At 71.1% G+C, this 55,703-nt stretch carries 54 protein-coding genes (2 of these 54 cut by a window edge); 20 read left to right on the top strand and 34 right to left on the bottom strand.

The genetic code is table 11. From position 1 onward, the window contains the following. Positions 1-568, top strand: the 3' portion of a protein-coding gene (locus ACYVLP_RS04935; RefSeq protein WP_460626222.1) for a hypothetical protein. Its footprint begins 32 nt before the window's first position; the window shows 568 of its 600 coding nt (coding positions 33-600); its start codon lies beyond the left edge, outside the window; the stop codon is at positions 566-568. A gap of 64 nt (positions 569-632) precedes the next feature. Here ACYVLP_RS04935 and ACYVLP_RS04940 read toward each other — a convergent pair whose 3' ends face one another. Together ACYVLP_RS04940 and mobA are read right to left on the bottom strand one after the other, a co-directional pair. Continuing rightward, a complete protein-coding gene (locus tag ACYVLP_RS04940; protein ID WP_460626223.1) occupies positions 633-2,690 on the bottom strand; it encodes a M4 family metallopeptidase in 2,058 nt (685 codons plus the stop codon). A gap of 235 nt (positions 2,691-2,925) precedes the next feature. Next, positions 2,926-3,588 (bottom strand): molybdenum cofactor guanylyltransferase, encoded by a 663-nt coding sequence (gene mobA / locus ACYVLP_RS04945; protein ID WP_460626224.1) that lies wholly within the window; start codon positions 3,586-3,588, stop codon positions 2,926-2,928. Positions 3,589-3,625: 37 nt separating this feature from the next. Between mobA and fdhD the strand changes: the two genes are divergently transcribed. From fdhD to ACYVLP_RS04960, 3 genes are all read left to right on the top strand, one after another. Further along, complete coding sequence (fdhD, locus tag ACYVLP_RS04950; RefSeq protein WP_460626225.1) at positions 3,626-4,474, top strand: formate dehydrogenase accessory sulfurtransferase FdhD; 849 nt, start codon at positions 3,626-3,628, stop codon at positions 4,472-4,474. 62 nt (positions 4,475-4,536) lie between these two features. After that, positions 4,537-4,875, top strand: a complete 339-nt coding sequence (locus tag ACYVLP_RS04955; protein ID WP_460626226.1) for a YciI family protein — start codon at positions 4,537-4,539, stop codon at positions 4,873-4,875. A gap of 15 nt (positions 4,876-4,890) precedes the next feature. Then, on the top strand, positions 4,891-5,745 hold the full coding sequence (locus ACYVLP_RS04960; protein WP_460626227.1) for a DMT family transporter: 855 nt from the start codon (positions 4,891-4,893) through the stop codon (positions 5,743-5,745). A gap of 10 nt (positions 5,746-5,755) precedes the next feature. Here the strand turns inward: ACYVLP_RS04960 and ACYVLP_RS04965 are convergent, their stop codons facing one another. Then, positions 5,756-6,949, bottom strand: coding sequence for a molybdopterin molybdotransferase MoeA (locus tag ACYVLP_RS04965; protein ID WP_460626228.1), 1,194 nt, complete (start codon positions 6,947-6,949; stop codon positions 5,756-5,758). 53 nt (positions 6,950-7,002) lie between these two features. Here ACYVLP_RS04965 and ACYVLP_RS04970 point away from each other — a divergent pair, with 53 nt between their 5' ends. Next, positions 7,003-8,319, top strand: coding sequence for a glycoside hydrolase family 1 protein (locus tag ACYVLP_RS04970; RefSeq protein ID WP_460626229.1), 1,317 nt, complete (start codon positions 7,003-7,005; stop codon positions 8,317-8,319). A gap of 21 nt (positions 8,320-8,340) precedes the next feature. Here the strand turns inward: ACYVLP_RS04970 and ACYVLP_RS04975 are convergent, their stop codons facing one another. Then, entirely contained in the window at positions 8,341-9,714 is a 1,374-nt protein-coding gene (locus ACYVLP_RS04975; protein ID WP_460626230.1) for an L-serine ammonia-lyase, read from the bottom strand. A gap of 258 nt (positions 9,715-9,972) precedes the next feature. Between ACYVLP_RS04975 and ACYVLP_RS04980 the strand changes: the two genes are divergently transcribed. After that, positions 9,973-10,644, top strand: coding sequence for a hypothetical protein (locus tag ACYVLP_RS04980; protein WP_460626231.1), 672 nt, complete (start codon positions 9,973-9,975; stop codon positions 10,642-10,644). A gap of 68 nt (positions 10,645-10,712) precedes the next feature. Then, a complete protein-coding gene (locus tag ACYVLP_RS04985; RefSeq protein ID WP_460626232.1) occupies positions 10,713-11,408 on the top strand; it encodes a class F sortase in 696 nt (231 codons plus the stop codon). Here the strand turns inward: ACYVLP_RS04985 and ACYVLP_RS04990 are convergent. From ACYVLP_RS04990 to ACYVLP_RS05005, 4 genes are read right to left on the bottom strand one after another with little or no spacing between them, the layout of a single operon-like run. Further along, entirely contained in the window at positions 11,405-12,079 is a 675-nt protein-coding gene (locus tag ACYVLP_RS04990; protein ID WP_460626233.1) for an SRPBCC family protein, read from the bottom strand. The two genes, ACYVLP_RS04985 and ACYVLP_RS04990, sit on opposite strands and share 4 nt — an antisense overlap. A gap of 7 nt (positions 12,080-12,086) precedes the next feature. Next, the gene (locus ACYVLP_RS04995; RefSeq protein ID WP_460626234.1) at positions 12,087-12,944 is read right to left on the bottom strand and encodes an FAD binding domain-containing protein; all 858 of its coding nucleotides are present in this window, start codon (positions 12,942-12,944) and stop codon (positions 12,087-12,089) included. Continuing rightward, entirely contained in the window at positions 12,941-15,388 is a 2,448-nt protein-coding gene (locus ACYVLP_RS05000; RefSeq protein WP_460626235.1) for a xanthine dehydrogenase family protein molybdopterin-binding subunit, read from the bottom strand. The genes ACYVLP_RS04995 and ACYVLP_RS05000 overlap by 4 nt, the downstream gene beginning before the upstream one ends. Next, positions 15,385-15,915, bottom strand: a complete 531-nt coding sequence (locus tag ACYVLP_RS05005) for a (2Fe-2S)-binding protein (protein ID WP_460626236.1) — start codon at positions 15,913-15,915, stop codon at positions 15,385-15,387. Before ACYVLP_RS05005 ends, ACYVLP_RS05000 begins: the two co-directional genes overlap by 4 nt. Before the next feature lie 188 nt (positions 15,916-16,103). On the opposite strand from ACYVLP_RS05005, the gene mgrA reads away from it, so the two are divergent. Next, positions 16,104-17,147 carry an L-glyceraldehyde 3-phosphate reductase gene (gene mgrA, locus ACYVLP_RS05010; protein ID WP_460626237.1) on the top strand — a complete coding sequence of 348 codons (1,044 nt, stop codon included), beginning with the start codon at positions 16,104-16,106 and terminating at the stop codon, positions 17,145-17,147. Here the strand turns inward: mgrA and ACYVLP_RS05015 are convergent. Then, positions 17,116-17,850, bottom strand: coding sequence for a FadR/GntR family transcriptional regulator (locus ACYVLP_RS05015; protein ID WP_460626238.1), 735 nt, complete (start codon positions 17,848-17,850; stop codon positions 17,116-17,118). The genes mgrA and ACYVLP_RS05015 overlap by 32 nt on opposite strands. 70 nt (positions 17,851-17,920) lie before the next feature. On the opposite strand from ACYVLP_RS05015, the gene ACYVLP_RS05020 reads away from it, so the two are divergent. Next, positions 17,921-18,334 (top strand): nuclear transport factor 2 family protein, encoded by a 414-nt coding sequence (locus tag ACYVLP_RS05020; protein ID WP_460626239.1) that lies wholly within the window; start codon positions 17,921-17,923, stop codon positions 18,332-18,334. Positions 18,335-18,358: 24 nt separating this feature from the next. Here the strand turns inward: ACYVLP_RS05020 and ACYVLP_RS05025 are convergent, their stop codons facing one another. From ACYVLP_RS05025 to ACYVLP_RS05055, 7 genes are all read right to left on the bottom strand, one after another. Next, the gene (locus ACYVLP_RS05025; protein WP_460626240.1) at positions 18,359-19,525 is read right to left on the bottom strand and encodes an XdhC family protein; all 1,167 of its coding nucleotides are present in this window, start codon (positions 19,523-19,525) and stop codon (positions 18,359-18,361) included. After that, positions 19,518-20,645, bottom strand: a complete 1,128-nt coding sequence (locus ACYVLP_RS05030; protein WP_460626241.1) for a vWA domain-containing protein — start codon at positions 20,643-20,645, stop codon at positions 19,518-19,520. Before ACYVLP_RS05030 ends, ACYVLP_RS05025 begins: the two co-directional genes overlap by 8 nt. An 11-nt stretch (positions 20,646-20,656) precedes the next feature. Further along, on the bottom strand, positions 20,657-21,544 hold the full coding sequence (locus tag ACYVLP_RS05035; RefSeq protein WP_460626242.1) for an AAA family ATPase: 888 nt from the start codon (positions 21,542-21,544) through the stop codon (positions 20,657-20,659). A gap of 10 nt (positions 21,545-21,554) precedes the next feature. Then, on the bottom strand, positions 21,555-22,220 hold the full coding sequence (locus ACYVLP_RS05040) for a nucleotidyltransferase family protein (RefSeq protein WP_460626243.1): 666 nt from the start codon (positions 22,218-22,220) through the stop codon (positions 21,555-21,557). 103 nt (positions 22,221-22,323) lie between these two features. After that, on the bottom strand, positions 22,324-24,093 hold the full coding sequence (locus ACYVLP_RS05045; protein ID WP_460626244.1) for an ABC transporter substrate-binding protein: 1,770 nt from the start codon (positions 24,091-24,093) through the stop codon (positions 22,324-22,326). 70 nt (positions 24,094-24,163) lie between these two features. Continuing rightward, positions 24,164-24,574: a hypothetical protein gene (locus ACYVLP_RS05050; protein ID WP_460626245.1), complete on the bottom strand. Its 411-nt coding sequence runs from the start codon at positions 24,572-24,574 to the stop codon at positions 24,164-24,166. A gap of 88 nt (positions 24,575-24,662) precedes the next feature. Continuing rightward, positions 24,663-25,862 (bottom strand): Gfo/Idh/MocA family protein, encoded by a 1,200-nt coding sequence (locus ACYVLP_RS05055; protein WP_460626246.1) that lies wholly within the window; start codon positions 25,860-25,862, stop codon positions 24,663-24,665. 36 nt (positions 25,863-25,898) lie between these two features. On the opposite strand from ACYVLP_RS05055, the gene ACYVLP_RS05060 reads away from it, so the two are divergent. Next, positions 25,899-26,588: a lysoplasmalogenase gene (locus tag ACYVLP_RS05060; protein WP_460626247.1), complete on the top strand. Its 690-nt coding sequence runs from the start codon at positions 25,899-25,901 to the stop codon at positions 26,586-26,588. On the opposite strand, the gene ACYVLP_RS05065 is transcribed toward ACYVLP_RS05060, so the two are convergent. The 6 genes from ACYVLP_RS05065 to ACYVLP_RS05090 are packed head-to-tail and all read right to left on the bottom strand — an operon-like array spanning position 26,554 to position 32,756. Next, the gene (locus tag ACYVLP_RS05065) at positions 26,554-27,297 is read right to left on the bottom strand and encodes a glutamine amidotransferase (protein WP_460626248.1); all 744 of its coding nucleotides are present in this window, start codon (positions 27,295-27,297) and stop codon (positions 26,554-26,556) included. The two genes, ACYVLP_RS05060 and ACYVLP_RS05065, sit on opposite strands and share 35 nt — an antisense overlap. Next, positions 27,294-28,706 (bottom strand): M20/M25/M40 family metallo-hydrolase, encoded by a 1,413-nt coding sequence (locus ACYVLP_RS05070; protein ID WP_460626249.1) that lies wholly within the window; start codon positions 28,704-28,706, stop codon positions 27,294-27,296. Before ACYVLP_RS05070 ends, ACYVLP_RS05065 begins: the two co-directional genes overlap by 4 nt. Beyond that, positions 28,706-29,431: an esterase family protein gene (locus ACYVLP_RS05075; RefSeq protein ID WP_460626250.1), complete on the bottom strand. Its 726-nt coding sequence runs from the start codon at positions 29,429-29,431 to the stop codon at positions 28,706-28,708. Before ACYVLP_RS05075 ends, ACYVLP_RS05070 begins: the two co-directional genes overlap by 1 nt. A gap of 25 nt (positions 29,432-29,456) precedes the next feature. Further along, on the bottom strand, positions 29,457-30,608 hold the full coding sequence (locus ACYVLP_RS05080; RefSeq protein WP_460626251.1) for an alpha/beta hydrolase-fold protein: 1,152 nt from the start codon (positions 30,606-30,608) through the stop codon (positions 29,457-29,459). Next, the gene (locus ACYVLP_RS05085; protein WP_460626252.1) at positions 30,605-31,528 is read right to left on the bottom strand and encodes a hypothetical protein; all 924 of its coding nucleotides are present in this window, start codon (positions 31,526-31,528) and stop codon (positions 30,605-30,607) included. The genes ACYVLP_RS05080 and ACYVLP_RS05085 overlap by 4 nt, the downstream gene beginning before the upstream one ends. Positions 31,529-31,532: 4 nt before the next feature. Then, on the bottom strand, positions 31,533-32,756 hold the full coding sequence (locus ACYVLP_RS05090; protein WP_460626253.1) for an ATP-grasp domain-containing protein: 1,224 nt from the start codon (positions 32,754-32,756) through the stop codon (positions 31,533-31,535). A gap of 132 nt (positions 32,757-32,888) precedes the next feature. Here ACYVLP_RS05090 and ACYVLP_RS05095 point away from each other — a divergent pair, with 132 nt between their 5' ends. Then, positions 32,889-33,494: an HdeD family acid-resistance protein gene (locus tag ACYVLP_RS05095; RefSeq protein WP_460626254.1), complete on the top strand. Its 606-nt coding sequence runs from the start codon at positions 32,889-32,891 to the stop codon at positions 33,492-33,494. A 90-nt stretch (positions 33,495-33,584) separates the two neighbouring features. Here ACYVLP_RS05095 and ACYVLP_RS05100 read toward each other — a convergent pair whose 3' ends face one another. Both ACYVLP_RS05100 and ACYVLP_RS05105 read right to left on the bottom strand, forming a co-directional pair. After that, a complete protein-coding gene (locus ACYVLP_RS05100; RefSeq protein WP_460626255.1) occupies positions 33,585-33,980 on the bottom strand; it encodes a YciI family protein in 396 nt (131 codons plus the stop codon). Positions 33,981-34,145: 165 nt separating this feature from the next. After that, positions 34,146-34,535 (bottom strand): DUF805 domain-containing protein, encoded by a 390-nt coding sequence (locus ACYVLP_RS05105; protein ID WP_460626256.1) that lies wholly within the window; start codon positions 34,533-34,535, stop codon positions 34,146-34,148. A 217-nt stretch (positions 34,536-34,752) separates the two neighbouring features. Here ACYVLP_RS05105 and ACYVLP_RS05110 point away from each other — a divergent pair, with 217 nt between their 5' ends. Genes ACYVLP_RS05110 through ACYVLP_RS05120 form a run of 3 tightly spaced genes read left to right on the top strand, consistent with a single transcriptional unit; the run spans position 34,753 to position 41,071 of the window. Then, positions 34,753-36,402 carry an NAD(P)-binding protein gene (locus ACYVLP_RS05110; RefSeq protein WP_460626257.1) on the top strand — a complete coding sequence of 550 codons (1,650 nt, stop codon included), beginning with the start codon at positions 34,753-34,755 and terminating at the stop codon, positions 36,400-36,402. Further along, positions 36,399-40,046, top strand: a complete 3,648-nt coding sequence (gene nifJ, locus ACYVLP_RS05115) for a pyruvate:ferredoxin (flavodoxin) oxidoreductase (protein ID WP_460626258.1) — start codon at positions 36,399-36,401, stop codon at positions 40,044-40,046. Before ACYVLP_RS05110 ends, nifJ begins: the two co-directional genes overlap by 4 nt. Further along, positions 40,043-41,071 carry a dihydroorotate dehydrogenase-like protein gene (locus ACYVLP_RS05120; RefSeq protein ID WP_460626259.1) on the top strand — a complete coding sequence of 343 codons (1,029 nt, stop codon included), beginning with the start codon at positions 40,043-40,045 and terminating at the stop codon, positions 41,069-41,071. The genes nifJ and ACYVLP_RS05120 overlap by 4 nt, the downstream gene beginning before the upstream one ends. A gap of 3 nt (positions 41,072-41,074) precedes the next feature. On the opposite strand, the gene ACYVLP_RS05125 is transcribed toward ACYVLP_RS05120, so the two are convergent. The 4 genes from ACYVLP_RS05125 to ACYVLP_RS05140 are packed head-to-tail and all read right to left on the bottom strand — an operon-like array spanning position 41,075 to position 44,539. Then, positions 41,075-41,689, bottom strand: a complete 615-nt coding sequence (locus tag ACYVLP_RS05125) for a response regulator (RefSeq protein ID WP_452268313.1) — start codon at positions 41,687-41,689, stop codon at positions 41,075-41,077. Continuing rightward, complete coding sequence (locus tag ACYVLP_RS05130) at positions 41,686-42,834, bottom strand: sensor histidine kinase (RefSeq protein WP_460626260.1); 1,149 nt, start codon at positions 42,832-42,834, stop codon at positions 41,686-41,688. Before ACYVLP_RS05130 ends, ACYVLP_RS05125 begins: the two co-directional genes overlap by 4 nt. Then, entirely contained in the window at positions 42,831-43,577 is a 747-nt protein-coding gene (locus ACYVLP_RS05135; protein ID WP_460626261.1) for an ABC transporter permease, read from the bottom strand. The genes ACYVLP_RS05130 and ACYVLP_RS05135 overlap by 4 nt, the downstream gene beginning before the upstream one ends. Further along, positions 43,574-44,539 carry an ABC transporter ATP-binding protein gene (locus ACYVLP_RS05140; RefSeq protein WP_460626262.1) on the bottom strand — a complete coding sequence of 322 codons (966 nt, stop codon included), beginning with the start codon at positions 44,537-44,539 and terminating at the stop codon, positions 43,574-43,576. Before ACYVLP_RS05140 ends, ACYVLP_RS05135 begins: the two co-directional genes overlap by 4 nt. A gap of 94 nt (positions 44,540-44,633) precedes the next feature. On the opposite strand from ACYVLP_RS05140, the gene ACYVLP_RS05145 reads away from it, so the two are divergent. Beyond that, positions 44,634-45,080: an SRPBCC family protein gene (locus ACYVLP_RS05145; RefSeq protein ID WP_460626263.1), complete on the top strand. Its 447-nt coding sequence runs from the start codon at positions 44,634-44,636 to the stop codon at positions 45,078-45,080. Positions 45,081-45,112: 32 nt separating this feature from the next. On the opposite strand, the gene ACYVLP_RS05150 is transcribed toward ACYVLP_RS05145, so the two are convergent. Further along, the gene (locus ACYVLP_RS05150) at positions 45,113-46,132 is read right to left on the bottom strand and encodes an LLM class flavin-dependent oxidoreductase (RefSeq protein ID WP_460626264.1); all 1,020 of its coding nucleotides are present in this window, start codon (positions 46,130-46,132) and stop codon (positions 45,113-45,115) included. A gap of 191 nt (positions 46,133-46,323) precedes the next feature. Between ACYVLP_RS05150 and ACYVLP_RS05155 the strand changes: the two genes are divergently transcribed. The 5 genes from ACYVLP_RS05155 (at position 46,324) to ACYVLP_RS05175 (ending at position 51,066) form a co-directional block, all read left to right on the top strand. After that, a complete protein-coding gene (locus tag ACYVLP_RS05155; protein ID WP_460626265.1) occupies positions 46,324-48,321 on the top strand; it encodes an alpha/beta-hydrolase family protein in 1,998 nt (665 codons plus the stop codon). Between the two features lie 120 nt (positions 48,322-48,441). Next, a complete protein-coding gene (locus tag ACYVLP_RS05160) occupies positions 48,442-48,912 on the top strand; it encodes a hypothetical protein (RefSeq protein ID WP_460626266.1) in 471 nt (156 codons plus the stop codon). A 13-nt stretch (positions 48,913-48,925) separates the two neighbouring features. Beyond that, entirely contained in the window at positions 48,926-49,579 is a 654-nt protein-coding gene (locus tag ACYVLP_RS05165; protein WP_460626267.1) for a vWA domain-containing protein, read from the top strand. Positions 49,580-49,606: 27 nt separating this feature from the next. After that, entirely contained in the window at positions 49,607-50,128 is a 522-nt protein-coding gene (locus ACYVLP_RS05170; protein WP_460626268.1) for a DUF3824 domain-containing protein, read from the top strand. Beyond that, positions 50,125-51,066 (top strand): phosphotransferase enzyme family protein, encoded by a 942-nt coding sequence (locus ACYVLP_RS05175; RefSeq protein WP_460626269.1) that lies wholly within the window; start codon positions 50,125-50,127, stop codon positions 51,064-51,066. The genes ACYVLP_RS05170 and ACYVLP_RS05175 overlap by 4 nt, the downstream gene beginning before the upstream one ends. A gap of 6 nt (positions 51,067-51,072) precedes the next feature. Here ACYVLP_RS05175 and cobA read toward each other — a convergent pair whose 3' ends face one another. From cobA to ACYVLP_RS05200, 5 genes are all read right to left on the bottom strand, one after another. Beyond that, on the bottom strand, positions 51,073-52,281 hold the full coding sequence (gene cobA / locus ACYVLP_RS05180; protein ID WP_460626270.1) for a uroporphyrinogen-III C-methyltransferase: 1,209 nt from the start codon (positions 52,279-52,281) through the stop codon (positions 51,073-51,075). Positions 52,282-52,285: 4 nt separating this feature from the next. After that, positions 52,286-53,602 (bottom strand): sulfate adenylyltransferase subunit 1, encoded by a 1,317-nt coding sequence (locus ACYVLP_RS05185; protein ID WP_460626271.1) that lies wholly within the window; start codon positions 53,600-53,602, stop codon positions 52,286-52,288. A gap of 76 nt (positions 53,603-53,678) precedes the next feature. Continuing rightward, positions 53,679-54,623, bottom strand: coding sequence for a sulfate adenylyltransferase subunit CysD (gene cysD, locus ACYVLP_RS05190; protein ID WP_460626272.1), 945 nt, complete (start codon positions 54,621-54,623; stop codon positions 53,679-53,681). Continuing rightward, on the bottom strand, positions 54,620-55,369 hold the full coding sequence (locus ACYVLP_RS05195) for a phosphoadenylyl-sulfate reductase (protein ID WP_460626273.1): 750 nt from the start codon (positions 55,367-55,369) through the stop codon (positions 54,620-54,622). The genes cysD and ACYVLP_RS05195 overlap by 4 nt, the downstream gene beginning before the upstream one ends. Then, positions 55,366-55,703 carry the 3' portion of a nitrite/sulfite reductase gene (locus ACYVLP_RS05200; protein WP_460626274.1) on the bottom strand. The gene runs 1,420 nt beyond the window's last position, so the window shows 338 of its 1,758 coding nt (coding positions 1,421-1,758); its start codon lies off the right edge, out of view; its stop codon occupies positions 55,366-55,368. Before ACYVLP_RS05200 ends, ACYVLP_RS05195 begins: the two co-directional genes overlap by 4 nt.

Here is a 55,703-nt window from a genome sequence, read left to right on the forward strand (position 1 = left end):
CGTCGCAGCTTTCTTGATGGGGGGTTGCGGCGCCGACCCATACCCGGAGGACCCCGTCACGCCCCGCGCGACCGAGGCCTCGCCGTCGCCGACGGAGGTGTTCGGGATCGGTGGCGACGACTCGCTCTCCTCGTCGACCGGGCCCGAGTTCCCGCTCACCCTGCACCGCACCGGGGGCATCGCCGGGTTCGACGACCGCATCGTCCTCGAGGCCAACGGCAAGGTGCTCGTCGAGACGCGCTCGGTGCACGGCCGCGTCTGTACTCTCGAGCGAGGCCAGCAGCGCCAGCTCGTCTCGGTGCTCGCCACGCTGCGCCTGGGCCCGCCCTCGAGCGACACGCCCTCCGACGACTTCACCGCCGTCGACCCGGGTGTCGCGCCGGAGAGCGACCCGATCACGATCTCGGTCACCGACGACAAGTCCCGCCAGATCGACCTTCGCGACCCGTCGCTCGGCGAGATCGCGAGCCTCGTCGGGTCGCTGGTGTCGGACGTGACGCTGTCCGTGCCGGCAACCACCCGGTGCACGACGCCGACGACGCCGGCCTCCCCGCCCGCCGCCCCGTGAACGCAGGTATGCCGCCGGGCCGGGCCCGGCGGCATACCGTTCGTCCTGCGTCGGCGGGGTCAGCTCAGAAGCTGGTCGCCACGTCGTCGATGACAAAGCTCGTCTGGAGCGACGAGTCCTCGGTGGCCGCGAACTTCAGGGTCACGTTGGTTCCTTTGTATGCGGTCAGGTCGATCGACTTCTGGACCCAGGTCGACTTGGGCGTCGACAGGTTCGAGTAGCTGTGGACCGTCGCGCCGTTGACCGACACCGTGGCCTTGTCGTACTGGGTCGTGGTCGTCGTCTCGGACGTATCGATCCGGATCCAGTACGTCAGCGTCGGCGACGTTGCCGTCGACGAGACCGCGAAGGTCTGCGACTCGTTCTCCGAGGCGGTGGTGCCGTTGCCGCCGAGCCACAGCTTCCACGAACCGGTGTGCGCCGGGCGGCCCGTGTTGTTGGTGATCGGCCCGGCCGAGCCGGTCCAGCCGGTCTGACCGGACTCGAAGCCGCCGTTGGTCAGGGCGCCGCCGGTGGGCGGAGGCGTCGTGCCACTACAGGTCTCCGTGCTGGCCGGGACCGAGATCGCGGCCATCGCGTTGTTGACCGCGGTGCACTCGGCTGAGCCGGCGCCGTAGAGGTCCTTGGCCGCCTTGATGACACCGGTGCGGGCCGCTGCATAGTTGCTGCCCGACGTCAGGTACGTCGCGAGGGTGCGGTACCAGATCTTCTCGACCTTGAGGTGGCCGATGCCGGTCACCGTCGCGCCGTTGCAGGTCGGGCTGTTGTAGCTGACGCCGTTGATGGTCTTGGCGCCCGAGCCCTCCGAGGCGAGGTAGTACCAGTGGTTGAGCGGGCCGGAGGAGTAGTGCGGGTCGAGGCCGCCGAGCGTGGAGCTCCAGCAGTCTCGCGATGCGCCGTCCTTGCTCGGCTTGTCCATGTAGCGCAGCGGCGTGCCGTTGCCGTTGATGTTGATCTTCTCGCCGATGAGGTAGTCCGGCACGTCGCTCGGGTTGTTCGCGTACCACTCGACGCCGGTGCCGAAGATGTCGGAGGTCGCCTCGTTGAGGCCGCCCGCGTCGCCGGAGTAGTTGAGGTTCGCCGTGTTCTCCGTGACACCGTGGCTCATCTCGTGGCCGGCCACGTCGAGCTCGACGAGCGGGGCGGCGTTGTTGGCGCCGTCGCCGTAGGTCATCTGCGTCCCGTCCCAGAAGGCGTTGACGTAGCTGTTGCCGTAGTGCACGCGGCTGCGTGCGCCGGTGCCGTTGTTCCAGATGCCGGCCCGCCCAAGCTGGGTGTTGTAGTAGTCGTAGGTCTTGCCGGCGCCGTAGTGCGCGTCGACGGCCGCGGACTGCCGGTTGCTCTGGAGCCCGTTGCCCCAGACGTCGTCGGCATCGGTGAAGGTGGTGCCGGTGCCCGACGTGGCCTGGTTGAGGTCGGTCGTGTAGTTGCCGTGCGTGTCCCGCATCGTGTAGGACGTGCCGGCAGTGGTCGCGAGAGTGACGGTGCCGACGAAGATGCCGTTGCCGGTGCCCGACTTGACCTCGTCCCAGCCGGCCAGCGTCTTGCCGTTGTTCGCGTCGACGACCGTGTGCAGGCGGCTCGGGGTCTGGTCGGCCTTGACCCCCTCGGTGACGACGTCGTAGGCCAGCCTCGGCCCGGACGCCGTCTGGAACACGACGAGCTCACCCCCGGCGGACTTCTCGTGGTTCGCCTTCGAGGCTGCGAGCCCGGCCTGCTGTGCGGTGCTCTTGGCCACCTTGGGCGTGAAGGACGCCGGGGTGACATCCTTGTGCAGGTTCCAGGTGACGCTCGTGACGGCGCCGGAGGCGTCGTTGTGGCTCACGAAGTCGCCCCCGATGACGCGCAGGCCGTTCACGGTCCGCTCGTAGCGGACGTGCGAGGCACCGTTCGGGTCCTCGATGACGGACTTCACAGTCAGTCGCTCGTCCGCCCCGAGCCCCAGGGCACGTGCGGTCGCCGGCGCTTTGGCCTGTTCCTTGGCCTTGAGGCTCTGCGACTCCGGAGCCGGCTGCTTGTCGTGTCCCGTGCTACCTGCTGCTCCCGCCGGGATCGCCGGCGAGAAGGCGACCGCGAGGGCGAGTAGGCCCCCGGTCACCAGTCCAGACTTCACTCGATTCACTGGTTGCTCCTTGTCAGGATGCGGCGCGCGGCCGCCTGGAGGAAGTCCCGAGGTCAAGCCGTAGATCCGCACCGCCGATCTCAGACTGTGAGATAACCATCGGAACGAGCGCGACGCTCGCAGCAGCCGAGAATCCCGGTCAACGGACTTTCCAAGTCTTTGCCAAACACATCCCAAACGCTGAGTAACGCTTGGTGTCAAAAAGATTCGCGGATTGCCGGGTCTTGGCGATTGGTCAGAGCCGGCTGTCGTCGACGCCCTGACCGGCGGCCTCACGTCGGCGCGCGGCCTCGAGCTCCTCCGGAGTGTCGACGTCCGTTGCGAGGTCGGTCTCGTCGACGATCTCCACGCGCGGTACGCCCGTGGCCAGCTCACGCAGGCTCCGGCCTCCGACGTGTCCACGCGCAGCGGCCTGCCCGTCGGCCATGTCCTCGAGCCGCCCGACGAGGGTCGGGAAGCGCCAGGCGGCGCACAGCCAGTTCGGCTGTCCCGCACGGTCGGTGGTGACTGCGAGCCCAGCGTCGGGGGTCCGGCCGAGCGCGTCGATGAGGCGGTCGAGGTGGCCGCTGGTGACGAAGGGCAGGTCGGCGGCCAGCACCGCAACGAGCCGCGGCGCCGGGGTGGTCGCACTCAGGTGCTCGACCGCTGCGGCGAGCGCCGCGACCGGACCACCGCCGGGTGGGTCCTCACGGATGACGGGTATGCCGTCCGGCACGTCGTCGGGGAGGCCGACCACGAGCGTGGGGTGCGGATGGGCGGCATCGAGGACGCGGACCACGAGGGCTCGCCCACCGACCAGCAGCGACGGCTTGTGGGCACCCATGCGCCGCGAGCCACCCCCGGTCAGGACGATGACGGTCACGGGGCGCACGGCCCGGTCGTCTGCGCCCTGCGTCACCCTCGGAGTCTGGCACGGTCTCTGGCAGGCTGGGACCATGGGACGGGTCACGGTGCGGCGCAAAGTCACCACGATCGACCTCGGGACGCCCTCGACGACGACCCGGGCCGACACGCTCACCGTCGAGGAACCGCTCGAGCTGCGAGTCGGGAACGTGCCGCTCACGGTGACGATGCGCACCCCGGGCCACGACATCGAGCTCGTCCACGGCTTCCTGATGACCGAGGGGCTGATCCGTTCGGTCGACGACATCGCGATGGCGCGCTACTGCGAGGGTGCGGTCACCTCGGGCGAGAGCGGGTTCGACGAGAACACCTACAACGTCATCGACGTCACCCTGGCGGCCGGCGTCGCCGCGCCCACCGCTTCGGCGACCCGCGCCTTCTTCACCTCCTCCTCGTGCGGCGTCTGCGGCAAGGCCAGCATCGAGCAGCTGCGTGCCAGCTCGGTGTTCGACGTGCGCTCCGACCCGGCAGAGTTCGCTGCGAAGGTCGTGGCCGACCTGCCCGAGGCGCTGCGCGCCGAGCAGCGGTCGTTCGCGAAGACGGGCGGCCTGCACGCTGCCGGGCTCTTCACCGCAGACGGTGAGACGCTGGTCGTCCGCGAGGATGTCGGCCGCCACAACGCGGTCGACAAGGTCGTGGGCTGGGCGCTGCTCAACGGGCACATGCCCGCCAGCGGGTGCGTGCTCGTGGTGTCCGGACGCGCGTCGTTCGAGCTGACGCAGAAGGCCGTCATGGCCGGGATCCCTTGTCTTGCAGCAGTGTCCGCTCCGTCGTCGCTCGCCGTCGAATGTGCCGAGGACGCCGGGCTGACCCTCATCGGCTTCGTACGCGGGACGCGCCTCAACGTCTACGCAGGGGGCGAGCGGGTGACGACCAGCTGACCACCCGGCATACCGCCACCCACGACGTGACCCACCGACCCCGACGACCCCTGGAGGACAGCGTGCCCATCTTCGCGATCCACTACACCTACCCCGACGACGCCACCGAGATGCTGACCATCCGGCCGGAGCACCGCGAGTGGCTGACCTCGCTGCCCGGCCTGCTCGTCGGCGGGATGTACAAGGACGGCGTCGACGAGGTGAGCGAGGGCGAGCCCACCGACCAGGAGGCCTCCAACGCGGCGCTCATCGTGGTGTCCGGGGAGTCCGTCGAGGACGTGACTGCGGCCTTCGACCAAGACCCCTACTGGCTCGGCGGATACGTCCTGCGCCGGGTGATCCGGCTGTGGGACCCGCCCCTCGGCCCCTGGGTCGCCGACCCGACCAACTCGCCTGCCTGACGCGGCTCACGAGGCGTGTCTCTGGCCGTCGCACTGCCCTGCGCGGTGATGTCCGCGGTCGCCTACGGCACCGCCACCGCGGTGCAGCACCGTGCGGCCCACCGCGACACCGGCCGGGCCGATGCCCGCGGCGTCCTGCGGCTCGCGCGCGACCCGCGGTGGCTGGCGTCCGTCGGCGGCGACACCGTCGGGCTGGGCCTGCAGGTCGCGGCCCTGGCGACCGGGCCGGTCCTGCTGGTCCAGCCGCTGCTCGTCCTCGCTCTCCCCGTGGCCCTGCCGGTCGGGCGTCTGCTCGGTGGCCCCGCCCCCACGTGGCGGGACTATGCCGCCTGCGCGGGCATCCTCGGATCACTCCTCGTCTTCTTCGCCCTGGTCGGGGACCCGGGCCACGCATCAGCCCTTCCGGCCGCACACGCGGCCTGGGCCCTGGTGGCCGCCGCGTCGGTCGGCGCCGTGCTGCTGCTCTCGGTACGCACGGCATCCTCGACCGTCCGGGCGGCGGTCTACGGCGCGGTGGCCGGCGCCGGGTTCGGCCTCGTCGGAGTGCTGCTCGACGCCGTGGCCACGACCTGGCAGCGCTCCGGACCCGCGGGGCTCACCGAACCGGGCGGGTGGGTGCCCCTCGCGTGCCTGCTGCTGGTCGGTGCAGCCGCGCTGGTCCTGACCCAGGTCTCCTTCCAGGTGGGCTCCCTTGCGGCGAGCTTCCCGGCCAACGAGGCAACGGCCCCCGTCGTCGCGGTCGTGCTCGGCGCGGCCCTGCTGCACGAGCGGCTGCCCCTCTCACCCGGGCATGTCGCGGCATACCTGCTCTGTGTCGCTGTGGTGGTGGGCGGCGCGGTCCAGCTCGCGCGGGGGCTGTCGCCCGCGTGAGCGGGCCGGCTCACACCTCGTGGACCACGACGCGATCACCGTCGAGGAGCTCGTCGACACCCTCGGGCACCTCGATGAGGGCGTTTCCGGCGGCGAAGGCCGTCAGGTGCCGCGCATCGGGTGCGGTCACGGTGCCGTCGTCGTGCAGCACCCCGGTGAGGAACTGCACCTTCCCCGCTCGGGTCCGCCTGCGAGCGCCGCGGTAGGCCGCTGAGCGCGCCGGTCGCGCAAGCGCGCCGTGCCGCGCGTCGAGCGCCGGTCGAACCAGGACGTGGAAGGCCACGAAGGCACCGACCGGGGTGCCAGGCAGGCACACCACGGGGGTGGAGCCGAAGCGGCCCAGCCCCTGCGGGCCACCGGGCTGCATCGCGAGATGGACGAAGCAGAACGACTCGAGCGGCTCGCACACCTGGCGGACCACCTCGTGAGCGCCGGCGCTCACGCCGCCGGTGGTGACGACCACGTCGATCGAAGGGTCCGCGTCGAGTGCGTCGAGCAGCGCGCGCAGCCGGTCGGGCTCGTCGGTGCACGACTCGATGCGGCCGACCACACATCCCGCCGCCTCGGCGAGCGCGGCGACCATGTGTGAGTTCGACTCGTGTATGCCGCCCGGGCCGGGCTCGACGCCGGGCGCGGTGAGCTCGGCGCCCGTCGCGACGACGGCGAGCCGGGTCGGCACGTACACCTGGGCGGTGGTGCAGCCGGCCGACCGCGCGAGCGCGATCAGCGCAGGGGTGACCTCGGTGCCGGCAGGCGCGACGACGCTCCCGGCCGACACGTCCTCGCCGCGACGGCGGATGTGACGTCCCGGCTCCACCGCGCCCGCGACGACGACCTGCGCCGGCGTCGGCCCTGTCGGGGAGGCATCGGTCTGCTCGACCGGGACGACCGCCACGGTCCCCTCGGGGACGCGGGCCCCGGTCATCACCCGGCAGGCCTCACCCGGCTGGAGCGGGCGTTCCGGCGCCGAGCCGGCCGGCACGTCCCCGACCACCGGGAAAGCCCGCTGGCCCGGCTCGTCCGGGCGGACGGCATACCCGTCCATGGCGCTGGAGTCGAAGCGGGGCAGGTCGTCGGCGGCGACGAGGTCGGCGGCGACGCGCCGCGCGCGGGCTGCCCGGTCGATCGCGACCCGCTCCACGGCTGACGACCCGACCAGGGCCGCCACCGCTGCGCGGTGGTCGGCGACGGAGACGTGTGGCACGCGGCCCAGTGTGCCGCAGGACGAAGGCACGCGAGACGGCAGGATGGACCACCATGACGACTGAGGACTTCAGGCTCGACGGCCTGTTGCTCGGAGTGGCCACGGCGGCGACGCAGATCGAGGGCGGCGACGTCGCGAGCACCTGGACCGCGTGGGCGCAGCAGCCCGGCCGGATCAAGGACGGGTCGAGCCCGGTCCGGGCCACCGACCACTGGCAGCGCTGGCGTGAGGACACCGAGCTCATGGGGTCGCTGGGGGTGCGCATCTACCGGATGGGTGTCGAGTGGGCCCGGCTGGAGCCGAGACCCGGCGGCTTCGACGAGGAGGCCTTCGCGCGCTACCGCGAGGAGCTGGAGCTCCTGCACGGGCTGGGTGTCCGTCCGCTGCTGACCCTGCACCACTTCAGCGCGCCGACGTGGTTCGAGCAGCGCGGCGGGTGGCTCGCGACCGACGCGGTGGAGGTGTTCCTCCGCTTCGTCGACCGTGTCGTGTCGGCCTTCGGTGACCTGGTCACCGAGTACGTCACCGTCAACGAGCCCAACGTCTATGTCACGAGCGCCTATGTCTTCGGCGACTTCCCACCCGGCCGGCGCAGCCTTCCGCAGGCGATGCGCGTCTACGCCGCCCTCGCCGAGGCGCACATTCGCGCCTACGGCCTCATCCACGACCGCCTGCCAGGGCTCACGACGAAGGTCGGGGTCGCGCACCACCTTCGCCCGTTCCAGCCGGGCAACCCCCGCAACCCGTGGCACCGCGCGCTCACTCCCGCCATGCGTCACCTCTTCCAGGGCGCGATCACCCGGGCCATGACGACCGGGGAGTTCCGGGCACCGCTGCGCCGGCCACGCGGTATCCGGCGGGGACGGTACGCCGACTTCTTCGGCCTCAACTACTACTCACGCACGACCGTCACGCGCTTCGACGACGGCACGCCTGCCGGCGTCCCCGTCAACGACCTCGGCTGGGAGGTGTATGCCGCCGGGCTGGGCGACACGGCCACGTGGGCCTGGGAGGAGTTCGGCCTGCCTGTCTGGGTCACCGAGAACGGCACGTGCGACAACACCGACGCGTTCCGCTCGCGCTATCTGCACGAGCACCTGGCCGTCGTGTCCGGGCTGCGCGCGCGGGGTGTGCCCGTCGAGCGGTACTACCACTGGTGCTTCGTCGACAACTGGGAGTGGACCGACGGCGAGGTGCCGCGGTTCGGCCTCGTCGCGCTCGACTACGAGACGCAGGAACGCACCGTGAAGGCGTCGGGCCGTTTCTTCGCCGAGATCGCACGCGAGGGCGGCGTCACGCGCGAGATGTACGCGAAGTACGTTGCGGGACAGACGTATCCGGTGAGCAGCGCGACAGGCCACCATCGCTGATGGCGAGGATCCGGCCTCGCCTCAGCACTCGATGACGTTGACGGCGAGGCCGCCGCGGGCGGTCTCCTTGTACTTCACCTTCATGTCCCGGCCGGTCTCACGCATCGTCTTGACGACCTTGTCGAGCGACACGACGTGCGAGCCGTCGCCCCGCAGGGCCGTGCGTGCAGCGGTGACGGCCTTGACCGACGCGATGGCGTTGCGCTCGATGCAGGGGATCTGGACCAGCCCGCCGACCGGGTCGCAGGTCAGCCCGAGGTTGTGCTCCATGCCGATCTCTGCGGCGTTCTCCACCTGCTCGGGCGTCCCGCCGAGCACGGCGGCCATGGCGCCGGCGGCCATCGAGCAGGCCGACCCGACCTCGCCCTGGCAGCCGACCTCGGCCCCCGAGATCGAGGCCGTCTCCTTGTAGATCACCCCGATGGCGCCCGCCGTGAGCAGGAAGCGAACGATCCCGTCGCGGTTGGCACCCGGCACGAAGTTCACGTAGTAGTGCAGGACCGCAGGGATGATGCCGGCCGCGCCGTTCGTCGGGGCCGTCACGACGCGTCCGCCGGAGGCGTTCTCCTCGTTCACGGCGAGGGCGTAGAGCGTGATCCAGTCCATGCCGCGGAGCGGGTCGTCGCTCGGCCCCTCCACGGCCAGGCGGCGGGCCAGCTCAGGCGCGCGGCGGCGCACCTTGAGGCCCCCGGGCAGCACGCCTTCGGTCTCGCTGCCGTTGCGGACGCACTCCTTCATCACGCGCCAGATGTCGAGCAGCCCGTCACGCACCTCCTGCTCGCTGCGCCACGACAGCTCGTTCTCGAGCATGATCCGGGCGATCGACTTGCCGGTCTCGCGGCAGTGCGCAAGCAGCTCGTCGCCGGTGCGGAAGGGGTGGGCCACAGGCGTCGAGTCCTCGACGATCTTCGTCGAGCCGTCGGCGCCCTCCCCGACGACGAAACCGCCGCCGACGGAGTAGTACGTGTGCTCGGCCAGGACCTCGCCGTCCACGGCGAAGGCCGTGAACGTCATGCCGTTCGGGTGCAACGGCAGCGACTTGCGGCGGTGCATGACGAGGTCGTCGTCCTCGTTGAACGCGATCTCGTGCTCGCCGAGGACCGCGATCCGGCCCTGCTCCCGGATCTGCGCCAGACGGCCCTCGACGGCGCGGGGGTCGCAGAGCTCGGGCCGCTCGCCGGTCAGGCCGAGCAGGACCGCCTTGTCGCTGCCGTGGCCGTGCCCGGTAGCGCCCAGCGAGCCGAAGAGCTCGGCGCGCACTCGCGCGACCTGTGCGAGCTTTCCCTCGTCCCGCAGCCGTTCGGCAAACAGCACGGCAGCCCGCATGGGCCCCACGGTGTGCGAGCTCGACGGCCCGATGCCGATCGAGAAGAGGTCGAAAACGCTGAGCGCCATGGTGTCCTGACTTCGTGTCGTCGCTGACAGCGACCGCCCTGGGGTGTGGACGATCCGATCGAGCCTACGTCCCGCAGAGTCCCCGATGCACACCCCCGCGTTTCTGCTCGTTTCCTGCAGGGTTCCTGCCAATGATCGCCAAGCCCCCGCGGGGCTGATCCGGGAGGCATATCGTCGCTGATGGAGGGTCCTACAGGGGCTGCTCGGGGGCTCTGGTGCCGCGCTACGGCGCCAACTCGACTCAGAGTGGATACCAAGATGACCGAGAGTTCCTTCCAGATACCCAAGCGTGCTGTGACCCTGGTCAGTGCGGCGGCACTGGCTCTCGCAGGCATGGTCACGCTTGCCACCGGCCTGACCGCACACGCCACTCCCGGCGACCCCCACAAGGTCTGGGTGTGCAAGTTCGTCCAGAAGCCGCACCAGAACGAGGTCCTCAAGTCGGGCAAGAACCCGATCTTCGTCGACTGGGCCTCGCTGACCGGCAAGAGCTCCGCGCCGCACGTCGGCGACACGTTCTCCGACGCCCAGGACAAGTCCGTCGTCGTGCAGATCGGTGGCTCGGACCCGGGCATCGCCGCGTGTGGCGTCTCGACGCCGCCGACCTCGACGCCACCCACCACCACACCGCCGACCACGACACCACCCACCACCACACCGCCGACCACGACACCACCGACGACACCACCGACGTCGACTCCGCCGACCACCACGGTGCCACCCACGACGACACCGCCGACGACGGTGCCGCCCACGACGCCCAGTGGCGGTGGCGGTGGCGAGACGCCTGGTGCGGGAGCGCCGGCAACCGGTGGAGCCGGTGACACCAACGCGCTCAACGGCATCGTCGGAACCGGGCTGCTGCTTGCGGGCGCCGGTCTCGTCGCCGGCGACCTGACCCGTCGGCGCCGTCAGGCCGACCACGGCTGACCCGAGCGTCCCGACCGGTCGCGACATCTCGGGGGAGCGACCGGTCGGACCCGTGGGGACAATGAGTCATGCCCGGTAGGAGACCAGTTCTCGTCGCTCTCGTCGCGATCCTGCTGGTGGCGGGCCTCGGGTTCCTCGTCCTGCGACCGATCCCACCGGCGAGCGTCGCCGTAGCCTCGCCAGGCACCAGCGGCGGATCGCCGTCATCGCCGCACCCCTCGGCGCCGTCCACGACGGCTACGGGCACCCGTCCGTCGTCGACCTGCCGGGTCGGAGACCCGAAGCGCCTCGTCATCCGCGCGCTCGACGTCAATGCACCGTTCGAGCGGATCGGGCTCGACGAGAAGGCGGCGCCCGACGCCCAGGGGCGCCAGCCGCTCGGAACACCCAAGGATCGGACCAAGGCAGGCTGGTATGCCGCTGGGCCGCGTCCCGGTTCGGGCACCGGCACCGTGCTGACCAACGGACACACGTTCCGAAACGACTCGGCCATCTTCAAGGAGGACTTCGCCGCGCGGGTTGCGGTCGGACAGCGCATCGACGTACGGATGGACAACGGCTCCGTGTGCTCGTATGCCGTCTCGAGGGTGTGGCGGGATGTCCCGAAGACCGACTACCCGCACCTCGTGACGTCACAGCACCTCTATGACTTCAGCGGCCCCGAGCGCCTCTTCCTGACGACGTGCGGTGGTAGCTGGAACTCCCTGGCCCAGAACTACGACGACAACAGCCTCGTCATCGCCACCCCCGTCAACCGCACCTAGCCGGAGGCGCGGCGCCCGATCAGCCAGCCGACGAGGATGCCGACGGCCGCGGCCGCGGCGTAGCCGGCATACCGCTGGACGAGGACGGGCAGGACGGCCGAGCCGAGGTCGAGCGCGTCGTCCTCCGACTCGGTCGGGGCCGGCCGCGACGACGTCGGCGCGCGAGGCGCCGACGTCTCCGCAGCACCGAACACCGGACTCGCCTCGGGCGCAGCAGCGGTGGCTGCTCCCGCGGTCAGCTGGGTCTCGATGCAGGCGACGAAGGACTGGAGCAGCTTGTCGCTCACGTCCTGCATCACCCCGCGTCCGAACTGCGCGGGCTTGCCCGTCACCGCGAGGTCCGTGACCACGTCGGCCTTGGCGCCGTCGCCGTCGGGCGTCAGCTGGACGGTCACCGTCGCGCCCGCCGTGCCGTTGCCGCGCTTGTCCTTGCCCTTGGCCACGATCACGGCCCGGTGCGAAGCGTCGTCACGTTCGACGAACGAGCCCGAACCGGCATACAGCAGCGCGATGGGTCCGAGCTTGACCTTGACCGTGCCCGAGAAGCCGTCGTCGGTCGTCTCGGTCACGGTGGCGCCCGGGAAGCATCCGCCGACGCGTTCGAGGTCCGTGAACAGGGCCCACGCGTCGTCGACCGAGGTCGGCACCGTGAACGAGTGGGTCAGCTCCATCAGCCGCTCACGCCCCTGCCGCGGCCAGCACCGCGCGCCGGGTCAGCACCGTGGCCAGGTGCCTGCGGTAGTCCGCGTCGCCGTTGAGGTCGGACGGCGGGTTGGTGCCCTCGGCGACGGAGGCCACGGCGGCCCGCACTGCCGCGTCGGTCGCGGGCTGCCCGACCAGCGCAGCCTCGACGGCCTTGGCCCGCAGGGGAGTCGAGCCCATGTTCGTCAAGCCGACCCGTGCCTCTGCGATCGAGCCGCCCTCGCTGCGCACCGTGGCCGCGATCCCGACGATGGACCACTGGTGGCTGACCCGCACGAACTTCTCGTAGTGCGCCCCCCACCCGGTGTGCTTCGGGATCCGGATCTGCGTGAGCAGCTCGCCGTCGCCGACAGCCGTCGTGAAGAGGTCCTCGAAGAAGTCCTCCGCGGCCACCGTCCGGGTCGACCCGCCGGCTCCGGCGATGACGAGCTCCGCCTCGAGCGCGAGGGCGGGCGCCCCGACGTCTCCGGCCGGGTCGGCGTGCACGAGCGCGCCGCCCACGGTGCCGCGGTGCCGAATCTGCGGGTCCGCCACCGTCGCGACCGCCTTGGACAGCAGCGCCGCGTGGGTCGCCACGGCCTCGGAGGCCAGCACGGCGGCATACGTCGTCATCGCGCCGACCACCATGTGGTCGCCATCCTCGGAGATCCCCCGGAGCTCGGCGATGCGGCCGAGGTCGACGACGACCGATGGCGCGTTGAGGCGCATCCTCAGGATGGGCAGCAGCGACTGCCCGCCCGCGAGCACCTTGGCCTCGTCGCCGTGCTCGGCGAGTGCGGCGACGGCGTCCTGCACGGTCGTCGGCGCAACATAGTCGAACGTTGCCGGGATCACTGGGCACCTCCTTGCTCGAAGTGGGGCGCGGCATCGCGCTCGCCCTCGGTGCTGACCGGGGCTCCGGCCTGGATCGCCTTCCACACACGCTCCGGCGTGCACGGCATGGCGATGTCGCTCACCCCGAGATGCCGGACCGCGTCGACGATCGCCCCGACCACGGCGGGCGTCGCGGCGATCGTGCCTGCCTCGCCGACTCCCTTGGTGCCCAACGTGTTCGACGTAGAGGGCGATGTCGTGTGGTCGGTCACGAGGCTGATCGTGTCGGCCGCCGTCGGCAGCGTGTAGTCCACGAAGGAGCCGGTCACCAGGGTGCCCTGGTCGTCGAACTCGGCGCCCTCCCAGAGCGCCTGCGCGATGCCCTGGACGATCCCGCCGTGCTCCTGTCCCTGGACGATGAGCGGGTTGACGATGACGCCGATGTCGTCGACGGCGACGTACTTGCGCATCGTCGTCGCGCCCGTCTCGGTGTCGACCTCCATCGCGCACAGGTGGGTGCCGTGCGGGAAGGAGAACGTATTCGGGTCGAACGTCGCGTCCGCGTCGATGCTCGCCTCCACACCTTCCGGCAGGTCGTGGCAGGTCCACGTCTCGAGCATGACCTCGGGCATCGTGACACCGCGGTCGGTGCCCTTGACGCCGAAGCGTCCGGCGTTGAACTCGATGTCGTCGACGCTCGCCTCGAGCATGTGAGCCGCGATCGGCTTCGCCTTCTCGATCACCTTGTCGGCGGCACGGACGACCGCCTCGGCCCCGACCACCAGCGAGCGCGAGCCGTAGGTGTCCATGCCCTTCGGGGCGATCTGGGTGTCGCCGTGGAGGACCTCGATGTCCTCGAACGGGATCCCCAGGCGGTCGGCGGCGATCTGGCTCCACGCCGTCTCGTGCCCCTGCCCGTGCGCAGAGGCGCCCGTGATGACCTCGACCTTGCCCGTGGCGAGCATCCGGATGCTTGCGCTCTCCCAGCCGCCCGCACCGTAGCTGAGCACGCCGAGGACCCGCGACGGGGCCAGGCCGCACATCTCGGTGAACGTCGAGATGCCGATGCCGAGCTGGACCGGGTCGCCGGAGTCACGGCGCTGCTTCTGCTCGGCCCGCAGGCCGTCGTAGTCGAACAGCTCCTTCGCGCGAGCCGTGGCCGCCTCGTAGTTGCCGGAGTCGTACTGCATGCCGGCGACGCTGTCGAACGGGAACTCGTCGTGCTTGATCCAGTTCTTCTCCCGGATCTCGAGGGGGTCGACGCCGACCTCGACGGCCAGCTCGTCCATCAGCCGTTCGATGGCGTACGTCGCCTCGGGCCGGCCGGCGCCGCGGTACGCGTCCACCCAGGTCTTGTTGGTCAGGACCGTCTGGACGTTGAAGCGGTATGCCGGGAACTTGTAGATCGAGTTGTACATCCAGGCACCGAGCACCGGCACCCCGCCGCCGACGAGGGCGACATAGGCCCCCATGTCGGCAAGCAGCTCGACCTTGAGGGCCGTGACCGTGCCGTCCTTCTCCGCGGAGAGGGTCAGCTTCTGCCACTGGTCTCGACCGTGGTGGCCGGACAGGAGCGACTCGGACCTGGTCTCGGTGTACTTGACGGGCTTGCCGACCCGCCGGGCCACTGCGATGGTCGCGAACTCCTCCGGCGTCGTCTGGAGCTTGCCGCCGAAGCCGCCGCCCACGTCCGGCGCGATGATCCGCAGCTTGGACTCGGGGAAACCGGTCGTCGCCGCGACGAGGAACCGCAGGATGTGCGGGACCTGCGTCGAGGACCAGACCGCCATCTGCTCGCCGGTGGGGTCGACCACCGTCGACCGCGGCTCCATGAAGGAGGGGATGAGGCGCTGCTGGCGGTACTCGCGCTCGATGACGATGCCGTCGGTGCGAGCCTTGGCGATCGCCTCGTCGACGTCGCCTCCGGAGCCCTGCGCGGCCGAGTCGAGCTGCCAGAAGGCGGACTTGTTCGTCCCGAGATCGGGGTGCGCGAGGACCGTGTCCGCGGCCGCCTCCTTGAGGTCGAGGACGGCGGGCAGCTCCTCGTAGTCGACGTCGACGAGCTCGACGGCGTCGCGGGCCTGCGCTGCCGTGCGAGCCACGACCACCGCGACGATCTCCCCGGCGCACGCGACATGGTCGACGACGATGGGAAGGTGCGTCGGCGCCTTCTGCTCGGCGCTGATCGGCCAGGCGTTCGCGACGACGCCCTGGAAGTCCTTGACGTCCGCGCCAGTGACGACATCGACGACACCCGGTGCCGCCTTGGCCTCGGTCACGTCGATGGACCTGATGTTCGCGTGGGCGAACGGGCTGCGCACCATGGCGAGGTGCAGCATGCCGGGGAGGCTGATGTTGTCGGTCCACCGGGTGCGGCCGGTGATGAGTCGCTGGTCCTCCTTGCGGCGCCTGGCCTTGCCGACCTCGGCGGCCGGAGCGGCCGCACGGTCCTCGGTGATGGTCATGACGCCACCCCCGCAGGCGCCGGCGCCTCGGCCGCTTCGGCGTCAGGGGTCTCCTGCGCTGGTGCGGCCATGGCGTCGGCAGCGGCCCGGACCGCCTTGACGATGTTGTGGTAGCCCGTGCAGCGGCACAGGTTGCCCTCGAGCCCCTCGCGGATCTCCTGCTCGCTCGGGTCCGGGTTGTTCTTGAGCAGGTCACAGGCCTGCATGATCATGCCCGGCGTGCAGTACCCGCACTGGAGGGCGTGGTTCTCGTGGAAGGCCTGTTGCATCGGGTGAAGCCGGCCGTTGCTGGCCAGCCCCTCGATGGTGGTCACCTCGTGGCCGTCGGCCTGCACGGCGAGGACGTTGCAGGACTTCACGCTCTCCCCGTCCAGATGGACGGTGCACGCCCCGCAGTTGCTGGTGTCGCACCCGACGACGGTCCCGGTCTTGCCGAGCGTCTCGCGTAGGTAGTGGACCAGGAGAGTCCTGGGCTCGACCTCGTCGGTATAGCTGATTCCGTCGACGGTCACGGTGATACGAGTCATTGCTCTTTGTCCTCCTGCCGCGCTGCAGTTGACTTCCCCTCGCTGAGTCTTGCTCGGGCTCGACTGCCTGACAAGGGTTACGGCATACCTTGCGCGTGGTCCCTGGGCACGAGCCGTATGCCGGGGGCGCCCGTTCCCACGGCGTCCCGACTTCCGTGGTGGTCGCGGTTCCGGCAAGACTGTGGGTCATGACGTTCCACGCCGACGACTACCAGGCCCAGCGTTCCCGCTACGACTCGATGACCTACCGGCGCACCGGCCGCTCGGGGCTAGACCTGCCCGCCGTGTCGCTCGGGCTGTGGCACAACTTCGGCGACGATGTGCCGCTGGACCGGCAGCGGGCGACCCTGCGACGCGCATTCGACCTCGGTGTCACGCACTTCGACCTGGCCAACAACTACGGCCCGCCCTACGGGTCGGCCGAGCGCAACTTCGGCGCGATCTTCGCCCAGGACTTCCGGCGCTACCGCGACGAGCTGGTCCTGTCGACGAAGGCGGGCTACGACATGTGGCCGGGGCCGTACGGCCAGGGCGGCGGAAGCCGGAAGTACCTGCTGTCCTCGCTCGACCAGTCGCTCGCCCGGATGGGCGTCGACTACGTCGACATCTTCTACAGCCACCGTTTCGACGAGACGACTCCTCTCGAGGAGACGATGGGCGCGCTGGACTCCGCTGTGCGACAAGGGAAGGCGCTCTACGCGGGCATCTCGTCCTACTCCGGGACGCGCACCCGCGAGGCGATCGCGATGCTGCGTGAGATGGGCACTCCACTGCTCATCCACCAGCCGAGCTACTCGATGCTGAACCGCTGGGTCGAGGAGGACCTGCTCGACGTGCTCGGCGAGGAGGGCGTGGGGTGCATCGCCTTCTCGCCGCTTGCCCAGGGCATGCTCACGGACAAGTACCTCAAGGGCATTCCGGCGGGATCCCGTGCGGCACAAGGGAAGTCGCTGTCCCCGAAGCTCCTCGACGAGCAGACGATGAAGCACGTCCGGGCCCTGAACCGGATCGCCCGCTCGCGCGGCCAGTCGCTCGCGCAGCTCGCCCTCGCGTGGGTGCTGCGCGACGCCCGGGTCACATCGGTGCTCATCGGCGCGTCGTCCGTGGCGCAGCTCGAGGACAGCCTCGGGGCGCTGCAGAACCTCCACTTCGAGGACGACGAGCTCGACCGCATCGACAAGCACGCGGTCGAGGGCGGGATCAATCTGTGGAAGAGGTCGAGCTCTGGTTGAGCAGCATCGACCACACGTCGACCGCCTGGGTCAGGATCTGGTCGGCGAGCCGGATCGCGAGGTCCGCATCCCGCGCGGCGATGGCCTCCGCGAGGGGAGTGTGAGAGAGCAGGTCAGCGCGGTCCCCGGCCAGGACGGCATCCATCGAGTCGGGGCTGTTGTCGATGGCTTGGACGAGTGAGTTGAGGGCCAGGCGGAAGGCGAAGTTGCCGCTGGCCTCCACGACCTCGTCCCAGAACGCGCGGTCCGCATCGAGGTACTCGTTGGCCGCGTAGCCCCGCGCCGCGTCGAGGATGCGGGCGTGGGCGGCGGCCGTTCCGCGGGTGGCGGCGAGGCGGGCCGCCTCCATGCCGATGCAGCGGCGCATCTCGAGGCCGTCGCGCAGCACGAGAGGGTCGAGCTCGCCGGACCGTGCGATGTGCGCGAGGAGGTCGAGACCGGCACTGCGGCGGATGTCGAGCACCCAGGTGCCGCCTCCGTGGACGATGCGGACGAAACCGGCGATCTGGAGGCGCTGGAGCGCCTCGCGCACCGCGTGCCGGTTGACGGCGAAGGAGGCGGCGAGCTCACGCTCGGGCGGCAGCAGGTCGCCGGCGGCGAACCGGTTCGTCAGGATGGCGTCACGCAGCTCGGCGAAGACCTCGTCGGCGACCGAGCGCCGCGGCACCGGGGTGAAGCCGCCGGACGGATGGGTGTCAGGCACGAAGGACTACGTTGCCACCCGCAACCCGACTCATCAAGAGGTTGGACCACACGGGGGCTAGGGTGAGCCGATGGAGCGTGAGCGTGCCCAAGCCTGGCTCGACCGTTACGTCGCCGCCTGGCTGTCCTACGAGCCGGCCGACATCGGGGAGCTGTTCAGCCAGGACGTCGTCTACCGATACCACCCCAACGACGATCCGGTGACGGGTCGCGACGCCGTCGTCGCATCCTGGCTGGGCGAGTCCGACGCGGACGACGCCTCGACGCGGGATGCGCCTGGGACGTACGAGGCGGCATACGCCCCCGTCGCGGTCGACGGCGAGACCGTCGTGGCCACGGGCACGTCGCGGTACCGCGAGACGCCCGGAGGGCCGATCGTCCGGACCTACGACAACTGCTTCGTCATGCGCTTCGACGACGAGGGACGGTGTCGCGAGCTCACGGAGTACTACGTCCGCCGCAGGGAGGGCGAGCAGGGCCTGTGACGCCCGGGTCGCGAGCCTCCAGGCTCACGGCTCGGGATGCTCGTGGGCGGGGTGATGGTGGTGGATCGGACCCTCGAGGGACCCGAGCCGTTCGCCGCGGCCGCCCCAGCGCTGGGCGATGATCTCCGCCGCGATCGACACGGCGGTCTCTTCGGGCGTCCTGGCACCGAGGTCGAGCCCGATCGGTGAGCTCATGCGATCCAGCTCGGCATCGGTGAGACCGGCCTCCCGCAGCCGCTCCAGCCGGTCCTCGTGGGTCCGGCGCGACCCCATGGCCCCGATGTACGCGACCTCGGGCAGCCGCAGCGCGACCTCGAGCAGCGGGACGTCGAACTTCGGGTCGTGGGTCAGCACGGCGATGACCGTGCGCGCGTCGACGCGGCCCTCGTCGACCTCGTGCTGGAGGTAGTCGTGCGGCCACTTGACGACGACCTCGTCGGCGCCGGGGAAGCGTGACTTCGTCGCGAAGACCGGACGCGCGTCGCACACCGTGACGTGGTACCCGAGGAACGAGCCGACCCGAGCGACGCCGGCCGCGAAGTCGATCGCGCCGAACACCAGCATCCGCGGCTTGGGGGCATGGGACGCGACGAACACGCGCATGCCCTCGCCGCGTCGCTCACCGTCGGGGCCATAGGTGAGTATGCCGGTGCTGCCCTGGGCCAGCATTCCGCGGGCGTCGTCGCGCACCGCATCGTCGACGCGTCCGCTGCCGAGCGAGGCCTCGGGGGTCGCGCTGACGTCGTCGTCGTCCTCGGGACGGACGACGAGGCGGCGCCCCAGCCACGTCGGCTCCGGGTGCTCGATGACGGTGGCGACCGCGACGGGCCGCCCGCCCTCGATGTCGGCGGCGACGTCGCCGAGCTCGGGGAAGGTCTCCCGTGAGACCTTCTCGACGAACACGTCGAGGATGCCCCCGCACGTCAGCCCGACGGCATACGCGTCGTCGTCGCTGACGCCGTAGCGCTGCAGCACCGGCCTACCGCTGTCGACGACCTCCTGGCCCAGCTCGTAGACGGCGCCCTCGACGCAGCCGCCCGAGACGGACCCGACGGCCTCGCCGCCGGGGCCGACGAGCATCGAGGCACCTGGCTGCCGCGGCGCCGAGCGCCACGTGCCGACCACGGTCCCGACGCCGACGGTCTCGCCGGCCGACCACCACTGCATCAGCTCGGTCAGCACCTCACGCACGGGCTACCACCTCGATCAGCTCCTCGAACGCCGCGATCGAATGACCTGCGACGAAGTCGTCGATGTAAGGCAGGGCCGCGACGATGCCCTGCTGGACCGGCTCGTACCCGACCTTCCCGCGATGCGGGTTGGCCCAGACGACCCGGTGCGCGAGCGCCGCGAGACGTCGCATCTGCTCACCGAGCACCTCCGGTCCCTCACGCTCCCAGCCGTCTGAGAAGACAACAACGACCGCACCGCGCGCCATGCCCCGTCGCCCCCAGCGGTCCAGGAAGGCGCCGATGACCTCGCCCAGCCGGGTTCCCCCGGACCAGTCGGGCACGACCTTGCCGGCGGCGGCGAGCGCTCGGTCCGGGTCGCGCTCGTCCAGGGCCTTCGTCACGTGCGTCAGGCGTGTGCCCATCGTGAACACCTCGACCTGCGGCGCCGCCCGCACGAAGGTGTGGGCCAGGCGCAGGAGGCTGTCGGCATACGGGCTCATGGACCCGGACACGTCGATGAGCAGGACGACCCGCCGCGCTCGAACTCCCTTGCGACGGTGATGGATCCGTCCGGGCTCGCCCATGCGGCGCAGGTGCTCCCGCAGCGTCGCGGTGCCGTCGACCGGGCCGGTCGACGACCGCACGTGCCGGCGCGCCCGGCGCACCGGCGAGCGGGGCTGCAAGGTTGCGAACATCCGCGCCGCCCGCGCCCGCTCGGTCGCGCTCAGGCTTGCGACGTCGCGGTGCCGCAGCACCTCCTGGGTGCTCGCCTGGACCTGGAGCCGTTCGGCGTCGTCGTCGCCCCCGGCCTCGCCCTCGCCGCTGTCGAGAGGAGCCTGCACGACGGGCGGTCGGAAGATGTCGACGCGCTGGCCCGGCTTGATGTCCTCATCACCGAACCAGCGCTCGAACACCTCGTCGTAGATCGGGAAGTCCGCGGGTACCGAGGTGAGCGTCGCCCGCCCGGCCCAGTAGACGTGCCCCCGCTCACCGATCCCCACGGTTGCGGCGGCCGACACGAAGGTTCGTTCGCGGTCCGCCGTGACGCGCAGGCCGGCCGCACGCAGGGCGCGGGCGAACCCGAGCAGCAGGCCGACCTCCTGGTCGCCTCGCTCGGGGCCGGCCCACCCGTCGTCCATGGAGCCTTCCCTCACGCGGTGAGGAGCTTGTCGAGCGACGCGCGGATCCGCTCGGAGTCCTCGCGGTACTTCAGCGCGGCGCCCAGGGTCGCGGCTGCGACCTCCGGGTCGAGACGCGTCGCACCGACCGTCTCGAGCGCGCGCGCCCAGTCGAGCGTCTCGGCCACGCCTGGGGGCTTGATGAGGTCGCCGGACGTGCGGAGCAGCTGCACGAGCCGGACGACCTGCTCGGCGAGCGCGTCCGGCACCTCGGGCAGGCGGGTGCGCACGATCTCGAGCTCGCGGGCCAGGCTCGGGTGGTCGATCCAGTGGTAGAGACAACGCCGCTTGAGCGCGTCGTGCAGCTCGCGCGTGCGGTTGGAGGTGAGCACGACGAGGGGTGGCGTCGGGGCGCTGACCGTGCCGAGCTCGGGGATCGTCACCTGCCACGTCGAGAGCACCTCGAGCAGGAACGCCTCGAACTCGTCGTCGGCCCGGTCGATCTCGTCGATGAGCAGCACGCACGGCGCCGAGCGCAGCGCCTCGAGCACGGGTCTCGCGAGCAGGAACCGCTCGTCGAACAGCTCGGCCTCGAGCTCGGTCGCGTCACGGCGCTCGTCCTTCGCCAGTGCTTCCACGGCGCGCAGGTGCAGGATCTGGCGGGGAAAGTCCCAGTCGTAGAGGGCCTGGGTGGCGTCGATGCCCTCGTAGCACTGGAGCCGGATCAGGCGCAGGTCGAGGGCCTGCGCGAGCGCTTCGGCCAGGGCGGTCTTGCCGGTCCCCGGCTCGCCCTCCAGCAGCAGCGGGCGGTCGAGGCGGGATGCGAGGAACGTGACGGTCGCGAGCGCGTCGTCGGTCAGGTACCCGGTGCCACCGAGGGCTGCGCTGACGTCACCGGGGCTCGCGAACACGTGGTCCATGCCCCGAGCATTACCGAGAATCGGCGCCGGTGGAAGCGCCGGCCGCCCGGTCCAGGTCGGCGGGGGTGTCGGCGTCGCGGCCGGTGGCGAGGTCGCCGCACTCGACGAGGTCGTGGCCGTGGGTCCGGAAGTAGTCGCGGGCGCCGCGGTCGCCGGCCGCCGACTCGCTGACGCCCACCCAGTGGTCGCGGCCGATCTGGGCCGGGTGCCCCGGCACGCCGTCGTATGCCGCCCGGACCAGGCTCGCCCGCAGCGGACCCCGCGACCCGGCCAGGACCCGGGCGACGACCTCGGAGGTGACGTCCGGCAGGTCGACGAGGGTGACGAGGACGGCGTCGACCGCTCCCTCTCCCTCGTGGGTCGTCCTGGCCAGGGCGCTGAGGGCGGCCCGCAGGGAGGCGCCCATGCCCTCGTCCCAGTCGGGGCACGGCACGACGTCGACGTCCCGGCCGAGATGGCCCACGACCGCCGCGACCTCGTCGCCCGCCGCGCCGACGACGACGGTCACTCCGGTGCAGCCGCCGTGGTGCAGCACCGTCACGGCGCGCTCCACGAACGTCGCGGACTCCGCACTCGGCCGGACCAGCGCCTTCGGACCGCCCATGCGACGGCCCGCCCCGGCGGCCAGCACCAGCCCGCGCACGTGCGGGGCTCGCGGACGAGGGATCTCGCTCATCCCCCGGACGCTACCCGGTTCGAGGTATTCGGATGGAGGTGAAAGGTCGCCGGATACCGCGAGAGATCACCTCGACCGGAATACCTCGAACCGGGGCACGCAGTCAGCGGACGCGGGCGAGGTCGAGGGGCCAGACCGGGTTGCCAGGCAGCTCGTGGACCCGCTCGACGCTCGCGGAGTGCGAGTAGGGCTGGATGAGCGGCACGAACGGGCTCCGCTGGTTCATCGCGATCTGCCAGGCGGCATACGCCGAAGCCCGGTCGTCACCGAGCGAGGCGCTCGCGGCGGCCGTGAGGTCGTCGATGTCGGGGTCGGCACCCAGCGCCCAGCCGGCCCTGGCGCCGACGAGCTCGCTCGGTGCAAAGGCGAGGTAGTTCTCCGGGTCGGGGTAGTCGGGGCTCCAGCTCCAGATGCTGAACGCGCTGCGGCCGGCGCGATAGTCGCCCAGCGCCTGGGCGGCGGGCTTGGGCGCGAGGGTCACCGTGATCCCGACCTCGGCGAGCTGCTTCTTGACGAGGGTGGCGAGGGTGGCCGGCGGGATGCCCTCGATCGGCAGATCTGCGGCATACGACAGCGGGATCGGCTGGCCGTGGTACCCGGACCGCTTCAGAGCCGCCTTGGCGGCAGGCACGTCGCGCTCGGGAACCAGCGGCAGCTCGGTCGTGCCGACCGTCGGTGGGGCAGGCGTTCCCGTGGCGGTGCCGCTCGTGCCGCTCGTGCCGGTGGACGCATCGGGAGCGGGGGTCCCCGTCGTCGCGCCGGAGTCGGCCGCGGTCGCGGGTGGTGGCGACGTGGGCACGACGCCGTTCTCGAGGGCTCCGACGATCCCGGCCGGGATCAGCCCTGCGGCCGGGGTCGCGTCGCCCGACGCCCGAGCCAGAGCCTCGCGGTCGATCCCGAGACGCACTGCCTCGTCGAAGTCGCGGTTGGGCGTCCACTGGTTGACGGCCTTGTTGCGGTTGAGCATGAGGAAGGCGAGCGTCGAGGACCGCATCGTCGTCACGGTGACGGGCGTCGTCTGCGGCCGGCTGCCGATGGAGGCGGCCTGCATCGGCGACAGGTCGAGTGCCACATCGGCGGTACCTGTGGTGACGTCGGCCAGCTGCTGCTGGGGGGTGGCGTCTCGCACCACGACGCGGGGGAAGGCCGGCGCGTCGCCCGACCAGTTCGGGTTGGCCTCGAGGGTCAGCTCGCCGCGGGCCGAGACTCCCGAGAGGACGTAGGGCCCCGAGCCGGCGGAGTGCGTCGCGAAGTACGTGCCGGACGTGTCGCCCGGGCCGATCGCGCCGCCGTTGGCCTTGACCGTCGCCGAGTTGAGGATGCCGTATGCCGGGTTGGCCAGGATGGCCGGGAGGGCGAAGTTGGCGCCGGGCGAGGCGATCGTGAAGGTCCGGTCGTCGACCTTGGTGACGTTGACGGTGCCCAGGATCGACGCGGCGTTGCCCCCGCGGCCCTTGGAGCGCTCGAGCGTGAAGATGACGTCGTCGGAGGTGATCGGCGTGCCGTCGGCGAAGACGAGACCCTTGCGCAGGCGCATGGTCAGCCACTTGCCCTCGGGGGACAGGGTGTACTCGGCGAGGCCCGGCACGACCTTCGTCGGGTCGGAGGGGTCGAGCGTCGTCAGGGTCTCGTACAGCGCCTTCGACAGCATCGCGCCGCTGCGGTTGAAGGTGCGGCTCGGGTCGAGCGAGGTGTGGTCGAAGACGGTCTCGACGACGAGCGGGCTCGGGGCGGGCTTGAGCGGGGTGCTCACGCCGGCGGCGGTCTCCGAGCCGACCGGAGCCGACCCGTCAGGGGTCGTGCAGCCCGCGGCGACGAGGGCGAGCATGCCGACGGCAGCCACGACCACAGGGCGGGCGACACGTCGGCGCATTTGAGGATCCTTCGGGCGGGGGCGGCAGGAGTCGCCGCCGCTGCCGCGGCTCACCCCAACCTGGCGAAGTCTATCCGGACCCACTGGCGGTGGCGCCCGCCGTCGTGGCTGACGGACCGAGCACGAGATACGCCTGGGCGACGAGCACGACGCCGATGGCGACCCACTTGCCAGGCGGCAGCGCCACGCCGTACCGCCATGTGTCGATGAGGACGAGCCCCACCTGGAGCATGACCACCCAGCCCATCGTGACGAGCGACAGCTCGGCGTACTTCAGCGACGACGCGTACACCCAGAACAGGACCAGGAAGGTCCCGGCCCCGAGGACGAGCGCGCGGATGCCGCCGTGCGTGGCCCACTCCTTGGCCAGGAGCGCGCCGACCAGGTCGAGCCCGGCGAGGCACACCATCGCGATCGTGGCGACGACCGGCACGGGCCAGGCATCCGGTGCCTTCAGGAGTGGGATGTCGCCGACGCTCATGCTGGGGTCCTTGCCGGAGGTTCGGTGCCACGCTTGCGCGCGCCTGTCCCAGTCAGAGCCCCGCGCGAGCCCCTCTGATACGACCCGCCTACTCCTGGCCGCGGGCGAACCACGCGGCGAGGTCGGGGGCGAGCGGTGGCACGTCAACCGCGTCTCCGCCGGAGCGCAGCGAGGTCGTCGCGGCGAAGGCGGCCGCCACCGCCTCGCGGGCCGCGACGGGCGAGGTCATGGTCGGGCCGCCGTCGCGGACGAACCGGACGAACTCGGCGATGAGCAGCGGGTCGGCCCCGCCGTGCCCGGAGGTGTCCGCGGGCGGGACCTGCACGACCTCGTCGGCGTCCTCACGGTAGGCGTCGGTGCGAGTCGTCCAGACCTTGATGACCGCCCCCGGGCCGTCGCCGAAGTTCTCGAGCCGGCCCCGGGTGCCGATCACGGTGTAGTTGCGCCAGTAGTCCGGTGTGAAGTGGCACTGCTGGTACGACGCGAGAACGCCCCCGTCGAGCACGAGGTTGGCCATCGAGATGTCCTCGACGTCGACGACCGGGTGCAGGTCGCGCTGCTCGGTGGGCGGCCAGGCGTCCAGCGAGTACCAGTCGGCCATCCGTCGGTCAGAGTTGTCGCGGCGCTCGGTGATGTCGCCGTAGACGGCGAGTGCGCCGACGGCGCTGACGCGCCGGGTGTAGGCGCCGGCGAGCCAGTGGATGACGTCGATGTCGTGCGCGCCCTTCTGCAGCAGCAGGCCGGTCGTCATCGACCGGTCCGCGTGCCAGTCCTTGAAGTAGAAGTCGCCGCCGGCCGAGACGAAGTGCCGGCACCAGATCGCCTTGACCTCGCCGATCGTTCCCGCCTCGACGATGTCCCGCATCGCCCGCACGACCGGCATGTGCCGCATGTTGTGCCCGACGTAGAGGCGGGTCCCCGTGCGGTGTGCTGCGGCGAGGATGCGGTCGGCGTCGTCGACCGTCGTCGCCATCGGCTTCTCCACGAAGGTAGGTATGCCGGCCGAGAGAGTGGCCATCGCGTGCTCGGCGTGCACGTGGTCGGGGGTGAGGACGAGCACGGCGTCGAGCCGGCACGTGCCGTCGGCCGAGTCGCGCAGCATCGCCGCCAGGTCAGGGGTGATGCGCGCATCGGGCAGCGCGGCCGCAGCGTCACGACGTCCGCGCTCGGAGGTGTCGCAGACGGCCACGACACGCGAGCCCTCGCCGGGCTGGTGAGCCCACCGGGCGAGGCTGGCGCGCAGGCCGAAGCCGATGATCCCGATCCGGACGTCGTCTTCGGAGGTCATGAGCCACAGTCGACCACACCGGCATACGGTGTGCGCATGTCGCTCGCCCCAGCTGAGACTGCCGTCGGCCGCGCGCCGGTCGCCCTCGGCGCTCTCGCCCTCGTCACCATCGTGCACCTGGCGACCCAGCTGGGTGACGCCACGGGTCCCCTCGCTGACGTCACCCAGGACCTGCTCATGCCGCTGCTGGCCCTTGCCCTCGCGCTCGCGGTGCCCGCGCCGCGCGGGCGACTGGTCAACGGAACGCTCGTGGCGCTGGGCTTCTCGTTCCTCGGCGACGCGGCCCCCGACCTCGCCCCGGACGACTCCACGTTCCTCGTCATGGTGGGCTTCTTCCTGGTGGCCCAGGTCGCCTACGTCGTGACCTTCTGGCCGCTGCGCCGGGAGAGCGTGGCCGGGCGCTCGTGGCTCTACGTCGTCCCGTATGCCGTCGCGTTCGTCGCGCTCGTGGCCGCCTGCCGGGCGGGAGCGGGGTCGCTGTTCGCGCCGGTCGTCGTCTACGGTCTCGCGCTGACCTCGATGGCCGTCCTGTCGACCGGCGTCTCGACCCTGGCGGGCGTCGGGGGCGCGGTCTTCATGGCGTCCGACGCCCTTATCGCGCTCGGCGAGTTCACCAGCCTCGACCTGCCGCAGCACGACTTCTGGGTGATGCTCACCTACGTCGTCGGCCAGACCCTCATCGTGCTCGGCGTCATGAGGCGGCGAACTCGCGAACGAACCCTCTGAGCATGCCGTGGGCGGCCGACACGTCGGCCGTCATCGCCTGCTCGATGAGAGCGTCCTTCTCCTCCGGGCGGAAGTAGCCCAGGTGGGCGTAGGCATGGATCCGGTTGACGAACGTCTCGATCTCCAGCTCGGGATGGAACTGCGTCACGTAGCCGGTCCCACCGAGCCGGTAGGCCTGGACCGGACACGCCTCGCTCGTGGCCAGGACGACGGCGCCCGGCGGGGGCTCGCTGCACGCCTCCTTGTGACCGACGAACGCCGTGAACTCCTGTGGCAGCGATCCCGTCACCCGGTCGGCTCGCCCGGCGTCGGTGAGGCACACCGTCGTCGTCCCGACCGGCTCGCCGAACTGCCTGTCCACGACGCCGCCCAGCGCGAGGCTCGTTGCTCCGATGCCGTAGCAGAGCCCGAGATAGGGCACGTCCTGCTCGACGAGCTCGCGGATGAAGACGGTCAGCTCGTCTTCGACTCGACGTTGTTCCGGCGACTTCGACTCCTGCGGGTCGGTCACGGTGAACGGGCTGCCCCCGAGCACCACGCCGGCGTAGGCCCGCGCGTCGAGCGGGGTGAACGGTCCCTGCTCGATGCGCAGGTGCACGACCTCGGACGCGTCCAGCCCGGTGATCCGCAGGAAGCCATCTCGCTCCTGCTCCGCCAGGTGGTCGTCGGCGCGCGAGGTCAGCAGCAGGAACGGCAGCCGCGTCGTCACCGGGCCTCCCCGAGGATGGCGAGCAGGAGCGCCTGCGTAAGAGCAGTCCGCTGGAGCTCCTCGGGGTGCACCGACTCGTTCGGCGCGTGGATGCGGCAGTCCGGCTCCTCGACTCCGATGAGAAGCAGCTCGGCGTCCGGGTGCAGCTGGGTGAGGGTGTTGGTCAGAGCGATCGAGCCGCCCTGGCCGGTCGTCACCATGGGCCGGCCGTATGCCGTGTGCATCGCCTGTGCCAGGGCGGCGTAGGCGGGCCCGTCCGTGCGCGCCCGGAACGGCTGGCTCGACGAGACCGGGTGCACCTCGACCTGCGCTCCCCACGGGGTGTGCGCGCGCAGGTGCTCGGCGAGGGCGTGCTGCGCGTGGACGGCGTCCATCCCCGCGGGGACCCGGAGTGCCACCAGGGCGCGGGCAGTCGGCTGGATCGCGGCCGTCGCGCCCGACACCGACGGTGCGTCGATGGCCACGACCGTCGCGTTGGCTCGCGCCCACAGCATCTCGGCGACCCCGCCATGCGCGCCCGTGAGGACCTCGACCCCGTCGAGCACGCGGGCGTCGGCACGGAAGTCGTCCGCGGCATACGGGTTGCCGTCCCAGAGGGCGGTGTTGTCGAGCCCGTCGATGACCGTGTCGCCACGCTCGTCGCGGAGCGAGGCGAGCGTGGCCACGAGCGCCGCGAGCGCGTCGGGTGCTGCACCCCCGAACATGCCGGAGTGGGCCGGGCCTTCCATGGTGCGCACCGTCACGGTGACGCTGCCGGTGCCCCGCAGCGTCGTCGTCACTGTCGGCACCCCGAGCGCCACGTTGCCGGTGTCGGCCACGACCATGACGTCGGCGGCCACGAGGTCGGGCCGGTCGGGCATGAGGTGCTCGATGCCCGGGCTCGACTGCTCCTCGGACCCCTCGCAGACCAGCAGGATGCCGCACGGCCAGCCGCCCAGGACGGCCTTCGCGGCGCGCAGTGCCACGAGCGTCGCCACGAGGTTGCCCTTGCAGTCGGCCGAGCCGCGCCCGAACCACCGGCCGTCGCGCTCGGTGAGGACCCACGGGTCGGACGTCCACGCAGCGGGGTCTCCGGCGGGCTGGACGTCGTAATGGGAGTAGAGCAGAACCGTCGGCGCCCCCGGCGGACCCTCGGCCCGGCCGTGCACCAGCAGAGCCCCGTTCGGCGCCGGGACCAGGTCGACGGCCAGACCCAGCTCCCGCACGAGGTCGGCGACGTGCTCCGCGGCGGCCCGGCACTCGCTCTCGGCCTCGACCGCGGGGTCGGCGACGGAGCGATGCGCGACCAGAGCTGCGAGGTCGACCAGGGCACGCGGCATACCCTCGTCCACCCCGGAGCGGAGCGCCGCGACGAGGTCGACCGGTAGCGGGGTCGCGGGGGCCGGCTCGGGGACAGGTGGGACGTCCATCACGGCAGCAGGTCGTCGAGGTAGGTCGGCAGCATCGCCCACCAGGTCGGCCAGTCGTGGCTGTAGGCGGGCCCCCAGTCGTCGACACGGTTGGGAATTCCCTTGGCGCCCAAGATATTCGCCGCCGCCCAGGACTCGCCCACGTCCTCCCACTGCCCGCTGCCAGACGCGAGGATGATCATCCGGCGCCGGAGCAGGTCGAGGTCCGGACCGTGGAGGTCGGGCAGGAAGTGCAAGGGCGAGCTGAAGTACATGTCGTCGGTGAACCGGCCGCCGATGAACTTCTCGATCGCATACGTGCCGCTCATGCAGATGGCCGCATCGACCAGGCTCGGGTAGCGGCACGCGATGGCCAGCGAGTTGAACGCACCGATCGAGGCGCCCGCGACGACGACCGGCAGATGACCCCCCACGTCCGAATGGATGGCCGGGATGACCTCCTGCGCGACCGCGTCGTGGAAGGCGTTGAACAACGCCATGCGGTACTCCGTGGACCCGACGTTCTCGGCCATCGCCTTGCCCGCGACGCTGTCGCACGAGTAGACCTTGGCCCGGCCGGCGTCGATGAGCGGCATGAGGTGGCGGATGAGCTTGTGCCGCTCGACCTCCTCCGCGTCGCCCCCGGCGGTGGGGAAGAGCAGGACGGGCATCCCGTAGGTGCCCCACCGGGCCACGGTGATGTCCTGCCCGAGTCGGTCGGAGTACCAGCGGTCGGTCACCTTCATGGGTCCCTGCCTCCTTGCGCGCACATCATTCGTAGACGAACTTCTGTGGTCCGGGGAAGAGCCAGGAGAGGCCGTCGCCGAGCCGGTCTCGCCAGTTCTCCCAGTTGTGTCCGTCTCGGGCCTCGGTGTAGCGCACCCGCATCCCGGACTGCCGGAAGACGGGCACCATCGACCGGTTCGGCGTGATGAGTGGCTCGTACACCCCGCACGTCATGTAGATCTGGTCGACGACCTGGGTCGGCTTCTCACGGTAGCGGTTGACGAACTTCACGACCGGGTCGAAGGCGGGACCGCCGCCATGGTCGAAGCCGATGTCCGTGAACACGAGCGAGGCCGACTGGAGCATGAGCGAGCCGAACAGGCCCGGATAGCGCACCGCCGTCGACAAGGACGCGATGCCGCCGAAGGACGAGCCCATCAGACAGCGCGCCTCGGGGGTGTCTATGACCGGCAGCCGCTCCGTCACGAGCGGCACGAGCTCCCGCGCGACGAACCGGGCGTGCGGCGCGTAGTTGGGGTACTCCTTGAGCCGGTCGCGCGGCGGCACGAAGACGGCGATGAGCGGGTCGACGTCGAGGCGGTGGATGAGGTTGTCGAGCACCGTCTTCATCGCGGCGAACTCGAGGTAGTCGGTGCCGTCGTGGACGATGAGGAGCGGGTACCGCTGGGCGCGGTTGAACCGGGCGGGCAGGTAGATCTGCACCTGCTGGTCCCGGCGCAGCGCCCGGCTGCGGACCTGCTGCTCGACCAGCGTGCCCGGCCGCGCCTCGGGGTCGTACATCGTCCATTCCGGCACGCGGTAGCCGATCGCCGCACACACCGACGACGAGCCCAGTGGGCTGTGCGCGAGCCGGGGGTTGAGCGGGTCGTTGAACCGCTCGTAGTGCTCCCCCTTGCGGATCTCGATCTGGTACTCCACCCGCGAGCCCTCGGGCAGCACCGTCGTCACGGCCCACAGGTCCGAGTCGCCGAGCCGGCGCATCGGGAGCGGGTCGGGCAGGCCCACGACGCGGTGCCGGACCCAGACCTCGTCGACATCGCCGCGGTAGAGGAACGTGGCGCGTTCACCCTCGATGACCGGGCAGCCGAACCGCGCGATGAACCGGTCGATCGTCGGTCCGTCGACGGGCAGCCGCTCGCGCAGCCGGTTGATGGCGAGGCGCTCGGGCGGGCTCACGGCGCACCCACCACGCTCACCCGTCCGTCGGGGTCGACGACCCGCGCGCCCGCGGGCAGGCCCGTCGCACCGTCGTCGAACCGCACGACCGCGCCGTCGTCGAGCAGGGTCAACCGGTGGTCGGGGAAGCGTCGTGCGAGCACCGACATCCGCTCCTGGTCCTCCAGCTGGAGGCGACGTCTCGCGTGGGGCAGCGCGATGATCCCCTGCAGGCGGCCCGTGCCGGTGTCGTGGACCTCGGCCGCGGTCACCCCGTGCGGGGTGAAGTCGTGGAACAGGACGACCTGGTCGGTGAGCGCCATCGCTCCCGCCGACCACGCCACGACGGGTAGCTCGGGCGGGATCGTCACGTCGAACACGCGCATCGCCCGCAGCAGCGTGCGCACGTTCCCGCCGGCGACGACCACACCGACACAGTCGCTGAGGATGGCCGCGATCTCACCCATGTGCCAGCCGATCGTGCCGCTCTCGACGCGGGGTGCCGTGGCACCCACCGCGCCGTACAGCTCGGCGAGCTCCGCGGCATACCACCGGTCGACCTCACGCACCGCCTCGATGGCGTCGAGCTCCGCGACCGGCCCGAGGCCGTGGATGGACGTGCGGTGATGGACCGCGTGGACGGCATCGATGGCGCTCTGCAGGCGTATGCCGTAGAACGCGCGCAGCTCATCCTGCCGGTCCCGGAAGGCGATCGCGGCAGCCGCGAAATGGTCGTCCTTGGCCAGCACGTCCATCATCCGGTGGTGGAGGCGGAGGTTCACCCCGCGCCCGTCGAGATGGCCGTTCAGCTCGCCGTCGTCGGCCTCGCGCTCCTCCCAGCCTGCGTTGATCATCGCGATCCGTCCGTCCAGCTCGAGCGAGCGGACCGTGGAGCCGACCGTCGTCGTGAACCGTTGCGGCCCAAGCAGAGTCGTCGTCATCCGGTCAGGAGGCGTACACGTGGATCGTGCGGCCGACGTCGTCGAGCATCGCGCGGGCGGTGTCGTAGTCCGGGTGGCGCAGGCGCACCCACGCGTTGGCCATGTAGCCCGCCTCGACCGCCTGTGTGCCGTGGCCCTCGGGCGGGAAGTGGCCGTCGATGATCCACTCCCCGTAGCGGCGCTGGATCTCGTCGATGCCGCTGTAGCCCTGGATCCGGCCGTCACGGTCGGGACGCAGCGCGACGATGCCCGCGGCATACGTCCGCTTCATCGGCTGCTCCGGCGCGCGGTGGGTGATGACGTGGGCCCACTCGCGGTAGACGTCGACCTCGTTCGCGGCGGAGTACAGGTCCCACGCTCCGACACCTGGCGGGCGGCAGCCGATCTCGCTGAACTTCAGGCCCTTCGGGCCGTAGAACCACTCCATGTGGGTCGCCGACGTCTCGATGCCGAGGGCGTCGATGACGCGGCGGCCCAGCTCGCGCACCTGGCCGTAGAAGTCGTTGCCGTCGAGGCGGTTCGTCGTGACGAACTGCGGCGAGATCCACCGGTGCCGCATCGCCTCGAGGACGTTGGGGTAGTAGTGCGTGGCCCAGTCGTGCACGACACGCCCATCGAGCGTGATGGTGTCGTAGAAGCCCTCGTGGCCCTCGACGAACTCCTCGATCGCGATCGACGTCGCGCCCTCGGCGCCGAAGGCGGCCAGCGCGCGGCTCAGGTCCTCGTCGCTGTCGACCCGCACGGTCCCCTGGGCCCCGGCACCGCTGCGGGGCTTGAGGATCAGCGGGTAGCCGACCTGCCTCGCGAAGTCCCTCGCCTGCGCGGCCGTGTCGACCGCAGCACTCGCCGCCGTCGGCACGCCGGCCTGGCGCAACGCCTCCTTCATCGACGGCTTGTCGCGGCACAGCCACGTCGTGCGCACGCTGGTGCCCGGGATGCCGGTCGCCTCCCGGACGTAGGCCGCAGGCATCGTGTGCGCCTCCACGGTGGCCTCGAGCGCGTCGACCCACACGCGGTCCTGGAAGTGACGCACACCCTCGACCATCTGGCCGACGTCGGTGACGGACCCGACGCGGTAGTAGCCCCGCAGCGCACCGAGGATGTCGTCGCCGAGATGGGCCTCGTCGGACTCACCGATCCCGTAGACGTTCGCGCCGACCGAGGCGAGGGCGTGCACGAAGCGACGCTGGTTCGCGGGGAACGACGGCTCCACGAAGATGATGTTCACGGATCGACGCTATCGGTCCGCAGGGTGAGGCGCCACGAACGGCGAGCCGTGTGGCGAAAGCGCCCACATGGTCGGTCACGGGTCCAGACTGGCCTCCTCGGATCCGTGCACCACGACCGCCACGGAGGCACCATGTCGTCCCCTGAGTCATACCCCTCCTCGCCCAGCACGCCGTCGGACGAGGACGTCCTCGCCTCGACCCTCGGCCGCGCGGCGATCATCACCGGTGTCGTGTCGATCGTCATCGGCGTCATCGCGCTCGTCTGGCCGAAGGCCACCCTGCTCGTCGTCGCGATCCTCTTCGCGATCGAGCTGATCGTCCTCGGCATCCTGCGGCTCACGTCGCTGGGCGCGCTGCCGCCACAGCCCGGCTGGCTCAAGCCGCTGACGATCGCGCTCGGCGTGATCACTCTCATCGCCGGCATCGTCTGCCTGTTCCGGCCGAACGCCTCGCTCGTGATCATCGCGATCCTGCTTGCCGTCGGGTGGATCGCCGAGGGCATCAGCTCGTTCGTGGCGGGCTTCTCGTCCGGGATGTCGGGCGGGATGCGGACCTACCTGATCATCGTCGGCATCGTGCTGCTCGTCGGCGGTCTGCTCGTCGCCATCTTCCCCGGGTCCACGCTCGTGTTCCTGACGCGCTTCTCCGGGATCCTGTTCATCCTCGTCGGGCTCGTCCTCGTCGTGGCGGCGATGCTCGCGCGCCGCGAGCTGCGCAAGCTCGCCGACACCCCCTGACGCTCCGACCCGGTATGCCGTGCGCTTGGTGTCAGGCGCCGGCGGCAGATCCGCACGGGGTGACGCCGAGCGCACGGCACGGCCGGGTCGTCAGGATGCGGTGCCGGCCTGCTCCTGCTCCGCCTGGTAGGCCGCGAGGTCTTCCTCCTCGAAGACGCGGCGGACCTCGACGGACACCTCGCTGAACATGTCCGCGAAGCGCTTGGCGAGGTCCAGCGCCTGGTCCTTGTTCTCCACGTTGATGAGCGCGAACCCGCCGATGACCTCACGGGCCTCGCTGAACGGCCCGTCGGTGACGGACAGCCCGCCACCCGCCTTGCGGACGATGGCTCCCTCGTCGCTCTTGTGCACGCCCTCGGCCGCGAGCAGGACCCCGGACGAGGCGACCTCTCCCATGAACGCGCCCATCTGCTCGATGAACTCGGGGCTCGGGTTCCAGGCCTCGGGCAGGGACTCGTCGAGCTTGTGGATCAGCAGGTAACGCATGTGTGGCTCCTTCGGGTCGTGGCCGGGTCGGTCCCAGCCTTCACCACCACGTCGAGCCGCGGGAGCCCGGCTCGACAGTGGGTTCGGTTCGATCTTCGAAAGACGGGCAGACGCGGCACGGCACCGCCCACTCGGGGGTGGGCGGTGCCGGGCGAGCGGACGGACTCAGGCCATCGCGGGGGAGCCGGCCTCGACTGCCTTGGGGTCGGTGCCGAACCGGTTGTCACCGGTCGTGCCGGCGGTCGCGAGGAACACGATGAGGACGATCCCGCCGACGAACGGAACGAGGGCGATGAGCCACCACCACGCGCTGCGGTCGGTGTCGTGAAGCCGGCGGAACGTGACCGCGAGGCCCGGGACGAAGACCGCGACGGCATACGCCCAGTAGAGAACGGTGAAGAGCGAGCCGATCGCGCCGCCGTTGAAGGCTGCGCCGATGCCGTAGATGACGGCCGCGATGATGACGTTGATCAGCGTGAACATCCAGTACTCGGTGCGGCGCGCACGACCGGTGAAGGTCGCGTAGCTCTTGAGCACCTTGAGGTACCAGTCCATGTGATGACTCCGTGTGTTAGGTAGTGCGCGTGGTCCGCGCCGCGCGGAATCTATTGCTCGCGGAGCCCTGATGTCCTCGGTTCGAGGCCACAATTCAGACACGATGCGCCCGGCCGGTGGTGACCGGAAACACTGCTCGCTCATCTACTACGCATCGTAGTATTTAGGAGACGAGCACATGAGCCTCGGCCACCGAGGCCGTCTTCAGGAGCCGCACGTGTCCGGAACGCAGCGTGACCTCACCCCGCCGGCCCCGCTCGGGCAGGGCCGGCTGCGCTCCGGGCCGGTCCGGGTGCGGCGACCCGTCTATGTCGACCTGCTGCCGCCGTGCAACGCCGGGTGCCCTGCGGGCGAGAACATCCAGGCCTGGCTCGCCGACCTCGAGGCCGGCCGCGCCGAGGCCGCCTGGCGCACCCTGACTGCGGACAACCCGCTCCCGGCGATCCATGGACGGGTGTGCTATCACCCGTGCGAGTCGGCTTGCAACAGAACGAGGCTCGACGAGCCGGTGTCGATCCACGGCGTCGAGCGCTACCTCGGGGACCTGGCGATCGAGCACGGGTGGTCCTTCACACCGCCAGCCATCCGCTCGGGCCGCTCCGTGCTCGTCGTCGGAAGCGGACCGAGCGGGCTGTCAGCGGCATACCACCTGAGGAGGCTCGGCCACGAGGTGACCGTGCGTGACGCGGCCGACCTACCAGGCGGCATGATGCGCTACGGCATCCCGGCGTACCGGCTCCCACGCGATGTGCTCGATGCGGAGATCGACCGGATCCGCCACCTCGGGGTGACGTTCGAGCAGGGGCACCGCGTCCACGATCTCGAGCGGGAGCGCCGCGAAGGTGGCTTCGACGCCGCGTTCGTCGCCGTCGGCGCGCACCTGTCCAAGCGGGTCGACATCCCGAACCAGGACACCGGCCGGGTCCTCGACGCGCTGTCGTTCCTGCGCGGTGTGGAGGCCGGAGAGCGGTCGAGCATCGCAGGCCGGGTCGCCGTGTACGGCGGTGGCAATACCGCGATGGACGCCGCGCGCGTAGCCCGGCGCCTCGGCGCCGAGGACACGGTCATCGTGTACCGGCGCACCCGCGAGCAGATGCCGGCCCACGAGGAGGAGGCCCGCGAGGCCGAGGACGAGGGGATCCGCATCAGCTGGCTGCGAACCATCTCGGCCATGGGTGCTGACGACCTCACGGTCGAGGTCCAGGAGCTCGACGAGCACGGAAGACCCCACGGCACCGGGCAGCTCGAGACTCTCGAGGCAGATACCGTCATCCTCGCGCTGGGACAGGACAGCGACACCGGGCTCGTGCAGGACATCCCCGGCGTCGACGTCCATGACCACACGGTCCAGGTCGACAAGCTGACGCTCATGACCGGGGCACCGGGCATCTTCGCCGGTGGCGACGCAGTGCCGAGCCAGCGCACCGTGACGGTCGCCGTGGGGCATGGGAAGCGCGCCGCGCGAAGCATCGACGCGTGGCTGCGCGGCCAGGCGCTCGATTCGGGGCCGAAGCACCCTCGCGCAGACTTCGACCTGCTCAACCTCTGGTACTTCGGTGCCAACGACCGTCGCGAGCAGGTCGAGCTCGAGCCCGCCACCCGGGCCTTCTCCTTCGACGAGGTGCGGGCCGGGCTCACGTCCGACGAGGCGACCTACGAGGCCGGCCGATGCCTGTCGTGCGGCAACTGCTTCGAGTGCGACGGGTGCCTCGGCGCGTGCCCCGAGGGCGCCGTCGTCAAGCTCGGCCCTGGCCAGCGATACCGCTTCGACTACGACACGTGCACCGGGTGCAGCGCATGCGCTCGCCAGTGCCCGGTCCACGCGATCGAGATGGTCGCCGAGCCGAATCCCGGAGGTGTCGCATGAGGACCACCATCGACGGCAACCAGGCCGCGGTCGACGTCGCCTACCGGCTGTCCGAGCTCTGCGCGATCTACCCGATCACGCCGTCCTCGCTCATGGCCGAGCTCGCTGACGAGTGGTCGACCCACGCTCGGCAGAACATCTGGGGCACGGTGCCGACGGTCGTCGAGATGCAGAGTGAGGGCGGCGCCGCCGGAGCGATCCACGGCGCGCTCCAGGGCGGCGCACTGAGCACGACCTTCACCGCGTCGCAGGGCCTGCTGCTCATGATCCCGAACATGTACAAGATCGCCGGTGAGCTGACTTCGACCGTGTTCCACGTTGCGGCGAGATCCATTGCCGCGCAGGGCCTGTCGATCTTCGGCGACCACTCCGACGTCATGGCCGTACGCCAGACCGGCTTCGCCCTGCTCGCGTCGGGGTCGGTGCAGGAGGCGCACGACCTCGCAGCGGTGGCCCACGCCGCGGCGCTCCGCAGCCGAGTTCCGTTCCTGCACTTCTTCGACGGCTTCCGCACGTCGCACGAGCTCAACACGGTCGAGCTGCTCGACGACGACATGCTGCGCGCCCTCGTTCCTGACGAGCTCGTCCGCGCGCACCGGCTGCGCTCGCTCTCGCCGGAGCGGCCGTTCGTCCGGGGCACGGCACAGAACCCCGACGTCTACTTCCAGGCACGCGAGACCGTCAACCCCTTCTATGCTGCGACGCCCGACATCGTCCAGGAAGCGATGGACGGGCTCGCGCTTCTCACCGGCCGCCGCCTGGACCTCGTCTCGTATGCGGGCCACCCGGCCGCCGACCGCGTCGTCGTCGTCATGGGATCGGCCTCGCAGACCCTCCGGACCGCCGTCGACCATCTCATCACGCGGGGCCAGCGAGTCGGCATGGTGCAGGTGCGCCTCTACCGGCCGTTCCCCGCAGCCCGGCTCCTCGCGGCCCTCCCGCCCACCGTCGAGCGGGTCGCCGTGCTCGACCGCACCAAGGAGCCGGGCTCGCACGGCGAGCCACTCTTCCTCGACGTCGTCAGCGCGCTCGCCGAAGCGCACCAGCAGGGGGTGGTCGACCGCGTGCCACAGGTGATGGGTGGCCGGTTCGGCTTGTCCTCCAAGGAGTTCACGCCTGCAATGGCCATCGGTGTCTTCGACGAGCTGGCCCGGCCTCAGCCACGGAGACGCTTCACGGTCGGCATCGTCGACGACGTCGGCGGGACGAGCCTGCCGTGGCCGCAGGACCTCGACCTCGAGGACCCTGACACGACCCGTGCCGTCTTCTTCGGCATCGGCTCGGACGGCACGGTCGGCGCGAACAAGAACACCATCAAGATCCTCGGCGAGAACCCCGACATCCATGCCCAGGGCTACTTCGTCTACGACTCCAAGAAGTCAGGGGGCCTCACCGTCTCGCACCTGCGCTTCGGCCCCCACGAGATCCGGGCGCCCTACCTCGTCACCGGAGCCGGCTTCGTCGGCTGCCACGACGTCGGCATCCTCGAGAAGGTCGACGTGCTGGGGTGCACCCGGCCCGGCGCCACGGTGCTGCTCAACGCGCCCCAGGACCCTGGAGCCGTCTGGGACGCGCTGCCGCGACGGGTGCAGGACCAGGTCATCGCGAAGCGGCTTCGGCTCTTCGCCATCGACGCCGACCGGGTCGCACGGGAGTCGGGCCTGCCGGGCCGGACCAACACCGTGCTCCAGACCTGCTTCTTCGCGATCTCGGGCGTCCTGCCTCACGACGTCGCGATCGAGCGGGTCAAGACCGCGATCCGCAAGACCTACGGCCGTCGGGGCTCCGAGGTCGTCAGGCGCAACGAGGACGCCGTCGACGCGACCATCGCCGCGATCCACGAGATCCCGGTGCCGGCCGCCCCGACGACCCTGCGCGAGCCCCGCCCACTCGTGCCCGCCGGTGCACCGGAGTTCGTGCGAGGCGTGACCGGACCGATGATGGCGGGCGCGGGCGACACCATCCCGGTCAGCGCCCTGCCGGTGGACGGCACCTACCCCAGCGGCACAGCGGCATACGAGAAGCGGCGGATCTCGGACGTCGTGGCGGACTGGGACGCGGACACCTGCATCCAGTGCGGCACGTGCGCGTTCGTCTGCCCGCACAGCGTGCTGCGCGCAAAGTACTACCCCGAGTCCGAGCTCGAGAGCGCCCCGACCGGCTTCCACTCGGCCCCTCTCAACGCGGCCGGCCTGCCGGACACGAGGTACACGCTGCAGGTCTACGCCGAGGACTGCACCGGCTGTGGCCTCTGCGTCGAGGCCTGTCCCGTCGAGGTCCTCGCGCCTATCGGTGCGCCGACCCGCAAGGCGGTCAACCTCGTGCCGCTCGACACCGTGGTCGAGCAGGAGTCTCGCAACGTCGGCTTCTTCGAGAGCCTCCCCGACACGGACCGCTCCCGGGTCGACTTCGGGACCGTCCGGGGCACGCAGTTCCTCGAGCCGCTCTTCGAGTTCTCCGGCGCGTGCGCCGGGTGCGGCGAGACGCCGTACCTCAAGCTGCTGACGCAGCTCTTCGGCGACCGGGCGACGGTCGCGAACGCGACGGGCTGCTCGTCGATCTATGGCGGCAACCTGCCGACCACCCCGTGGGCCAAGAACGCAGCCGGCCGCGGCCCCGCGTGGTCCAACTCGCTCTTCGAGGACAACGCGGAGTTCGGGCTCGGCCTCCGGCTCGCCGCCGACCTCCACACGAGGCTGGCGCGGGAGCGGCTGGACCAGCTGCGCGACTCGGTCGGGTCTGAGCTTGTCGACGCGCTGCTCGGCGCGGACCAGGTGCGCGAGTTCGAGCTCGCCGCGCAGCGCGAGCGGCTGTACGAGCTCGACCGGCGACTGGCGGGCCTCACCGGCCCGGCAGCGGACGACCTGCGCAGCGTCGCCGACCACCTGCTGCGCCGCAGCATCTGGATCGTCGGCGGGGACGGCTGGGCCTACGACATCGGGGCCGGCGGGCTCGACCACGTGCTCGCGTCCGGCCGAGACGTCAACGTGCTCGTGCTCGACACGGAGGTCTACTCGAACACCGGTGGCCAGGCCTCGAAGGCGACCCCGCTCGCGGCCGTCGCGAAGTTCGCCGCGGGCGGCAAGTCGATGGCCAAGAAGGACCTTGCCCTGCAGGCGATCGCCTACGGGAACGTCTACGTCGCCCGAGTCGCGATGGGCGCCGATCCCCACCAGACGCTGACGGCGTTTCGCGAGGCGGAGGCGTATGCCGGCCCGTCTCTCATCATCGCCTACAGCCACTGCATCGCCCACGGGATCGAGATGCGGCGCGGACTCGACCAGCAGTACCTGGCCGTCGCCTCCGGACACTGGCCGCTCCTGCGCTACGACCCGGCGGCACGTGCAGACGGCCTCAACCCGTTCCAGCTCGACTCGCCGCGACCACGTATCCCGCTCGCCGACTACGCGTACACCGAGCTGCGCTACCGGATGCTCCGTGACGCCGATCCCGACGAGGCCGCCCGTCTGCTGGCCCTCGCCCAGGAGGCCGTCGACCAGCGCTGGACGACCTACGAGGAGATGGCCACGCGTGGACCCAGCCGGTTCGCCGCCGATGCGCGCCGGGACGGGCGCAGGACCTCGCCGCGCGAGATCCGCCCCCACGCGGTGCCCGTCCCGGCCTCACCAGGAGGAGAGGAATGACCGACTACACGACCCACTACCTGGGCATGACCTTGCGCAACCCGCTCGTCGCGAGCGCCTCGCCTCTCACGGCCCACCTCGACGGGGTGCGCTCCCTCGCGGACGCGGGGATCGGCGCCGTGGTGCTGCCGTCCCTCTTCGAGGAGGAGATCCACCAGCAGGAGCTCCGGGACCTGCATCTCGTCGAAGGGACCGACCACCGCGCGGCCGAGGCCAGCTCGTACTTCCCGACGCTGGCGTCGGAAGAGCCGGGCCGAGCCACGCGATACCTCATGCACCTCGAGCGGGCTGTGGCCGCCGTCGACGTCCCCGTGATGGCGAGCCTGAACGGCACCTCCCGCGGCGGCTGGGTCCGGTACGCGCGGGCCATGCAGGAGTGCGGCGCGGCGGCGGTCGAGCTCAACATCCACCCCGAGCCGACCGACCCACACACGTCGGGCAGAGCCGTCGAGGACCGGCATGTCGAGATCGTCGAGGCGGTCAAGGAGACCGTCGACATCCCCGTCGCCGTGAAGCTCAGCCCGTGGTTCAGCTCCGTCGGCGAGATGGCCCTCCGGCTGGACCGGGCCGGAGCGGACGGCCTCGTCCTGTTCAACCGGTTCCTCCACCCGGACGTCGACGCCGAGCGGTTGACCATCGAGCCCGGGGTCGCCCTGTCAACCCCGATCGAGGCCCGGATGCCGCGCGCGTGGATCGCCATCCTCCGCGGCCACGTGGCGGGGTCCATCGGCGCCACGACCGGGGTCGAGACCGGCCGGGACGTCGCCGCCTACCTGCTCGCCGGGGCGGACGTCGTCATGACGGCATCGGCGTTGATGCGGCACGGGATCCACCGCACCACGGTGCTGCTGGAAGGGCTTGATCTGTGGATGCGGAGCCATCGCCTCACGTCCCTCGACGACATCCGCGGCAGGCTCGCCGTCCCCAGCGAGACCGACACGGCGGCCTACGAGCGAGCCGGCTACGTGGCGGCCCTGCGCCGCGGACGTGCCATGTGGGCTGCCGCGGGCCTGCACTGGGACTGACCGTCAGAGCCAGCCGCGGTTCTGCGCGACGCGTGCGGCCTCGGCGCGGGTCGAGGTCCCGGTCTTGCCGATCGCGGAGCTGAGATGGTTGCGGACGGTGCCGGGAGACAGGTGCACTACGGTGGCGATGCTCGCGACGGTGCCGCCTTGCAGGGCCACGAGCAGGACCTCGCGCTCCCGCTCGGTGAGTGGGTTGGCGCCTTCGACGAGCGACTCGGTGGCCAGCGACGGGTCGACGACCCGCAGCCCGGCGTGGACCTTGCGCACGGCATCGGCCAGCTGTCGCGCCGGCGTGTCCTTGACGACGAACCCTGACGCCCCCGCCTCCAGGGCGCGCCGGAGGTAGCCGGGTCGGCCGAACGTCGTGACGATGAGACTGCGCACCCCGGGCAGCGAGTCGCGCACCGCAGCGGCGGCGGCGATGCCGTCCAGCCCGGGCATCTCGATGTCGAGCAGGCAGACGTCCGCGCGTGACTCGCGCGCCCGGGCGACGACCTCGTCGCCACGCCCCACCTCGGCGACGACCTCGAGGTCGGACTCCAGTGCGAGCAGCGCCGCCAGCGCCCCGCGCACGAGCGCCTGGTCGTCGGCGAGCAGCACCCTGATCGTGTCGCTCACAGCGTCACCTCCAGCACGGTCCCGTGGCCCTCCGGGCCGGTGGCGATGGTGAGGAGACCACCGGCGGCCTCGACCCTCTCACGAAGCCCGCGTATGCCGTTGCCCTCGGGGCGGCCCTCGACGCCGCGGCCGTCGTCGCGGACGGTCAGGCGGTTCGAGTCGAGCTCGACCCAGCACTCGTCGGCGTCGCTGTGGCGGATCACGTTGGTCGTGGCCTCGCGCAGCACCCAGGCAAGCACGATGCGGTGCCGTGGGTCCACGGCCGTCGGGTCCTCGGGCACGTGCGCCTCGATGCCAGCACCTGCGAGCGCCATGGTCGCAGAAGCCAGCTCGTCGTCGAGCCGGGCCGCGCGCAGACCACCGACGGTGGCCCTGATCTCGGCGAGTGCCTGCCTGCTGAGGGCCTGGATCTCCACGAGCTCCTCCTTGGCCCGGTCCGGGTCCAGGTCGACGAGGCGCTCGGCGAGCTCGGCCTTGACCGTGACGACCGTGAGCGAGTGGCCGAGCACGTCGTGCACGTCTCGGGCCACGCGCTCCCGCTCGGCCACGAGCGCCAGCTCACGCGACATGGCCTCGTACTGCTCGCCACGGTCGGTTGCGAGCCGGATCACCGCGGTCATCGCGCTGACGGCGAAGATGATCACCGCGACCACCCAGGTGCCCTCGTCGAGCTCGACGAAGATCGCGCAGAACAGCGCCGAGAGGATGCAGAGGCCACCTACGGTGAACGCCCAGACCAAGGGCAGGGCGAACATCCCGAAGGACACGACGAACGGCAGGAAGCTGAGGGCTCCGACGCCGAGGAGCGGTATCGACGCGAGCGTGCAGGCGACGAGGCCGCCGACATAGACCGCCCCCCGCCCGTAGCGCGGGACGCAGCGCTTCTCGAGTCGCTGGAGGTGCTGTGCACCGAGCGAGTACAGGAGCCCGAAGGCCACGATGAGGGTGAACCCGACACCCTTCTGCCAGGCCGCCAGGTCGGTGTCGAGGAGCGCGATGACGGGGAAGACCAGGAAGACCAGCCAGACCGACTGGATGATCCAGCTGTAGCGCTCCCACGGGTTGCGGTCGGGCACGCCATGGCGCGTCGCGAGGCCCGTGGCATCCTGCGTGCCACGGACCTCGCGACCCTGGGTCTGGCTCACTGACGCTCCCGGCCGCGACGCACGAGCACTGTCGCGAGGATCCCGAAGATGACGACGTAGGCGAGGACGTTGGCGATCGGGAGCCACAGCGGGTCCTTCGTCCCGTCGGGCAGGTAGCCCTCGGTGAGCGGGTAGCGAGCCAGGGCGGCATACCCGTAGAGCGGCGTGAACTTCGCGAACGTCAGCAGCGCGCCCGACAGCGGGATGAAGAGGTTGCCGAGGAAGGCGAAGATCACGAGCGTGCCTGCGGCGGCGCCCACGGCGGCCTCGGAGCGGAAGGCGGTGCCGATGAGCAGGCCGTAGAGGGCGAAGACCGACGAGCCGGCGAGCACCAGGACGGCACTCAGCGCCCAAGCGGACGCCGAGCCGTGCGCCCCGGTGACCGCGCCGAGGAAGTAGGTCAGCAGGACCGGCACCGCGGCAACGGTCATGGCGATGAGGGCCTTCATCGCGATGTAGGACCCGTCGGCTAGGGGCGTGAGGCCGAGCTGGCGACCCCAGCCCTGGACCCGCTCGACGGCGGCGTTGCCGCCGATGCTCGTCGTCGCGGTGACGGCGCCGTAGGCCGCCATGCTGATCATCACGTACATCGCGACGTTGCCGTTGCCGATCGTCTCGCCCTTGGCTGCGACGGTGGAGCCGAAGATGAGGTAGAAGAAGGCCGGTAGCACGGCCGTGAAGAACATGCCGGCGTAGTCGCGGGTGATCCGGCGCATCTCGAGCAGGGTGAAGGTGGCGTTCATCGCACGAGCTCCTCAGTGGTGTCGTAGAGAGTGTCGTCGTCGGCGCCGGTGAGGGCCATGAAGGCCTCCTCGAGCCCGGCCGTGACGATCTCGAGGTCGGTGCCGCCGAGCTCGTTGAGCAGCAGGCGGGCGACGGCGTCGGAGTCGACGGCGGAGACGACGACGCGGGCGCCGCGCTCCTCGATGCTCCGCACGCCCTCGCAGGCGCGGAGCTTCTCCATCGCCACGGTCGCACCGAGGACCGGCAGGGTCGCCGAGACGGTCCGCCCGCTCGCGCGGGCCTTGATCTCGGCGGTGGTCCCGTCGGCGACGATCCTGCCGCCGGCGATGAGGACGATCCGGTCGGCGAAGGCGTCCGCCTCCTCGAGGTAGTGAGTGGCGAAGACCACGGTGCGTCCGGCGCTGGCGTCCTGGTGCATCGTGTCCCAGAAGTCGCGGCGGGCGCTGACGTCCATCCCGGCCGTCGGCTCGTCGAGGATGAGCAGGCGCGGGTCGGGCAGCAGGGCGAGCGCGAAACGGAGGCGCTGCTGCTCACCGCCTGAGCACTTGGACACGCGGCGGTTGGCGAGCGAGCTGAGCCCGGCGCGGGCGATGACGTCGTCGACCCGGGAGTGGGCGGCATACGTGGAGGCGATCATGACGACCGTCTCGCGAACGGTGAGGTCGCGCAGGAGCCCACCGGTCTGAAGGACGGCGGAGACCTGGCCGGCGACGACGGCGGCACGGGCGCCGTTGCCGTAGACGCGGACCGTGCCGCTCGTAGGCTCCGTCAGCCCGAGCACCATGTCGAGTGTCGTCGTCTTGCCGGCCCCGTTGGGGCCGAGGAAGGCGACGACCTCGCCGGGCTCGATGGTCAGGTCGATGCCGTCCACGGCGCGGACCTTGGCGTCGTGCGAGCCGCGTTGCGGGGCGAAGGTCTTGACAAGCTCGTGGAGCTCGATGGCGGGGGTTTCCCTGTTCATGGCTCAACTGTGCATCCTGGAGTAACCGCGCGCCCCGGGCGTAGGTCACGAGATCTTCGTGACAGGTGTCACGGGGCGATGCATGCTCGGGAGGGTGTCGCAGTTCAGCGTGGTCATCGACTCGGAGCTCGCTGCCGCGGAGGCGTGGCGCAGGGTCCTCGACCTGCGGATGCACTCCCGGGTCATCCCGCTCACGACGGTGCGCGGGAGCGCCCTGTCGGCGGACTCCCTGACCGCAGGGTCGCAGTTCGTGGCGCGAACGGCAGCGGGGCCAGTCGGTTTCGACGACGCGATGACCGTCGACGAGATCACGGCGCCGCGAGACGGCACCCCGGGAGTGGCGCGGATCCACAAGGGGGGCAAGGTGATCCGCGGGTCCATCGTGCTCCGCGTGTCACCACGTCCGCCGGGGTCGCGGGTCGAGTGGAGCCAGGAGATCTGGGTGTGGGGAGTCCCTGCGCTTCTGCACCCGGTTGTCACCGCGGTCGCCAGACAGGCGTATGCCGCAGCCCTCCGCCGCCTCCTGGCCCAGGACCCGTGACCGCCCCCCTGAGCCCCCGACCCCGTCGGCTGCTACCGCCAGCCGAGCGCCGGAGCCACCTGCGTGAGGACCGACTCGATGACGTGTGCGTTGTAGTCCACGCCGAGCTGGTTCGGCACGGTCAGCAGCAGTGTGTCGGCAGCGGCGACGGCCTCGTCCTCGGCCAGGGAACGGACCAGCTCGTCCGGCTCACCGGCATACGACTTGCCGAACCGCGCGAGGCCACCGTCGAGGTAGCCGACCTGGTCCTGGCTGGCCGACTCGCGGCCGAAGTACGCGCGGTCGAGGTCGCTGACGATGGGGAAGACGCTGCGGCTCACCGACACCCGCGGCTCGCGCTCGTGGCCGGCCGCCGTCCACGCGTCGCGGAAGCGCTGGATCTGCTCGGCCTGCAGCTGGTGGAACGGCACGCCGGTGTCCTCGGTGAGCAGGGTGGAGCTCATGAGGTTCATGCCCTGCTCGGCCGTCCACTCGGCGGTCGCTCGCGACCCGGCACCCCACCAGATCCGGTCCCGAAGGCCGGGTGAGAACGGCTCGAGGCGGAGCAGACCGGGCGGGTTCGGGAACATCGGGCGAGGGTTCGGCTCGGCGAAGCCCTCGCCGCGCAGCAGGTCCAGAAGCACCTGCGTGTGCTCCCGCGCCATCGCCGCATGGTCCGAGCCCTCGGCCGGGACGTGGCCGAAGTAGCGGAACCCGTCGATGACCTGCTCGGGTGACCCACGGCTGATGCCGAGCTGGAGCCGGCCGCCCGCGATGAGGTCTGCAGCCCCGGCATCCTCTGCCATGTAGAGCGGGTTCTCGTAGCGCATGTCGATCACGCCCGTGCCGATCTCGATCTGGCTGGTCCGGGCGCCGATGGCCGCCAGCAGGGGGAACGGCGACGCCAGCTGGCGTGCGAAGTGATGCACCCGGAAGTAGGCGCCGTCGGCGCCGAGCTCCTCGGCGGCCACGGCGAGGTCGATGGACTGGAGCAACGCGTCCGACGCCGAGCGCGTCTGCGACTGCGGCGACGGCGTCCAGTGCCCGAACGACAGGAACCCGATCTTCTTCACATGCCCTCCAACGTCGCGAGGCCCCCAACGCTTCCACAGGCCCACCGGCATGGGGAAGCGCTGCAGGCCGGGGCGGCTCACCCGGATGGTGTGAAATACCCGAGGTCCCACCGATGCCGGGCCCGATCCGGTTACCGTGAGGACGCGCCACGGAGCTGTCGGAGCCCGTGGCATGTCTGCGGGAGCCGAACATGCGGACGTTCGAAGAGATCGTGAGCCAGGCCATCACGGAGACGGGCTGGTCAGAGCCGCTGGCTACCGCGGCCCAGACCGGGCTGGTCATGGCGAGCGCGTCGGCGCCCGGCACGTTCGAGCCCTCGCTCGTGCCCCGGTCGACGAGGGACCAGGCGATCATCACGGGCCTGACGACGACGCTGAACTACGGCTTCTCGACCGCGACGCAGGACGCCCTGGCCGCCGTCGCGGCCCTCGTGGCCCCGGCCCTGCCCGGTCGCGACCTGGCCCGCAAACAGGCTCTGGCCACCCTGGCGCTCGACCTCGTCGCGGTCCCGGTCGGCTACGGCCTCTGGCGGTTCGTGTCGCGTCGCCCCAACGAGGCGATGCTCAGGGGCGGCATCCGTCAGGTGGGCTGGCGGCTCATGGCCACCGGGATCGGCGGGGCGGTGCTGGGCACGGCCCGGGCCGGGCTCATCGCGGTCGACGATGCCGTCGACGCCAACGGCCGCCTTGCCCGGATCCCGGTGGCGATACCCGTGGGCCTCGCCGTCGGCGGGGCGGTCCTGCGCAGGCAGGTTCGCGACGTCCGGGACCTCCCGGCCGGCGAGCAGGACCAGGAAGGGGTGAGCACCATCCGCTCGGCCACGCTGGGAGTGGTGCTGGCCGGCGGACTCACCGGGGCGGCATACGGGGAGATGTGGCTCGCTGAACAGGCGGGCGAGGTTCTGTCACAACGGCTTCCGGGACCACCTGCGCTCTACCGCCTGTCCGGACACGCCCTCTGCCTGACGGGCGTGGTCGCCGGGGTCAACCTGCTCTGGCAGCGCGCGATGACCAAGGTCGAGGCCGGGGCGTCCGACATCGACCCGTTCTTCGACGACCCCGAAGGGGGCAGGCACTGGGTCGAGCCGGCTGTCAGCGGGTCAGGCGAGAGCCTCGTGCCCTGGTCCACGCTGGGCCGTGAAGGTCGGCGCCACGCGCTGCTGTCGGTGCGCACCCGGCCCCCCGTTGACCGTCCCGGCAGCTACCGCGACTTCTCCATCCCCGCGGTCATGGGTGAGCCGGCCGTCGCCGAGCCGGTGCAGGTGTACGTCGGTCTCGACAGCGCACCGACCGCGGGCGAGCGGGTCGAGCTGGCGATCGCCGAGCTCGACCGGACCGGCGCCTGGGACCGGTCCGTGCTCATGCTCATCTCGCCGACCGGGAGCGGCTACGTCAACTACTGCGCGAGCGGGGCCGCGACGTATCTCGCGCGGGGCGACATCGCGATGGTGACGATGCAGTACTCCAAGCGGCCCTCGCCCTTGTCACTGATGAAGGTCAAGCAGGCGCGTGAGCAGAACCGCCTTCTGTGGCTGCGGCTGAGCGCCCGCCTGCGCGAGCTCAACGGCACGGGGCCGCGCGTCGTGCTCTTCGGCGAGAGCCTCGGCGCCCACACGAGCCAGGACGTCCTGCTGCACTGGGGCACGCTCGGCCCGCAGGCACTCGGCCTCGATCGTGCCCTCTGGATCGGCACGCCGTACGGCTCTGGCTGGATGCACCAGGTCACCGGGGCGCCTCGGCCGGACGTCGACCCCTCGCTGGTGACGGTCGTCAACGACTACGAGCAGCTCGCCGCGATGTCGCCGCACGCGCGGGCGCGGCTGCGCTACGTCATGCTGACGCACGACAACGACGGGGTCGCGCGCTTCGGACTGGATCTGCTCAGCAGCAGGCCCGCGTGGCTCGCGCCCGGCCGGCCGATGCCGGAGCCGGTGCCCGGTGCCAGCCCTCGCGGGATCTCGCCGAGGCTGCGCTGGAGGCCGGTCACGACCTTCTTCCAGACGCTTGTCGACATGAAGAACGCGCAGCTCCCCGGCGCGTACAAGGCCTGGGCACACGACTATCGGCCGGAGCTGCCACGGTTCATCTCGGCGGTGTTCGACCTGCCGGCGACCGAGGAGCAGCTCACCAGGATCGAGCAGGCGCTGGAGCAGCGCGAGTCGGCGAGGGAGCAGATCTTCAAGGACTGACTGGCTCCTCACGCGCTCTGTAGAGGCCGGATCGTCATCCACAGGTCGTCTGCACAGCCGCCACGTCCGAACCCAACCGCTAGTATTGCGTTGCCGCAGTTACTGCGGCACGATGGGGAGATGACACCACCCGGCACGACGCACTCCGACCCCGCCGGAGGTCCGATCGACGGCCAGACTCCGCCGGCGAGCGCCGACGCGATCCGCTCCTCGATCCACGCCTCGATCCAGGCCGCGGCAGCCGCGCTCGCGCAGGCTGACGCGACGGCGCCGAGCACAGCACTGCCGCTGCTGCGCAGCGCTCAGGAGCACGTGACGACGGCCATCGACGAGGCCATGGCGGCGGTCCTCGTGACCGAGGGCGGGACGATCCGCACCGCCGGAGCCCTGGCCGGCCTCTCGGAGAACGCCGTCGGCCCGCGCCTTGCCCGCACGAAGCTGCTCGCGGCATATGGCTCGGAGGCCGGACGGGTCACCGCCGCTGGCGTGGAGCGCGCCCGCTACGACCTCGAGGAGGGGCGGCACCGCGACGCCACCGACCTCGCCGAGCAGCCCAGGCCGCTGCGCTTCCGCGCACGGCGCACCACCTGACGAAGGGCATGACATGACGAACTCGAACCTCACCCACCTCTACTTCCTGCTGGACCGCAGCGGGTCGATGCAGTCGATCAAGGACGACACCGAGGGCGGCTTCAACGCCTTCATCGAGGAGCAGCGCAAGCAGCCCGGGGACTGTCGGGTCACGCTCGCCCAGTTCGACGACCAGTACGACGAGGTCTATCGCGACCTCCCGCTGGCCGCGGTCCCACCCCTGCAGCTGCAGCCGCGTGGCAGCACAGCCCTGCTCGACTCCATCGGGCGGCTCGTCGGCGAGGCCGGCTCCCGGCTCGCCGCCCTGCCCGAGGAGCAGCGCCCCGGCATCGTCGTCGTGGGCATCATGACCGACGGCCACGAGAACGCCTCCCGCGAGCTCACGCATCCCCAGGTCAAGCAGATGATCGAGCGGCAGTCCAAGGACTACAGCTGGCAGTTCCTCTACCTGGGCGCCGACCAGGACGCCATCGAGGTCGGCTCGAGCATCGGTGTCTCGGCTGCGCACTCCATGACGTACGGCCGCGGGCGGGTGGCGGCGGCGATGGCCGCCACGTCGCGCAACATCGGGCGCACCAGATCCGCCGTCGCGGCGGGGGCTTCCTTGCAGGAAGCGGCGATCCACATGGCGTTCGACGACGAACAGCGCGCCGCTGCTGCTGAGTGAGACCCCCTCCGGGGGTACGTTGTCGCCATGAGCAACGACTCGGGCGACACGGGCGACACGCCCGGACCGACCGCCCCTGACGAGGCGCAGGGGCGGTCGACGCAGCAGTTCACCGTCCCGTTGCCGCCCACGACGGCGACGCAGCCGGTCCTCCAGCAGGAACCGACGCGAGCGCTGCCCGTCACGTCTCCGAGCCCGTATGCCGTCCAGCCGGGGCCGTATGCCGCCGAGCCGGATTCGCCCGAGCAGGTCGACCCGCTCCTGGAGAAGGTCGGCGTCGCGCTGTTCTGGGTCACCGTCGGCTGGTGGGTCTTCTTCCTGGTGCGGGTGCTCGGCTACTTCGTGCGCTTCGGCGGCGACGCGACCATCGTCATCCGCACGATCGACCGCGGCGCGGAGGAGACGGTCATCGCCGCGGTGCTGTCCGTGCTCGCAGCGGTCCTGCTGCTCTTCGGCCGTGGCAGCAAGGGCCGCACACCCCTCGGGTATGCGGCCGGAGTCCTCGCCCTGGTGACCGTCGCGGTGGCGGTCTGGCGCATCGTGCCGTGATCGAGGCGTCCGAGGCCCTCGCGATCGCCGACGCGTACGACCTTCCCCGCCCTGCCCGCCTGGAGGGACCGGTCGCACGCGGCCAGCTCGGACGGGTGTGGCGGCTGCGTACGCGGGTCCGCGACTACGCCGTCAAGGAGTGGTACGCCCAGCCCGATCTCGACGAGGTGGGCAGCGACTTCGATCTGGTCGAGTCCGCCCGTGCCGCAGGCGTTTTCACTCCCGCCATCTTCAGGACGCCGGGCGGAGACGTCGCCACGCTCGTCGACGGCTCGGCTGTCAGGGTGTTCGAGTGGGTCGACCTGCGACCCCGCAGCCGCCTGCTCGACCCCGCAGAGGTGGGGCGGACGGTCGCACGGCTCCACATCGCGTCCCGGCCCTCGCAGGAGTCGGTCGACAACTGGTTCGCCACCGGCTTCGGTGAGCGGAGCTGGCGAGACCTGCACGCCCGACTCGTGGTCGAGCAGGCGCCTTTCGCGGACGAGCTGGGCGCGATCCTCGACGAGCTCATCGCGGTCGAGGCGGTCATCGAGCCGCACGGGCCGCGCATCCTCTGCCACCGGGACCTGTGGGCCGACAACGTGCTCGCGTCCGCTGACGGGCGGGTCTGCGTCATCGACTTCGAGAACCTCGGACCAGCCGACCCGAGCATGGAGCTGGCGATGGTGCTGTTCGAGTTCGGCGCGGACGACCCGGCGCGAGCGCGACGGATCCACACGGCATACCGGCAGGAGGGGGGTCCTGGGCGCGTGACGCGCCGCGCACACTTCTCGATGGTCGTCGCGGAGCAGGCGCACATCGGCCAGCTCGCGTGCTCACGCTGGGTGGGTGCGTCCGACCAGGGTGAGCGGGACCGGCTCGCGGCGTGGTTCCGAGAGATCCCGGCCGACCCGGTGACGCTCGCGCGCATCGACCGCATCCTCGCCGCAGTCACCTAAAGGGGGTCAGGGCCAGGCGGGGGAGAGCCGGACGACGTCGCCGACGACGATCACCGCCGGCGCCTCGACGCCGACATCGGCCGCCAGCGCCGCGATGGTGCAGACCGTGCCGACCGTGGTGCGCTGGGTGGGCAGGAACCCGCGCTCGACGATGGCGACCGGGCAGTCGCCTGAGCGGCCGTGTGCGACAAGCAGATCCATGGTGCGGGACAGCTGTGTCACCCCCATCAGGAGCACGAGCGTGTGGTCGCCGCCGGTCGGCAGCACCGGGATGTCGTCATGGCCGGTCACGACCGAGAAGCCGCGAGCCACCCCGCGGTGCGTCACCGGGATGCCGGCAGCCGCCGGCACGGCGACGGCGCTGGTCACGCCGGGGACGACCTCGACGGGTATGCCGTGTGCCTCGCAGGCGCGCCGCTCCTCACCTCCGCGCCCGAGCACGTAGGGATCGCCGCCCTTGAGCCGCACCACGCCCAGCCCGCGCCGGGCTTCCTCGACGAGAATGTCGTTGATCCGGGACTGGGGCACCGGGTGGTTGCCGGGGGTCTTGCCGACGTCGATGACGCGGACCGAGGCCGGCAGCCGGTCCACGACAGCGCGCGGAGCGAGCCGGTCGACGACGACGACGTCCGCCGAGGCCAGCAGCGCGTGCCCGCGGGCCGTGATGAGGCCATCCGCACCGGGCCCGCCGCCGACCAGGGCGACCCAGCCAAGACCGTCGCGCGCTCGGGTGCGCCGAAGGTCGAGCGCACCGGAGGCGATCGCCTGCTCGACGCCGTCGCGGACCGTCACGGCCAGACCGGGGTCGCCCGCGGCATACGTGGCCACGGTGACCCGGCCGTCCGGGGTGGTCACGTCGGCGCGAGCGGCGATGCTGGCCGACGTGGCCGCGGCATCCGTCGCGTCGACGCACCAGACCCGGAGCGCGGCGGCGTCCTGCGCGACCCGCTGGTCCACGCCCGGCTCGCCGGTCGCGGTGTGGACCAGCCACGCGCCGTCGAGGTCCGCCGGGCCGGCATAGTCACGACCGACCCACTCAGCCTGACCCTCCGTGACGAGATCGCGCAGGTCCTCGCAGACCCACGGCGACACGACCCGCACCACCGCGCCCTCGTCGACGAACGCCCGCACACGTCGTGCCGACACCGGGCCACCGCCGACTGCCACGACGAGCTTGCCGTCGAGGTCGAGCACGATGGGCAGGGCGGACTTCATGAGCTCAGATGTCCCATTCCTCGTCGCCTTCCGGCGACGACGGCGCGGGCTCGGCGGTGGGCAGCGTGGCACCGACCATCCCCGCCGCGAGGGTGCGCCCGTCGTGGGCGTCGATGAGCAGGAACGCGCCGCCACGACGGGAGGTCGAGTAGTTCTCCACGGGGATGGGCGACGCCAGGCGCAGCGTCACCCGGCCGATGTCGTTGAGCGACAGGGCTTCCGTCGGCACGGCATGCAGGTCATCAAGGTCGAGGGCGCCGTCGAGGGCCCGCACGGCGGCCTGGACCGTGCGCGAGCCGTGCTTGAGCAGGAGCCGCTGTCCAGGCCGCAGCGGGGCGTCGCCGAGCCAGCAGACGACGGCCCCGATGTCCTGCTTCGGGGCCGGTGCGCCGTCGGCCGCGGCGATGACGTCACCGCGCGAGATGTCGATCTCGTCGGCCAGGCGCAGGGTCACCGACTGCGGGGCGAACGCCTCCTGGAGGGAGCGCTGCCCGAGGTCGATCCCGACGACGGTCGTGCGGCGACCCGACGGGAGCGCCACTACCTCGTCACCGACACGGACGACGCCCGAGGCCACCTGGCCGGCATACCCGCGGTAGTCGCGCTGCCCGGGGTCGATGGCCGCTGCCTGGGGGCGGATGACGAGCTGGACGGGCAGGCGGAACGACTCGTGGCTCGGGTCGTCGGAGGGCGGCAGCGCCTCGAGGAGCTCGAGCAGGCTGGGCCCGGTGTACCACGGCGTGCGGGCCGAGTGCTCGACGATGTTGTCGCCGTCGAGCGCGCTGACCGGGATCGCGATGGCGTCCTCGACGCCGAGCTCCCGGGCCACAGCCTGGACCTGCGCGTGGACCTGGTCGAAGACCCCTTCCGAGAAGTCGACGAGGTCGATCTTGTTGACGGCGACGATCACGTGCGGCACTCGCAGCAGTGCGGTCACCGCGAGGTGCCGGCGAGTCTGCTCCAGCACCCCCTTGCGAGCGTCGACGAGGAGGACGACGACGTCGGCCGTCGACGACCCGGTCACGGTGTTGCGGGTGTACTGCACGTGCCCCGGGCAGTCCGCGAGGACGAAAGACCTTGTCGCAGTGGCGAAGTAGCGGTAAGCGACATCGATGGTGATGCCCTGCTCGCGCTCGGCCCGCAGGCCGTCGGTCAGCAGCGCCAGGTCGGCGGCGGTCAGGCCACGGTCGCGCGAGACGCGCTCGACCGCGGCGAGCTGGTCGGACAGCACCGACTTCGTGTCGTGCAGGAGGCGCCCGACGAGAGTGGACTTGCCGTCGTCGACCGAGCCTGCGGTCGCAAGGCGCAGCAGATTGGTCATCTCGGAGTGTCCTTGTCGTCTTGGGGCCCCCGCGAAGTATCGGAGCGAGGGACGAGCGGAGAACTTCGTGGGGAGTTCAGAAGTAGCCCTCCTTCTTGCGGTCCTCCATGGCGGCCTCGCTGATCCGGTCGTCGGCGCGGGTCGCGCCGCGCTCGGTCAGGGTCGAGGCGGCCACCTCGGCGACGATCTCGGTGTTCGTGCCGGCCGCAGACTCGACGGCACCGGTGCACGACATGTCACCGACGGTCCGGTAGCGCACCAGCCTGGACTCGACGGTCTCGCCGTCGCGGGGCTGGCTGTACGGCCCGACGGCGAGCCACATGCCGTCGCGACGGAAGACGTCCCGCTCGTGGGCGTAGTAGAGCGACGCGAGCGGGATGTCCTCACGCTCGATGTAGCGCCACACGTCCACCTCGGTCCAGTTGCTGATCGGGAAGACGCGCACGTGCTCGCCCGGACGGTGCCTCGGGTTGAACAGGTTCCACAGCTCTGGTCGCTGGTTCTTGGGGTCCCACTGGCCGAACTCGTCTCGGAGGGAGACGATCCGCTCCTTGGCGCGGGCCTTCTCCTCGTCGCGGCGGCCGCCGCCGAAGACCCCGTCGAAGCGGTGCTCGGCGATGGCGTCGAGCAGCGGCTGGGTCTGCAGCGGGTTGCGGGTGCCGTCGGCCCGCTCACGGAGCCGCCCGTCGTCGATGTAGTCCTGCACGCGCGCGACCTCGAGCCGCAGGCCCAGGCGCGAGACCGTCTCGTCGCGGTAGGCGAGCACCTCGGGGAAGTTGTGCCCGGTGTCGACGTGCAGCACGGGGAACGGGATCGGCGCGGGCCAGAACGCCTTCGCGGCGAGGTGCAGCATGACGACCGAGTCCTTGCCGCCGGAGAAGAGCAGCACCGGCCGCTCGAGCTCGGCGGCGATCTCGCGGATCACGAGGATCGACTCCGCCTCCAGGGCGTCGAGGTGGCTGAGTCTGCGGTCGGGCGCCTCGGGCGCGAGGGGCGCCGGTGGGGTGACGGTCGTGGTCATGTGTGGAGTCCGCACTCGGTCTTGGTGAATCCGGCCCAACGGCCGGCACGGGGGTCCTCGCCGGGCTCGACCCGGCGGGTGCACGGCTCGCAGCCGATGGAGAGGAAGCCGTCCGAGAGGAGCGAGTTGACCTCGACCTGGTTGTCGACGGCATACGCCTGGAGCTCGTCGAAGGTCCACGCGGCGAGCGGGTTGATCTTGACGAGCCCGTTCTTCTCGTCCCACGTGACCAGCGGCGTGTTGGCGCGCGTCGCCGCCTCCTCGCGCCGCACGCCGGTCACCCAGGCTTCGTATGCCGGCAACGTCCTCGCGAGGGGCTCGACCTTGCGCATCTGGCAGCAGAGTGCCGGGTCCCGCTCGTAGAGGCGCGGGCCGTACTTCTCGTCCTGCTCGGCGACGGTGAGCGCGGGCAAGACGTCGACCAGGTTGATCGGAAGGTCCTCGGCGACGATGTCGCGAGTCACGAGGGTGTCCGAGAAGTGGTATCCGGTGTCCAGGAACAGGACGTCGACTCCTGGCGCGAAACGTGAGACGACGTGTGGGAGGACGGCGTCGGCCATCGAGCAGGCGACGGCGAGCGAGCCCTCGAAGTGGAACGCGGCCCACGCGGCGACCTCGTCGGCCGTCGGCTCGTGGTCCGGGTCGGCCCCGAGCGTCGCGTTGAAGTCGTCGACGAGCGCCTTGAGCTCCTCGTTGCTGCGACGCCTTCGCGGCACTGTGGGGGTGGCGAGCGACACGGTCGTCATACGAGCGCTCCTTCCTCTGCTCGGGCAGTCCACTGGGAGAACGTCTCGCCGGCCTCGCGCTCGTCGAGGAACCGGCGGACCACGCGCTCGACGTAGTCGGGCAGGTCGTCGGCGGTCACCTTGAGGCCGCGCACGGTGCGTCCGAGGCCGGCCTCGTCGCGGTCCGCCGAGGCGAGACCGCCGCCGAGGTGGACCTGGAACCCGGGCACCTGCTGTGGCCCCGAGCCGTCGGGTCCGTCGACGGTGATGATCTGGCCCTTGAGACCGATGTCGGCGACCTGGATGCGGGCGCACGAGTTGGGGCAGCCGTTGACGTTGAGCGTGATCGGCGTGT

It is taken from the genome of Intrasporangium mesophilum (assembly GCF_054783095.1).

Coding starts and splice junctions, on each gene's coding strand:
- ACYVLP_RS05185 (WP_460626271.1), bottom strand. CDS start 53,602: ATGACCAATCTGCTGCGCCTTGCGACCGCAGGCTCGGTCGACGACGGC.
- ACYVLP_RS04970 (WP_460626229.1), top strand. CDS start 7,003: ATGACGACTGAGGACTTCAGGCTCGACGGCCTGTTGCTCGGAGTGGCC.
- ACYVLP_RS05040 (WP_460626243.1), bottom strand. CDS start 22,220: ATGAGCGAGATCCCTCGTCCGCGAGCCCCGCACGTGCGCGGGCTGGTG.
- ACYVLP_RS05020 (WP_460626239.1), top strand. CDS start 17,921: ATGGAGCGTGAGCGTGCCCAAGCCTGGCTCGACCGTTACGTCGCCGCC.
- ACYVLP_RS05120 (WP_460626259.1), top strand. CDS start 40,043: ATGACCGACTACACGACCCACTACCTGGGCATGACCTTGCGCAACCCG.
- ACYVLP_RS05035 (WP_460626242.1), bottom strand. CDS start 21,544: ATGGACCACGTGTTCGCGAGCCCCGGTGACGTCAGCGCAGCCCTCGGT.
- ACYVLP_RS05050 (WP_460626245.1), bottom strand. CDS start 24,574: ATGAGCGTCGGCGACATCCCACTCCTGAAGGCACCGGATGCCTGGCCC.
- ACYVLP_RS05060 (WP_460626247.1), top strand. CDS start 25,899: ATGTCGCTCGCCCCAGCTGAGACTGCCGTCGGCCGCGCGCCGGTCGCC.
- ACYVLP_RS05170 (WP_460626268.1), top strand. CDS start 49,607: ATGAGCAACGACTCGGGCGACACGGGCGACACGCCCGGACCGACCGCC.
- ACYVLP_RS05095 (WP_460626254.1), top strand. CDS start 32,889: ATGTCGTCCCCTGAGTCATACCCCTCCTCGCCCAGCACGCCGTCGGAC.
- ACYVLP_RS05075 (WP_460626250.1), bottom strand. CDS start 29,431: ATGAAGGTGACCGACCGCTGGTACTCCGACCGACTCGGGCAGGACATC.
- ACYVLP_RS05135 (WP_460626261.1), bottom strand. CDS start 43,577: ATGAACGCCACCTTCACCCTGCTCGAGATGCGCCGGATCACCCGCGAC.
- ACYVLP_RS05055 (WP_460626246.1), bottom strand. CDS start 25,862: ATGACCTCCGAAGACGACGTCCGGATCGGGATCATCGGCTTCGGCCTG.
- mgrA (WP_460626237.1), top strand. CDS start 16,104: ATGACGTTCCACGCCGACGACTACCAGGCCCAGCGTTCCCGCTACGAC.
- ACYVLP_RS05005 (WP_460626236.1), bottom strand. CDS start 15,915: ATGACTCGTATCACCGTGACCGTCGACGGAATCAGCTATACCGACGAG.
- ACYVLP_RS05085 (WP_460626252.1), bottom strand. CDS start 31,528: ATGACGACGACTCTGCTTGGGCCGCAACGGTTCACGACGACGGTCGGC.
- ACYVLP_RS05000 (WP_460626235.1), bottom strand. CDS start 15,388: ATGACCATCACCGAGGACCGTGCGGCCGCTCCGGCCGCCGAGGTCGGC.
- ACYVLP_RS05165 (WP_460626267.1), top strand. CDS start 48,926: ATGACGAACTCGAACCTCACCCACCTCTACTTCCTGCTGGACCGCAGC.
- ACYVLP_RS04990 (WP_460626233.1), bottom strand. CDS start 12,079: ATGGAGCTGACCCACTCGTTCACGGTGCCGACCTCGGTCGACGACGCG.
- ACYVLP_RS05160 (WP_460626266.1), top strand. CDS start 48,442: ATGACACCACCCGGCACGACGCACTCCGACCCCGCCGGAGGTCCGATC.
- ACYVLP_RS05070 (WP_460626249.1), bottom strand. CDS start 28,706: ATGGACGTCCCACCTGTCCCCGAGCCGGCCCCCGCGACCCCGCTACCG.
- ACYVLP_RS04980 (WP_460626231.1), top strand. CDS start 9,973: ATGACCGAGAGTTCCTTCCAGATACCCAAGCGTGCTGTGACCCTGGTC.
- ACYVLP_RS05100 (WP_460626255.1), bottom strand. CDS start 33,980: ATGCGTTACCTGCTGATCCACAAGCTCGACGAGTCCCTGCCCGAGGCC.
- ACYVLP_RS04985 (WP_460626232.1), top strand. CDS start 10,713: ATGCCCGGTAGGAGACCAGTTCTCGTCGCTCTCGTCGCGATCCTGCTG.
- ACYVLP_RS05045 (WP_460626244.1), bottom strand. CDS start 24,093: ATGCGCCGACGTGTCGCCCGCCCTGTGGTCGTGGCTGCCGTCGGCATG.
- ACYVLP_RS05105 (WP_460626256.1), bottom strand. CDS start 34,535: ATGGACTGGTACCTCAAGGTGCTCAAGAGCTACGCGACCTTCACCGGT.
- cobA (WP_460626270.1), bottom strand. CDS start 52,281: ATGAAGTCCGCCCTGCCCATCGTGCTCGACCTCGACGGCAAGCTCGTC.
- ACYVLP_RS05155 (WP_460626265.1), top strand. CDS start 46,324: ATGCGGACGTTCGAAGAGATCGTGAGCCAGGCCATCACGGAGACGGGC.
- cysD (WP_460626272.1), bottom strand. CDS start 54,623: ATGACCACGACCGTCACCCCACCGGCGCCCCTCGCGCCCGAGGCGCCC.
- ACYVLP_RS05195 (WP_460626273.1), bottom strand. CDS start 55,369: ATGACGACCGTGTCGCTCGCCACCCCCACAGTGCCGCGAAGGCGTCGC.
- ACYVLP_RS05140 (WP_460626262.1), bottom strand. CDS start 44,539: ATGAACAGGGAAACCCCCGCCATCGAGCTCCACGAGCTTGTCAAGACC.
- nifJ (WP_460626258.1), top strand. CDS start 36,399: ATGAGGACCACCATCGACGGCAACCAGGCCGCGGTCGACGTCGCCTAC.
- ACYVLP_RS04975 (WP_460626230.1), bottom strand. CDS start 9,714: ATGGCGCTCAGCGTTTTCGACCTCTTCTCGATCGGCATCGGGCCGTCG.
- ACYVLP_RS05030 (WP_460626241.1), bottom strand. CDS start 20,645: ATGGACGACGGGTGGGCCGGCCCCGAGCGAGGCGACCAGGAGGTCGGC.
- fdhD (WP_460626225.1), top strand. CDS start 3,626: ATGGGACGGGTCACGGTGCGGCGCAAAGTCACCACGATCGACCTCGGG.